This is a genomic window from Cellulosilyticum sp. (assembly GCF_982396655.1).
In genome coordinates, this window is the sequence record NZ_CEVXFV010000002.1 from 1 (window position 1) to 57,671 (window position 57,671).

Below are 57,671 nucleotides of genomic sequence, written 5' to 3' on the forward strand. Positions count from 1 at the left end.
TTCTTACAATATAAAAAGCATGAAAAATATTTTAATACTTTTCATGCTTTTTATCTATTTCTACCTATTAACTTAACTATAGATTTCACAGTTATAAATTTTAGTTATTCATAATTTTTAGTACTGTGAAATCATTGAGAGAAACCTATTTAAAAATACGTTGACAGAAGTGATATAGTCCATTATTCCAAACTTCAAAATTATGATCTCCACCCATAGTGTACCAGAAATGGTCCACACCATTTTTAGCAAGTGTTTCATGATAATAAGTTGGTACATTTCCTACAACACTATCTGCATTACCATTACAGATTAAGATCATCTTAGGTACTGTCGTACCTTGTGGAATCGTAAATTGATCTTCTGTAAATTGACCTACATAATTTAAATTATAATCTGGTAATAACCCTGGTGCTGGTGAAAAAGCGCCAATATAACCAAAGGTATCACGCATAGAAAATCCAATAAATAAAGATTCACGACCACCCATAGATAAGCCTGCAATAGCTGTATTTTCTGTTCCTGTCTTTATAGAATATTTCTGTTTAATAAAAGGCATTAAATCATTTTGAAGGTCATTAATAAAATTATCAAATGCTGCAATATTTTCTGCTGTTAAAGGATTAGAAGGTGACGCATCATTTGCAGCTGCGCGTACATTTGGCATAACCACAATCATTTCACTTGCCTCACCACTTGCAATTAAGTTCCCAATAATTTTATCACAACCACCATATAACCATTCGTCTTCCGTGCCGCCTATACCATGTAATAAATAAAGTACAGGATATTTCTTATCTGGTGAATAATGCGCTGGTATAATCACATTACAATTCCTCATTTTACCAGTTGTTGTTGAATAATAACTTACCTTTTGAAGTGTACCATATGTTGTTCCTGCTATATTGCTTGCAAAATTATTTGGTACATCATAAGGATTAATGGGTGTCTCATAAATACTGCCTCCCGGTACCACTTCTGTTGGTGGTACTTCTGGCTCTTGTGTTGGTGGCGTAACTGGTGAAGTTGTTGAACTTTCAATATTCCCATCATATCGTACAACTATACCTATCTCTGCAAAATCACTTATTGCTGACCAATCACTATTTGCAAAGCGTGTTGTAATCGTCACACTACCTGCACCTGCATATAATTTATTCGTATCCTCTAATTGTACTAAAAAATAATAACCTGTACTATCTTTTTCAATGGACATATTCACTTCATTTGTTAAATCTTTATACCAAGGTGCTATATTAAGCTGTACTGCTGCATTATCACACCACATGTGCATTGCCTTTTCATCTGACTTCGTAAAATAATACCGTATTTCTAACTTAGATAAATCAATAGGCTCCTTATCTGTCTTAATTGTATACGTCTGATTAATACTTCCACTTGTAATCGTTTCAACCGATACATCCACACCTACTGTAGTTGTATTTACTTGAGTGGCTTCTCCTATAGTATAATCTTCTATTTGTGCTGCCAAAATATTTCCCCCTAAACTTGCACTTGCAATCAACATACTTATCATTATACTTATGTACTTTTTTGATTTCATTCTGCTTCCCCCCATTTAATTTTTCAGCTTTGCATCACTTATGTAATCTTATACTACCATTTTAATATCATTCTATTTTTTATCAAGAACCTTATCCCCTCATGCTATATTTCATGATATATAATGTAGTTTTTTCTAAATTACTTGAGATTAATTTAAACATTTTTGTCTATAGGCTTTCTTTTTTAAGTTCATCTCTTTTTCTTTCAATCACACATTCTAAGGTTTGCTGATAATATTGTGCCATATCACCGGTTCCCTCTATAAGTTTAATCATGTACTTGCTCCTCAATCTTTTCTTTCTTGATTGTATCCTTAATGTGTACACTATTTACTATTACAACTAAAGATAATTTAGCAAGCTGGAACCAATTTGTACCATTTTCCCATATGCTTAAAATTGCTAACAGTATTACGATGACTAGTGGTACTCTTAATATCCCTAATACAATCTTTCGTTTCATTTTCCCCCAACCTCCAAAATATATTATCTCCCTATATGTATTTAAATTATAGCATCATAGAAATAAATCAGTAACTAAGTTATCAAAATCATCAATTTATTCTGTACTCGTTGCTGCTTTTCATAAGTAAAGGCGTAAGAAATATTTAAAATATTTCTTACGCCTTTACACCTATATTTTAATCACTATGCCATAAACCATCTTATTTTGTTACGTTTTCTGCAAATGTTGTATTTACTAAGATTGTATAGGCTGGGCGATTATTTAGTTCTCCTGCCATTTCCATAACATCCATAAGATGATTTAAGCTTTCTTCCTTTAATAAAGGTTCACTACACCAAGTATCATTATCTTTATAACGCTGAATAACAGTCACAAGATCTTCACCACTTATTTCTTTAAATTGAGGTGCAATAATTTGTGCAATTTCTTCTGCTGAATGAGTTGCTACATATTGTTCGCCTTTATAAATAGCCTTGGTAAACTTCTGAAGTGTCTCTGGATTGTCTTTCATGTAGCTAGCTAATGCAGAATAGGCTGTATAAGGTATTTCTCCTGATACTTGCCCCATCGATGCAATGATATAGCCATCACCAGACTGCTGGATTTGCGTAGCTGTAGGTTCAAATAAGGTCACAAAATCCCCTTCGCCTCCTGTAAAGGCGCCACCCATAGCTGCAAATTGAATGTCTGTTCTTACATTTGTCTGACCACTTGCTAAATCTTCTCCTAATGTAAGCCCTTGTGTCTTTAAAACATATTCTAATGTCATTTCAGGCATACCGCCTTTACGTCCACCAATAATTGTCTTGCCTTTTAACATATCAAATGTAAAATCCTCAATAGGCTCTCGGCTCAGCAAGAAATTACCATCTCGCTTTGTAACCTGTGCAAAATTTACTGCATAATCTTTGCTACCTTGATTATACACATAAATAGTTGCTTCAGGGCCCATAAAGCCAATCTGTGCTTCATCGGAAAGGAGCGCTGCCATCGTTTTATCTGCCCCCTGAGTTAAAAGTAAATCCACATCCAATCCTTCTTCCTCAAAGTATCCTGCTTCAAGTGCTACATATTGAGGTGCATAAAAAACGGAATGTGTTACCTCTGCTACGGTTACTTTGGTCAAACCATCGTTACTGCAGCCACTAAGCAAAATACCTAATGTCAAAGGTATTACAAGAAGTAAACTTAGAAGCCCTTTTCTCATAAAGACCACCTCATTTAATAATCTATATAATTATTCTACTCAGGACAAATTTTATTTAGACACTCTTTTTTTAGTAATCCACTTTTCAAATACATTAACAATAGCATACATCGCAAAAGCACAAACTGCTAAAACGACTACCCCCATCATAACTAAGTCCAGCCTAAATACCTGACCACCATAAACAATCAAATAACCTAAACCATTACGTGAAACAATGAACTCACCTACAATAACACCAACCCAAGAAAGTCCTATATTAATCTTGATAATATTAACTAGGTTCCCTACATTAGCTGGTAAAATCAGTTTAGTGAGTATTTGCCATCTGGTCGCACCAAAGCTTTGAAGCATTTTTATCTTTTCTTCATCCATATTGATGAAATAGTTATATGCAGATAAAATAGTCGTGACAATAGAAATTGTTACGGCTGTCAATACAATACCACCAATGCCTGCACCTGCCCATACAATTAAAATAGGGGCAAGAGCCGTCTTAGGCAGTGCATTTAATACAACTAAGGTAGGTGACATGATTTTTGCCACCGTTTCTGACCACCATAAAATGATGGCGATGATGACACCTAATACTGTACCAATTGTAAAGCCTAATATGGTTTCCCAAACAGACGTTGCAATATGTCTAAATAAACTACCATCAGCTACATAATTTTTAAATAATACCCAAATAGCACTAGGGCTACTAAATAAAAATGTATTAAGCACACCTAATCTGGCCAAAACTTCCCATAAGCCAATAAATCCTATCAATAAGCTAATCTGCCAAATCAAAATTTTTCTTTTCTTTTGCTTTTTGCACTTCAGGTAGCTCATGTAACTCTCACTACATTCTATGCTACATTTATTTTTACATGTTTTGCAGTTCAACTTAAACATTAACATCAAGCTCCTTCCACAGTATATCAAAATAATCCTTAAACTCTGGTGCCTTTCTGCTGCTTAGTGGTGTTCTTTCACCCTCCACCGTTAACTTAATCCTATAAGTATCTTTGATTGTAGCTGGTCTTTTGGAAAGTACACAGACTTCATCTGCCATACTAATAACCTCTGAAATATCATGACTCACTAAAATAGCTTCCTTATGCTCATTTTTCAAGATTTTATAAATATCATCACTTACCATAAGCCTCGTCTGATAATCCAGAGCTGAAAAAGGTTCATCTAAAAGTAATATATCTGGATTGGTTGCAAGGGTACGAATGAGTGCCGCTCTCTGACGCATCCCACCTGATAACTCCCTTGGAAAATTATTTCGGAACTCCCATAATCCATAAGTTTTTAGTAACCTTTCTACCTTTTCTTTACTTTCTGTGGTTAGTTTCCTTTGAATTTCTAATCCAATAGTCACATTATCCATAATCGTACGCCACTCGAGTAAATGATCATGCTGAAACATATAACCTATTTGTCCATTGATTTTTACTTCTCCTGATGTAGGCTTTAGCAAATTAGAAAGGATATTTAAAATAGTAGATTTGCCACTACCAGAGGGTCCTAAAATTGCTAGAATTTCTCCTTTTTTTAATCTCAAATTAATATCCTTTAAAACAAGTAACTCACCTTGATCTGTATAAAAACTTTTATCTATATGAATAAGCTGAATACGACTCTCCATTCCCCCACCTCCTTTATTTACCAACCATAGTAAATTATTCTTCCTATAATTATGATATTAAAAGAGTAAAGACAAAGTGCTTGTTAAAGTTCTAATTTCTTGTCATTATCTAGTCACGCCCTTAGTATTTTATGAATAGAATAAAATCAGATGGACATCAATTAAAAGGGGGGAAAACATAAATGAATCCATTCTTAGAAGAATCTTGTCTAGTCGAGAAGTTTTTTGATAACTGGCGAGCAATTTATCCTAAAGCTTATAACAAATATGAGGTAGACCCTTATACAAGGGCGCGTATTATCTTAATGAATGGCACTGAAATTGAATCTATTTTCTTTTCACACCAGTTTGCAAGAAACTGTGCTAACAATGACTTAAGACGTGAAATTGCTATTTTAAGACGTTTAGACCAGCAACAACAAAAAGTACTTAGTATACTTAAACCCACTGATGAAACTATCTTGGAACATACGATAGGTTATGAACAACTTGCCGTCGACTTAACAGCTGAACTCGCCCAACGCGAACCCAATGGTTATGTAAAAATGGCTTTAGATTTCGCCTTATTAGAGGATTTTGATCATCTCTATCGCTACTCTGACCTAGCCTATTTAGAATATGGCGAAAAAATGGAGTATTTAGTAGGTCATTATACTGAAATTATGCCAGGTAGACCTACTATTGCACATCATCGCTTCCCTACAGATAATATTAGATATTGTACTAATTTTGATAAAGCTTGCCCTATTACTAAATTAAACATAGCGATTATTACTGCTGCCGAACAACAAACTATGAACTATTATTTAAACGTTCAAAATCTATATTGCTCTGACTTAGGTCGAAACCTTTATCAAGAAATTGCTTCTGTTGAAGAAGAACATGTTAGTCACTACGAAAGCCTTTTAGACCCAAGTCTCACTTGGCTTGAAAATCTGCTCTCTCATAAATATAACGAATGCTATTTATACTATTCTTGCTACTGTAATGAAACAGATTCCTATATCAAAAAAATCTGGAAATATCATTATCAACAAGAAGTTGCACAATTACAACGTGTTAGTAAACTTTTAGAAAAATATGAAGGTAAGTGTTGGAAAGATGTTATTTCTAATGGTGATTTTCCTCAATTATTAAAACTTCATTCTAATAAAGAATATATTCGTAAGGTTCAAAAACACACAGTACAACTTACTTCTAAAGATGAAGAATATATCGATGTAGCAAAACTTTCTTGTGATGATGTTTTCTTTAAAATGCAAGGTATGCTTAATGAGCCTAAATGTCAAGTGCCAAGCCACATGATTATTGAAAAACTTATTGATAAAAAAGGCAAAGACTATCGTTATCAAGATGCACCACATCCAACAAAAGAACTTCGTAATCGTACAGAAGATAACACCTATGTTGGACGCTCCTAGAGCTTATAAAAGGAAGGAGATGACCTTTTATGCCATCTCCTTCTTTTATAATGCTTTGTTATGATATGATATATCCTACGTAAATTAAGATAAAATTCCAAATAAAAATTCCCAAGGTAGAAAAGATTAAAAAAACATCAAACCGCACTTTAAAAGTTCCTGCAAGTAAAGAAATAATTGTTCTTACACCTGGTATCAAGCGCCCTATCATACATATGCCATTGCCATATTTATTACTGAGCATTTGTGCCTTGTTGAGTGATTTTCTCATACTTTTAAACTTATTATAAAGCCAACGATAAACTTTATTACCTAAGCATCTTACAATCATGTAATACGTAATATTTCCTAATAGACTTCCTAGAACAGTAAGCGTTACTATAAGCATTAAAGATAAGCTACTACTTGCACTAAACATCCCTATTGTGGGTAAAAGAACAAGTGCTGGAATTCCCGTTAAATTAAGCCCCTCTAAATACATAATTATAAACACAAGGATAAGACCATATTCATTAAAATAGCTAATAATTTGTTGCTGATTAATAGTCATGCCTCCTTGTCTTATATTAACATACTTTCTTTTATTATCTCCTAAAATACTATTTCTTATTAATGCATATATTTAAATCTATATTTCTCCTTTTTTCTCTATTATGATAAATTCTATTCCTGTATCATGACATTAAGCTTGCATTAAGCTTCCTATACTATTGTATATTTATCAGTAAGTTACGAAAGGAAGTGCAATAAATGAATTTTAAAAAAATAGCACCTGTTTTAGCACTATTAATGAGCACAAGTATTTTAGGAGGCTGTCAGTCTTCTTCAACAAATAATAATAAAGAAAATACCACCGTACAAGTCCAAGTGCAAGAACAAGTTTATACAGTTCAAGTGGAAAGTATTGAAGGACAAACAATTACGGCTACCCAAGGCGAGTTAACACAAAGTGGCCCACCAGCTCTTCCCGAAGGTGAGTCTATGAATAATAATACACCTCCTACATTACCTGAGGACCAACCTACAACTGATGGTAATACACCTCCTGCATTACCTGAAGGTGATCAAGGTGCAGGTGGTATAAGCTTTGGTGCATCGGGTTCATCTATTCATTTCTCAGTAGATGATAGTACTCAAATTACAATTGAAATGCTCCAGGGCACGCAAGAAGGAACGCTTGATAATATTGGGGTCAATGATGTCTTGGAAGTTACTTTAAATGAAAATAATATTGCTACAAGTATTATTGTGAAAAACCTTAGTAATACTGGTGGCTTTGGTGGTAGTCATGAAGTTACTCAGGGCACCTATGCCAACATAATTGATACAGACAGTGAGCTAACAGGCAATACTTATACCTCTACTGGCGATGATGAAAATGCCCTTAGAGTTAATGGTGTAACAGCTTCATTAACTAATATCACTATCAATAAATTACAAGGTGAATCCTCAAACACAGAAAATGGTGATTTCTATGGTCAAAATGCCGGATTTCTTGCTACAGATGGTGCCAATGTCACTATAAAGAATGCAACAGTTACTACTTCTGTTACAAACGGAAATGGTATCTTTAGCTATGGAGATGCTACTTCTGTAAAGATTTCAGATAGTACAATTCAAACTTCCGGCTCTAACTCTGGTGGAATTCAAACAACAGGTGGTGCCACTATGGAAGCTAGCAACCTACAAGTTGAAACACAAGGCAATTCAGCAGCTGCTATCCGTAGTGATAGAGGCGGCGGAACAGTTAACGTTTCTGGTGGCAGCTATACAACAAATGGTACAGGCAGTCCTGCTATTTATAGTACAGCAGATATTTCTGTTTCTAATGCTACATTAACAGCCCATAACTCTGAAGCCCTCGTCATCGAAGGTAAAAATTCTATTACGCTTGAAAACTGTGATGTTACAGGTAATATGGATGGTAGCCATTTAGATGACTCTGAAAATCTTCACAATATCATGATTTATCAAAGTATGTCTGGTGATGCTGCTATTGGACATTCTACATTTTCAGCTACAGGTGGTACAATTACAGCCAAACAAGGGGATATGATTTATGTTACCAATACAACTTGTAGCATTACACTTAATAATGTAAAACTTATGCTTGCTAATGATATGCTCCTTAATGTAACAGGCAATAGTTCTTCAAAGGGATGGGGAACACAAGGCAGCAATGGCGGTGATTGTAACTTTGACGTAGTCAATCAAACACTTGAAGGAAAAATCCGTGTAGATGATATTTCTTCTTTAAATATGAGCTTAGGTGAAAATTCTACTTTTACAGGTTCTATCAATGAAGAAAACAGCACTGGCTCAGTAAAATTAACTCTAGATGCTACTAGTAAATGGACTTTAACAGGTGATTCTTACCTCAGTGAATTTGAGGGTGACTTGTCTCATGTTACTACAAATGGCTTTAAACTTTATGTCAATGGTCAAATTGTAAAGTAAACACCCACTGCACTTTATAGTACTGTTCTAAGTTTTAAAACAACACTAACAGAAGCTATCCTAAAACAATAAATAGTTTTGGGATAGCTTCTGTTAGCACTTTTTCATCTTCTAATACTTTATAATCTAATCTAGCATCACCTTATAACTACCATACCCCTCTTCATCCATCCTAGACTTAGGTATAAATTTAAGAGCTGCTGAATTAATACAATAGCGTAGTCCGCCTAACTCCTCTGGTCCATCATCAAACACATGTCCCAAATGTGAATCTGCCTGTGTGCTTCTAACTTCTATGCGATGCATGCCATGACTTCTATCTTCTTTGGCATATACGACGCTACTTACAATAGGCTTTGAAAAAGCAGGCCAACCACAGCCAGAATCAAATTTATCTTTTGAACTAAACAAAGGCTTGCCATTTACTACATCTACGTAAATCCCCTCCTCAAAATGATCATAATATTCGTTTTGAAAAGGCGGTTCTGTCCCTTGCTCTTGTGTCACCTTATAAGACATAGGCGATAATTTTTGCTTTAAGGTTTCTTTATTTTCCATCAACTTATAGTTATGCTCTTCTACAAACTTCTTTCTTCCAGAGCCTTTATAGTATAGATTATAATGCAAAGGATTCTTAGCATAATAATCTTGATGATTTTCTTCAGCAGGATAAAAAAACATCGCAGGTTTTACCGGTACAACTATGGGTTTGTCATAACGCCCACTTGCTTCTATTTCCTTGATATACGTTTGGGCAAGTATCCCTTGCGCCTCATTATGATAAAAAATAGCCGTTCTATAAGATTCACCACGATTTCCAAACTGTCCATCTGAATCTGTAGGGTCTATACTTCTAAAAAAAATTTCTAGAAGCTGTCTATAACTTATTTTTTCTTCATCATAAGTAATTTGTACTGCTTCTGTATGCCCTGTTTGATGGCTACATACTTCTTCATACGTTGGATTTACTTTATGTCCTCCTGTATACCCTACCCTTACATCTACAATACCTGGCCATTCTTTGAAAGGCTTTACCATACACCAAAAACAGCCTCCTGCAAATGTTGCTAATGTATATTCACTCATTTAATCACCTCTTACTAGTATTACCCTGCTGTCATGATAATTATTTTAACTAAGTTTATTCAACTTCTATAGTTTGTTTTACTATAGCTTATCTACAAATCATAAATATCAGAGAACTCAACCTTACATTTATAAAGGAGTTGCTCTTCTTTTTCAATCTCTAGCTCTCTTTTTTGTTTTTGGTTATCTATCTGTCTAATAGGAAGGACTACCGTAAAAGTGGATCCCTTGCCTTCTTCACTTTCTACACTAATCTTCCCTTGTTGCATTTCAACTAAAGATTTAACTAGCGCTAAACCAATTCCTGAACCTTCACATTTTCTAGAGAATGAACTATCTACTTGTGTAAAACGCTCAAAGATTACACTTTGCTTTTCCTTTGGAATTCCAATTCCTGTATCCTTAACTGAGATTGCTAATTGTTCCTTTTGAGCTTTCAGCTTTACTTCAATTGCCCCTCCTGGACTTGTATATTTTACAGCATTAGAAAATAAATTAAGCATAATTCTTTCCATCTTTTCAGGATCATATGCCATAACTAATTCTTCTACATCTGTATCAAATATAATGGAAATTTTTTTGTTTTTAAAATATGCTACAACAGACATTGTAATGTCTTCTATCTCTTTGACAATATTGCCATTTACCATCTTTGCCTTATAATAACCCGCACCCATCTTTGAAATATCCGTAATATTATTAATAAGTCTTAGTAATCTAAATATATTTTGTTTAGCAATTCCCTCATATTCTACCAACTTATCATAGGTGTATTCAATGTAATTATGCTTCATAAGATCTTTTAACTCTAATTCAAACATCTGCAATATACTATATATAATATTTAATGGCGTCTTAAGTTCATGTGAAATATTGGCCAAAAACTCTGTTTTTAACGTCTCAAGCTTTAACGCCTCTTTATATGCACTACTTTCTGCTTCTATTTCTTTTCTTGCTGATAACTGTTGCTTTTGTTCTAAGGCATACTCTACGCTTTTAAAAATAGTCGCAATTTGCTGGCCAACCTTATCAATTACACAGGCTTCCATTAATGGATATTGTAACTTAGATTCATATGCTGTAAGAATCACGCCTATAAACTCACTATTATACTCGATTGGACTAATTCTTATAAAGTTTATCCCTATATTTTTTAAGCCATATATCTCACATTCCATTTCCTGCTCAAATTCTTCCAAAGGCCACTCTCTACTATGCTCTATTAATTTCATAAACCTTGTCCCATTAATATTCAAATAGTAGCTTGATGAAATCTTATTTTCATTTTTCTTTAATCTGCCTATTTCCTCTACTTGATCTTCATCTTTATTATATTTCATAATAATTAGGGTTTTTCCCTGCAAGAGTTTATCTGTTCTAAGACTTACGTCTAATAGCTGAACAAACTGGCTATAAAGCTCTCTCTGATCTGTTATGGTATTTAAATCAAAGTTATTTAATGCCTTATTAATATCTATCTTTTGTTTTAAGATTTCATACTGCGTAATCCCTATATAGCCTTCATATTTCTGTACTTCATTAAATATTGGAATTTTAACAATGTGGTATTTTAATACATCTTCCTCTTTCTCTGTTCTTCGCTCTTCATTAATCATAATACCTTTTTGCAGTAGTTCCTGGTCTTCTTTAAATATACTTGGCCTTAAACTCCCCTGATAAATTTTGCTTGGATGTTCCTTTAATAACCCTTCCTTATTTGTTAGTGTATCATTTAAAAATAATTGTTTTAACATTATAAATGTATTAGTATTCGTATAGTGATAATTATCTTCCGCATCAGCTATCCATATTGAATATGGCATATTTTCTAAGATGGCTTCCATCTCTTTAATGCCTACTTTTTTAGAATTATATTCCTTAACCCATAGCCAATAACATTCTTCTCCTAACCATTCCTCTTTGAAAATTCTCCCTTTTGTTTGTATAGTCTGCTGCTCACAATCATATAATACGATATCTTCTTTAGTACTTTCCTTAATTATTTCTTTAATTGGATTAACTATTATTTTCTCTATATCTTCATTATATAACGCAGCCTTATTATATCTCGTTTGTGTTAATATACTTGTATTACAGTATAGGATTTTATATGTTTTGTTAAAAACAACAAGCCCTTCATTCATGTAATCTAATAGTTGTATATTCACGTTTACACCCCTCTAAATTTTCACTTTATAAGTCTACTTTTTATTGCATTATTTTATAATATTTTTTATATTTTTCAGATTTATCTATATATTATCACGAAAACTTTTTTTAATAAAGTAGTATTCTATGAATTAAATAGCAATTATATCTGCTAATCATGGTATACTATTACTAAATACCATTTAAGGAGTGATTTATATTGTACACTTTTGAAGAAGTTCAATCCTTTATTTCTAACAATAAGCTTACATTAGCTGAAGAATGCTTAAAATCATTTCACGTACAATCTGCACACTGGCATTATTTATATAGTTTAATTGATTTAAAGAAATCTTGGTTTGACTGTGCACTTTCTCATTTGGAAGAAGCTATTCGCCTTAATCCTAATGAATCACTTTATAAAGAAGCACAAACAGCTCTTATGAGTCGCCATCATCATTATAGTGAGGAATATTATCATCGCCCACGCAGACGCAGACATAGTGATTGTTGCTGTTGCTGCTGTGATGATTGCTGTGAACTTGATTGCTGTGATTTGATTTGTCTCGATAGTTGCTGTGAATGTATGGGGGGCGACTTCATTGAGTGTATTTAAAAGGAGCTATTTATGTTTGGTTATATTACACCACTTAAAGATGAATTAAGAATTAGAGAATATACGGATTTTAAAAGCTACTACTGCGGCTTATGTTTTCATATTAAAAAGCACTTTGGCAATCTACCACGCATGATTTTAAATTATGATATGACTTTTCTAGGTCTACTTTTAGATAGTTTAAGCCCACAAGATAACCTTTTAACGCAAAAAGCTTGTATGGCTAATCCCCTTAAAAAGAAGCCTATACTTCTTGATAACGATGCACTTTCTTATGCCGCAGCCATGAATGTGGCTTTAGTCTACTTTAAACTACTAGATGACAAAATGGATGACCATAGTTTAAAAAGCAAAGTGCTTGCGCTAGGCCTTACACCTTATAAAAATAAATTTCCATCTTCATTGCAAACTACTTACAATATTATTGAAAAAAACTTAAATAAACTCACTGCCTTAGAAAATAATAAAGACTTTTCTTCTATTGATGAGATTGCGCATCCCTTTAGTTTAATTGTGGGGCATATATTTAAGGATTACCCCTTTGAAATTGTAGGAGATAGCCCAAATACACGAGAGCATCTCTTTCAATTCGGCTACTGTCTTGGTAAATGGATTTATATTATTGATGCCATAGATGATTTAGAAAAAGATATGTCTAAAAGCAAGTTCAATCCTCTAGATTTTCTCTATAATAAAGGAAATCTTAACTTCGATGCACTCTTTTCTAAGATTAAAGACCGCATCAGCTTTACACTTCTCAACTGTGGTACTTCTGTAAAAGAGCACTTAGATGCCCTTCCACTTCAGCGCAATGAAGAAATATTAGAAAATATCATTTCACTTGGGATGATGGAGCAATATACGAAAGTCATGCATCACTGTAGCTGCCAACACAAGGGGGGACATAAAAAATGAAAGCCAATGCACTTACTTTGGGTGGGATTCTAGTGGCACTCAGTGTCGTACTCCTTTACCTCTCCACATTTATTCCCACTAACACTTTAGTTCTCTTAACCCTTGTTTCTTTTATGCCACCTATTGCCCTTATGGAAAAAGGGCTTAAAACAGCTTTACTTGTTTATATTTGCACTACCCTTAGTAGTTTATTATTTATACCGCTTAATATCACCTTACTATATCTCCTCTTCTTTGGGATTTATGGCATTATAAAAGGACTTATTGAACGCATCAATAAACCCTTTCTAGAAATTGTACTTAAACTATTATTTTTTAATAGTATCTTTTTAATTAGTGTTTTTTTATTAAGTAGCTTATTAGGTATTAATGTATTAAACAGCTTAATGACACACCTTACCTATTTTAAAACTAAACCTTTGAATTCTAACACTCGTTTTCTAATCTTATTTGGAATTGTACAACCTATCTTTTTGATTTATGATTATGCCCTAACACTTTTAGTAGGACATTATGATGAAATTTTTACAAGGCACCATTAAAAAGTGGTTTGAGGCAACTTTCACCTCAAACCACTTTTTAATAATGCTACATCCATCTAAGTCCTTTTGGATAATGATTTTTAAGTACATTACCACTTAATTTACCCCAACCTAAAGAATAGCCATCTACACATACAAGTTGCCAGCCTTTTTCACCTTCAATGGTAATTGTTTCACCTTTGAGGTACGCTCTTATGCGGCTGTCATCATTTTTTAAACTACAACTATGATGGACATCTTCTGATTTAAGGGCTAATGCAAGGGCATGCGATGGTTCAAAACGATTTTTCTTACAAGTTCCTAGATGAAGACCTGTACGTAATACCTTTAGTCCTTTAAGCGATAGTGGATACGGCAGTAAATAAAGCTGATCACCAAATAAAACAGGAAGACCTTGTGGCCTATTTACTAAGTTCTCTTTAGCAAATTGTTCATATAATTGCCATGCATTACGATCGATAGCTGGAAGCTTTTCAACATTCTCCCTTGCTGGTCTATCCCCTTCCTTTTGAAGCACAGCCACATAATGGCCTTCACCTTCTAAGCGGTGTGGCCAAAGTCTAAATGTATCTGCCACTTCCGGTACGGCATCAGCCCACTCTGGGTGCCCTGGCATAAAGCCTTCATAGGCCGTAACCTTTTTAATCCTAAAGTCTGGATTTTCTTTTAAGAAAGTATTCATGCTTCCTTCATTTTCTTCTGGTGCAAACGTACAAGTTGAATACACTAGGATTCCCCCTGGACGTAACATCTGAGCTGCACACTGTAAAATTTCACCTTGTCTTTTAGCACACATTTCTACATTCTGAACGCTCCAGTGATTTTTTGCTTCTTCATCTTTGCGGAACATCCCTTCTCCAGAACAAGGTGCATCTACAACAATGCGGTCAAAAAATTCTGGGAAGCGTTTTGCAAGTGACTGCGGTGTTTCATTGGTAACAATAGCATTTGAAATCCCCATACGTTCTACATTTTGCGCTAAAATCTTAGCACGTGCTGGATGAATCTCATTGGAAATAAGAAGGCCTTCGCCCTGAAGTGCGGCTGCTAGCTGTGTGGTTTTGCCACCTGGTGCAGCGCAAAGGTCAAGTACACGTTCACCTGGTTTAACTTCTGCAAGTGCGGCTACAGCCATCGCACTTGGTTCTTGAATATAATACAATCCTGCTTCGTGATAAGGATGTTTACCAGGACGATCTTCTGTTTCATAATAAAAGCCTTCTGATACCCAAGGTACCCCACGAAGTTGAAATGGACTGAGTCTTATAAACTCATCTTTAGAAATCTTAAGTGTATTTACACGAAGCGACTGGGCCCTTTCTTCTTCATAACTTTGAAGAAAAGCATCAAACTCAGTTGCTAACATTTTTTGCATGCGGTCTTTAAAGTCTTGTGGTAATTGCATATTGTGTCATCTCTTTCTTTTGTTTTAAATACATTTTATTATAAAACAAAAGCTTTTGTGAGTTCAATATGCTCCTTTCATTTATACCCTTTGAAATATTATAACAGCAAAGTTTTCTTACATAACCCACTTGCTTCTTATTATTTCATAAATACAAAGCTTTCTAGTTCAAACAAATACCTACCTTTAAACATCTCCTTAAACCATCCACCTGCACAATCCTCTATGATAAAATACACAGCATGCCTACCCGTTATATTTCTTACTGTAGCCTCATAAATACCATCATCACTACCAATTTCACAAATACCTATTTCTTCCCCATCTTCATAACTATCTAGCCTAATTTTAATTTGTGATTTACAGCCTGTTCCTTTGACCATGACACTAAACATCATTGTCTGGCTGGAAAAATCTTTTCCAAAGTCAAAGTATTTATACCCTATAATGCACCCATTAGTTATACACGTCACAAATCTAGTCATTGTATTTCTTTCAGTCACAAAACATCCACCCTTTAATACACAAGCAAACTCTGCAGCTGTTATTTGATAGGGTGATAAAGCCTCTTCAAAACCAAGAGAAGTCATTTCCACCTCTGGAATTGTTCCATCTGGTAAGATTTCAATCTTTTCAACACATGCACGTCTTGACATTACAGTTCCATTTGTCATACGGTGATAAAATATGTACCACTGCCCATCTATATAACAGATTGACCCATGATTATTTCCTCCTGGGTAATCTACTCCGTTATCTACAATTGTCCCTCTAAATTCAAAAGGTCCCATTGGCGACTTAGATGTGGCATAAACAAGTCGGCTTCCTACTCGCGGCGAATAAATAAGATAATAAGTATCTCCTACCTTTCTTGGGGAACAAGCTTCAAAAAATCTAAAGGGTTCTCCTACTGGGATAATATCCTCCTGATATGTGCCATCAACAACCTCATACATATTATCAGGATTAAGCTGTGCCACAAAAGAACGCTCATAACCACAATAAATATAGACCTTACCGTCCTCATCAACTAATACACCAGGATCAATAAACCAACCATTGTTAAAACTCTCCTCTCCTTTTCCCTCAGGTATACGATACTGATATCTTGAGAGCAATTTAAAAGGTCCCTCCGGCCTATCACTTATCCCGACACACCCCTTAGCGCCCATAATATACGCATACAGATAATATTTGCCATCTTTTTCAACTACGTCCGGTGCATAAAGGTCCCCCTCTGTCCACTCAGCGGTATCTGAGATATGGTCCTCATCATCTCTTGTATGAAAAATATCTCCATGACACGTCCATTTATTTAAATCATAAATAGATGCTGACCATACTTTTAATTTATAATCACAGAACTTATCTGAACCTGCCTGATCATGTGAGCCATACACATAAACACGCTCCCCGAAAACTCTTGGCTCCCCATCTGGAATGTATTCCCATGGTGGAAGATATGGATTTGGCATTTGTAAAACCCCCTATAATATTGTTTAGATAATTTGATTCTAACATATTTAAACAATATTTATAACTATCATTATATTCAAATTATAATTTATGCTTAGGATAGTATTTTACTTTCACAGTATTTTCAGTATGAAGCTGAATCCATATATCTAAATCTGTACAACCTATCTCGTCATAAATAACTAATGTATATTCTTTTCTTTCATTGTTTCTAAGTACTTCATCTTGGATCTTTTCATAATCGCTTTGATTGTTAAAGTGTATAATCTTATCAGGATAGGGGGATACCTTTTCTAACGCCTTATAATGTGTGGCGATGCTCCTAAATAATTCATGAATTGCTTCTTTTTCTAGGCCTAAAAAATAAGGATACTTTCTAATAAAAACTTTTGCATTATAATCTACTTCTTGAATCTGTGTTGTATCTACCACATTTTTTTCCTTTAATCCATGAAACTGATGAATCACTTCATTTCGGCTATTGATTACTATTCTTAATCCTTCTTGTTGTAAGCGATACACAAATTCTATATCTTCTATTCCCCATTTCTTTAGATTTTCATCAAATCCACCTACCCTTTCTGCCCAATTTCTTGGCACTGCCAAATTGCAGGTAAGTGCAAAAAGAAACGGTGTATCCATGGCGCTTGCATTATATGATAAGTCTTCAAATATAAGATGTCTAAAATCTCTTCCATGCTCATAGGCCGCTAAACCCTGTGGTGCAAAAAGATTGCTTAATTGTATTTTCTTATAAGGTATTGGCTCATACAAAAGTTTTCTTGTGCCTACCACGATTATATCAGATTGCCATTTAAAAAATGTATTGAGTGTTAAAAGATAATCCGGTGGCACAAGGATGTCGCCGTCAATAAAAATAAGATATTCACCATCAGCCTGCTTAATCCCACAATTTCGTGCCTTTGCCCTAGATGAGTCATCCGTTCTAGGAATATAAATGTACTTTAAAGGATAGCTTAATGACATTTTATTAATGGCTTCGCCTGTGCCATCTGTGGAGCCATCATCTACTACAATAACCTGATAACTAAATTGATCTCGCCCAATAAGATGATTAAGCGCTTCTAGTGTATTAATAATAAGTGTTTTTCCTTGATAGGTCGGAATAATAAAACTATAGTTATTCATAGCATTCCCCTTCTACTGCATATTAGATGTTTCTAATACTTTATATAGTGACTGCAAGATTATATACTCCTCTTCTCGAAGTTTTAATATGGCATCACTTATATGTTCTAACATTCCCTTCTGACTTTCACTCAGATGCTCTAGGCTAAATTCATTAAACGCTTCATGCAAATAATTAAGTCTTAGATTTTCCCATTTTTCTACTAACTTATTATATACATCACAACAATGCCCAAACTGTGGACCTAAGTTCTTTATATGTCCTAAGTATAAAAATCTTTGATATAGTCCCTTTTTATGTTCTACTAACAGATGAATTCCCCGATAATCGATAGTGAATTCATTCTTAAGTAGCTTTCTAAGCTGATGTGCCACCACCTTTTCTACCTCTAACCCATATGCAATACGTTCTTTAGGGTATTCAAAATCATATAATCTATATTCATCAGCTTCTCCCTCCATATAGGCTTTCAAATCAGTCATAAATTTTCTTAGGCTAAATGGGAATGACTTTTGCGGCGTCTTAGGCTTTATTAACTGAATAGCTGACCATGCACACCAAGGTGCATATTCTAGATAATAACGCTTCCCACTTTCATATGCTGCTTTGACTTCTTCTTCCTTGCATGACAACTTACAAAACATCCTGCACTCATCAAATCCTACTGCTTTTATAAGTTTGCTTTCACTCTCATAGCCATAAATAAGGGAAGGATGTACAAAATGCTGTTTATGATAATCTACTTTACAAGGGAGTTCATATTCATCTAAATGCATGACCATGTAATAGCCTAAAGTAATCTTTTCCTTTATAAAGTTAATAATGTCTTTTTCATTTTTTAGGAGCGGATAGCCTAAACAAATGACATCAGCAACTTCTCTGTAACTATCTCTAGGTTCTAAATAATTTACTTCTGTAAAATTCTTTCCATCCGTATACGAAAAGATTTGAATATAATTGGTATAATACCAATTCTTATACGCCTCATAAGCTAAAATAACACATAAGGGTAAGCTACGATGTAAATACGATGTGACCTCTGTTTGAAAAGCAATAGGCAAGCTTTTGCTTTCTAATGTTTTCTCCTCCTTATATGTAGCGATTACATCTTCTCCTCTTAATTCTTTTAATTCTTCTAAGTTTTTCATACGATATTTTTCTTGGACAAAATTAAACTGATTATGCGCCAACACTTTTCCATTTAAAATTTCTGAGATTGTTTCTTTAGCTAGAAGTTCACCGACTTCTAAAAATATATTTTTCTCCCGTGCCAAAGTAATGATTTGCACAGCCTTTAAAGAGTCCCCACCTAAATCTGAAAATTGATTTTCAATGCCAATAGGTGTCACCCCTAAAACATCTTCCCAGATACGAACAAGTATTTCTTCCTTCTCATTTCTTGGTGCCACATACTTTGTCCCCTTATATAGCGTTGTGCTTTCTGGTGCCTTTAATAATTTCTTATCAATTTTTCCATTTATATTAATAGGAAATGCTTCTATTTGTATTAAGTAGGCTGGAATCATATAATAAGGAAGCTGTTGTAACAAGTAGGCTTTTATCTCATGATTATCCATCACATAATCAGCAGTATAATATGCACATAAATACTTTTGCTTTTTTTCATCTTCAAATAACTTCACAACGACTTGTTTTATTCCTTTTATTTTAATGCATGCCTTCTCAATCTCACCTAGTTCAATTCTGTAGCCCCGTAGTTTGATCTGTGTATCTGCTCTCCCTACAAATGCCACATTCCCATCTTTTAAATAATATCCTAGGTCCCCTGTACAATACATTTTCTGACCAGGTTCATAGGGATTATCTACAAATTTTTCATCTGTTAAATGCGGTGCATTGAGATAGCCTCTTGCAAGCCCCTTACCGCCTAGACAAATTTCACCCACTGTTCCATCTGCTACCTTTTTTCTTTCTTCATCCATAATATATACCGTCGTTCCATTAATGCTTCTACCGATAGGAATACTTTCCTCATAATGCTGATTGATCACATAGCATGTAGAAAAGGTCGTATTCTCTGTAGGACCGTAGCCATTTATAAGTGTTAATTGAGGATAGGCTTCCCTTAGGATATTAATGTGCTTGGCACTTAGTACATCACCACCTGTTAAAACAACTCTTAACGCTTCAAAAATCTGCAGATCTTTTTCTACATATTGATTAAATAAAGCTACTGTAAACCAGGCTATTGTCACTTTATTTTTATGTAATAAAGCCTTTAACCGACCTATATCTAAGACTTCCTCTTGTGATGCAATACATAAGGTTAAACCATTTAATAAAGCTCCCCATATTTCAAAGGTAGCTGCATCAAAGGCGGGTGATGCGGCATGCAGTATTTTATCCGTCTCATAAAAAGTAATGTAATTAGGGGATTTTACAAGCCTTATAACACCTTGTTGCTCAATCATAACGCCCTTAGGTTCTCCTGTGGAACCAGAGGTAAACATTACGTAAGCTAAATTATGGCTGGAACTCCTATATTTTAAATCTGGTCTCTTAAATGACTCCTCTTGTACCAATTTCCTGTGACGTGCCACTTTAATGCACTGACTATGTATCTCGCTATTAGACGGCTCATCTAAAACACATAAAAAACGCATTTTGCTCTGAGCCATCATAAAATCCAAACGTTTTTTAGGCGAATTGGGTGCAATTGGCATATACGTACCACCTGCCATTAATATGCCTAACATAGCTATAATCATTTCTATAGAACGTTCCATCATAATGCCAACAATTTCTTCTTGCTTAATCCCCTTCTCAAGCAAATAAGATGCCACTTTAGCACTTTCTAAATACAGCATTTCATAAGTTACTTCTTCATCTTGCATCCATAATGCTACCTTATCTTTGTGAGCTTCTACAACTTCAAGAAAAAGTTCTATTAGCGATTTATCTCCTAGCTCTACTTTATCCTGTTCCTCCATAATCAAATTTCTCTCCCTCCTAACTTACAGATGTTTGTGCAAAAATTCTTTGGTAAGTTAAATGATACTTACTTAATTCATCTGGTGTGCCATCTCCTACAATCTTACCGTCTTCTAATACGACTACCCGCCGCATCGCCTCTACAGAAGCAAGGCGATGGGCAATCACTATAACTGTTATTTTAGGGTCTAAATGCATAAGGACTTCATTTATAAATCTTTCAGATTCACCATCTAATGCAGAAGTTGCCTCATCTAAAATAATGAGAGATGGCTGTTTCAAAATAATACGTGCCAAGCATAGTCTCTGTCTTTGTCCTACAGATAATTTTTCACCACCTTCTCCTATCTTTGTATGTATTCCCTCTGGCAAATCAGCAATCTCTTCCCAAATATGTGCTGCCTCACAAGCCGCTCGCATCTCCTGCTCTTCTGCTTGTGGTGCCGCTAATCTTAAATTATCTACAATAGACATATTAAATAATGTAAAATCTTGATTGACAGTCCCTACATAGCTATAATAACTTCTTAAATTAAGCCTCTCTAAAGGCTGCTTATTGATCCATATCATGCCTGTATCTGGTTGATAAATACCTAACAACAACTTAACAAGCGTACTTTTACCACATCCACTCGGTCCCACAATGGCTAAATGCTCTCCTTGTACGATGTTTAAACTGACATTTTTGATAGCTACATAATTACTTCCTTCATAACTATAGGAAACATCTTTTATCTGTATACTTCCTTGTATGTCTTTGAGCTTTTCTCCTGTTTTGACAGGTAATACATTCATCATTTCAAGCACACGTTCAATGCCTGGAAGCTGCGTATAAAGATTCATATCAAGTGCACTTATTTTATTTAAGCTCTCTATCATTTTTTCATAATATACCTTGAATACAAGCAAACTTCCCACTGTTAGTTGACCGTTAAAAATGAGTAAGGCTCCTACAAAATAAATGCTAAGATTTACAAGAAATGTATCTTTTACTATCACAAAATTTGAATTTGCAAACCAATTAAGCCATTTGTTAAAATTAGCCTTACATAATACTTTCCAATGTCTTATAAATTTAATACTGCCTTGAGGCCCTAGATTAAGTGCTTTTACCTCTTTCCACCTTGTGAGATACTCTGAAAGCCAGCCTTCATAACTTCCCCATGCCCCTCTATATCCTTCAACAGCATGAGCTACCTTAGTTCCGAAGTAATTCGTCATTTTAAAAGAAATTGGAATAACCACTATGCCAAACAAGCACAGCAAACTATTCATTTTTAATAATAAAAGGATTACACAAAGCGTTGTAAGTGCCTCTACAAAACTATTAATCATCTGTTCTGACAAGAAATTTTCCACACAAAGTACATCATTATCCAACCTATTTTTTTGCTCTCCTACCTCTTGCTTTTCTAAGCTTGAAATAGGCGTATATAATTGAATGCGCCATAATCTATCTTTTATAAACAAACTCGTTTTATAGTATAACTTGTTTTCGTGACGACGCATTATATACATGATTGCAGTCTCTATAAAATACACTAGAACATAGCCCACTACTAGCCATTTTAAAAAAAACATCTGCTGTTTCAAAAGCACTTCATCAATGAGTATCTTATTAAAAACAGGCACTAAAAGGCTCATCCCTATTAACGCGATTTTTCCTATCACCACTAGCAAAAGGGACTTTTTGCTGATTTTAATAAAGGTATATAATGCCTTGCTAATTTCTATCCTTTTTTTAAATAATCTCATCTAGTTTTTCTGGTCCTTCCTTATCATATTGAGCTTGATACAGCCTTCTATATAACTCACATTCCTTTAATAATTTTTCATGTTTCCCATAGGCTATTAATGCTCCCTTACTGAGCACTGCAATATAATCTGCCTCATTTATAGCAGAGAACCGATGCGCAATGATAAGCGTGGTACGTCCTTGGCATAAACGATTATAGGCTTTTTGAATTTCTTTTTCCGTCTCACCATCTAAATGAGATGTTGCTTCATCTAAAATAACAATCGCCGGATCACGCAAAAATAACCTTGCAATAGCTATCCGCTGCTGTTGCCCCCCTGATAGGGCAATGCCATCAGGTCCAATTTGTGTATCTAATCCATCAGGTAGCTGACCCAGTAACTGTGTTAATTGAGCAGCCTCACAAGCTCGTAATAACTCCTTTTCTGTTGCCCTTGGCTTTGCTAATAGCAGATTATAACGCAATGTCTCATTAAATAAGATACACTCTTGTTGCACCATTCCTATCTGCTCACGTAGTGCACTTGCATTTACCTTGCTAATATCTATACCATCAATACATATTCGCCCCTTTGTCACAGGATAAAATCCTAATAGTAAATACATCAGTGTCGTCTTTCCAGAACCGCTTGGTCCCACAATAGCTAGTTTCTCCCCTTGCTTAATCGTTAAATTAAAATGCTTTAAAATAGGTTGTCCCATTACATATTCAAAGTCAACATTTTCAAAATTAATCTCGCCCTTAGAAACCTTTAATTTATCATGCCTAACAGGTGCCTCTTCTTCTTCTAAAAAATCAAATACCTTTTCTAAGGCCACTTGATTCTTCTTAGCACCTATCATTTTTTGACTAAGGGCAATTAAAGATGTTTTCAGCAAATTAAAATACCAAATAATTGCTGTCATTTCCCCAAGCGTCAATGTGCCTTTTTTAACCTTTAGGCTACCAAACACATAAATAAGTAGCATACAAATCAAACAAATTCCTGTATTCATCCGTTCTGCCGTCAATTCATTATAAGCTAATCGTGTTTTTATGCGTGTTAAACATACAGTATCCTTTATAAACCTTCTGTCAATAGATGCAGTCCCATTTAATAACCTAACTTCCTTCAAGCCACCTAATATTTCATATAGCCAGCTCATATGTTCTCCGTATTTTTTTCTATACTGACTAGCTTGCCTCTCAACCTTTACGCCGCAATGCATAGCACAATATACTGCACAAGGTAATAACGCCATAAGTAATACTGTAATTTGTAAATCCATACACAAGGTAAAAACAAGACAGGTTATAATTTGTACATAAAGAATAGCAATATTAAAGTAATTGACATGAATAAAATCCATGATTTCATCAGTATCCTTATTGATTCTCGTAATTAAATCACCCGTCGCATAAGTTTGTCGCTTAGCAGTCGGGAGCTTTTCTATCTTTCTAAAAAGTTTTAGGCGAATATCAAACAAAAAGCGATTGGACAAATATGCAAATGCCATCGTCTGAATAAAAAGCATACTGGCCTGAATCAAATAAATAACAACATAAAAGCCTATTGCTCCTAAGTAAAATTTTTTATTGCCATGAAGAAACACTTCATCAATCATCATTGAAAGTAAAAAAGGAAAAGTCATTGTTAAAATATTGGCAATAATTGTAGAGGCAAATAAATTAAAAAATGAAATCTTATACTGCTTTGTATAGACATAAATCTTTTTAAGCAATCCATTATTTTTCATTTTTTTCACCTCTTTGCCTGATTCTTAAAAGCGGTATATCCCTTACTTTTAGTTCGACTGTCACACGTTTTTCCTCTTGCAAAGGTATATTAACTGCCTTGCTTACTTCTGCCTTTGGAATTTCTATCTCTAACCGATATTGCCTAGACGTTTCAGTGCATTGTATCTTGCGAATATATCCCTTATGCCGATTTGCTGAAGGATCCGTGAACCAAATAACTTCATCACCTTCTTGCAAAATGCTTTCATACGCTCCTTCATTTATCCCTATCACTTCAATGCTATACTGATTACCTATCTGCTTAATAGGTACATCTTCAAATACGATATAGACACCTTTGGTCATCTTTGTGCATAGCCCTATTAATAACCCACTACCTATTAAAAATATAACTAACAGAAAATAGGGTTTTCTAACAACCCAGTTAAAAAGCTTACGTCTTCTTTTTTGTCTTTTCATACTATAACCCACTTACTAGCTTGCTTAAACCAATTGCAACCTGCTCTTCATCATCTGCTAGTTGGCTAATAATCTGACTTAGCATAGGTATATAATCCTTTTGCTTATCCGTTGCAGAAGTTACCATTATTCTTCTTACTCTGCGCCACTTACCACCTAATTTTTCTAAAGCTTTACTATACGTATAAAGTGCTTCGACGCCATAGTTCTCTCCTAAGTAACGTAAGCATTCTGCAAAGTTTAAACGCCTAGAGCCTATATCTGAAATACGAAATATAATCGGTGCTAACCATATCATTTCTTCAAATCCTCTAATTTCTTCAGCAATGCAAAATCCTGATTTGATTTCAAGTGCTAACTTTTTAATCCCTTTTATGCCACTAATACCATCATCCAATAAAATAATCCCTACAGCTTTTTCAACGATTTTTTGCCACACTACCTCTTCCTGAGGTTCTTCATTTCTTATGGTCATGCAGTGCAGTTTTCCCTTGATCAGATTTTCTCTAGTCAACTTATTAAGATCTGAGTTTTCGAAAGGATCTAAACACTGATAGTCCCCACTTTGCGCATCCCTTCCTACAATTAATCCATAGTGAATGAAATCATGGCGCTCTCCAACAAACTTCCAGGGAAAATAATAACTATCTGCCTCAATCATTACAAAATGACCTGCTTCTAACTCCTGGTCTAATAATGCCAACTGCGTCGCTATATTCTCCTCTTCATAATACTTTGTCACAACACCTAAATAAGTACTTAGGCATTCCATCACCCGATACTGCCCACCGCCAATGCGAAAACCGATAATGTCATCTGTTTTTTCAGGTGGAAAAATAGTAAAACCCCAGTTTTCAGCAAACATTAAGGGATAAGCAATACCTTGTGTCTTTAATAAGGTGGCCCATATATTTTCTATACAGTTGTACTGCTCTTTTCGTATAAAATCAAACTGTTTCATTGCTCTCATCCTCACTCACATAAGATTAGAATTCGCTGGGCTAATTGTGCTTCTTCTTCAGCCAAATGGCAAATATAATCTGCCACCTTTTCATAAATTTCAGGGGTTTCTTTTCCTTTATATACATCTACAATCTGCTCTCTTGCAGCTTGCCAGCCCTTTCCAATCTGAGTCATTTCTTCCCCGTACTGTCCTAATTTATTAACCCCATAAACTTCAGATATATAATTTAAACATTTTGCATAGTTAAGTCGTTTGTAAAACACTTCTGCGAGCTGCATAAATAATGGACAATTGTAAGGCAGTGTTTCAAACCCCTTGAGTTCCCTTGTAAGCTCCAATGTTTTAATTGCTTCTGCAAAATGCTTCATACATGCAAAAGCATTATGACTTGGCGACATAATTGCCTCTATCTGTACTGATAGCACCTCTTGCCATACCACATTCGGTTCTTCTAAACAAGTGATATTAATACACTTAGCTCCAGATTGCTTAAATGCTTCCCAAGAAAGTGCATTTACTTTTTTATTCCAATAAGGGTCTAATACAGCGATACTTTCTTCATCCTTTAAACCAACTGCCACAATGAAATGTTTCATATGAAGCTGTTTATAAATATTAGTCCACGGTACATAATAGCCATCTAGCCAAAGTACCACTGGATTTCCTGATTGAAGATGCCTTTTGAGGTTTTCCGTTTGCTTATTGGTATTACTTGTAAATACACACTTTGAACCAATGCCATGATATTGTTTTAAACTCTCCCACGCATTATATTCACCTGACTCTACCCGTGTACCCAGCCTAGTATCACCTTTAAGCGGCTTCTCAAAAAAGTTAAAATCCCAAGCTTTTGCAAACATCAATAAATGTGCTCGCTTATACCCTGTTGCCAAGCATTCTAACACGTCTTCCAAACAGTTATACGTACTATGATGTGCTGATTTAAAGTCAGTTAGCATATTTCTCCTCCTTATTTTTCATCTACATAAGATGTAAATATTTTTAGCTTTCCTGAATGAAGTGGCTGAATGACATCCACATAGTTAAATAACACCGACACATCCTTTCCCAAACCACGGATAATATGATTTCTAATAACTTGCTCTGCCTGCATCGTATAGCCTTTTCCCTTTTCAATGTAGATGACAAACTTATCTAATGCTACTTGTTCGACATGATAACCTAAAATACAATCACCAAACTGCTGAATCACTTTATATATGCCACGCTTAAAGAACAGCTCTCCCAAAATGTCCGTTGTTCCTTTAATAATATCTCCGGTTCTCCCACCGGCAAGCTGAATAACCTGTGAAGTCTGCCCACATTCACAAGCCATTTCTGATACTTCCCCTAAATCTTGTAAGTTATATCGAATGAGCGGCATAGCTTTATGAAAGAGACTTGTAATAGCTATTTCACCTACATGGGCCGCCACCTTATTTTCAGTCGGTAATTGTTCTGCATAAAACAAATTATTCTGTACATGCAAATGCCCCATAGGACACTCATATGCAATACACCAGCTTTCTATAGTGCCATAATGGTTAATCGTTTTTGCTTCAAAAATTCTTTCAACATAAGCTCTTTGCTCTAAGGTGGCATACTCACCTGCCAGTTCCAAATAACGAATAATTCCTGGAGTATAAGCGATTTCACCTCGTTCAATACATTTGGCATAACGTTCAAAGCTAGAAATTGGTCCAGATAACCATCTCGGCTTTAAATCCATTAATTTTTTAAAGCATACTTTCATATTATCAATCTGAAAATTAAGTATGTTTCCAATCCTTTTATATGTACTTACATCATATAAATAAATATAATTTTCTAAGGACACTTCCTTATCCCATTTGGTACGTTGTTGCCATACATTAAGCCCTGCCTTTGTACGTTCAGCTGCCGTTTTAATACATTTAACAGGTATCCCAGTAGAACCGCTTGTTAATTCGGTGGTGGTGGGCACAGGCATAAAGGAAATATACGCTTCATAATTATTTCTAATATCTTTTTTAGTAGTAATTGGTAACTTATAAAAAATGTTCTCTATGGGTGCCTCTAAATCAATTTGATTTTCTTCAAAAATATTTTCATAAAATTTATTGTTGGCCTTTAAAAAATAAAATAACTTCTTAAGCTGCTTTTCATGTGCAATTAACCAGCTATTCATTTGCTTCAACCTTTCCTTGAATATAATCCCTTAATGTGCCATAGTTTGTAACCATCTCAAATAATTCCTGTTCATCTCCTATATAAATATCAAAAGCTTCTTCGATACTTACAATCAACCTTAAAATCTGAATAGAATCAAATAAAAGATCATCAATCAGATTAGCATCCTCTTCAATATCCTCGATGCTCATTCCTATCCTTGCATGACGCATAATCAATTCTTTTAACTTATCATCTACTACTTTATTCACTTGCTTCACTCCCCAAATCAATAATTTGTTTTCTAATTATTTTTCCACTAATGGTCTTCTCTAAAGCCTTAACCTTATAAATCTTGCCTGGTATCTTATAGTCTTCTAACGCTTTCTTACAATGCTTCAGTACATCCACAAGCTTAAACTCTACTCCTTCTACACCGACTACATAAGCTACTATATCCTGCCCTAAAAGTTCATCTGCCTCACCGCGTACTAGTACTTCTTTAATGCCCTTAAATCCTAAAATAACACCCTCAATCTCCTCAGGGTATACATTTTTACCAGTCTTAATAATTAAATTATCTCTACGACCTGTTACATAAAGATACCCCTCCTCATCCTTATAGCCTAAATCTCCCGTATGTAAATATCCGTCTCTTAAAACCTTCTGCGTCTGCATTTCATTTTTATAATAGCCTTGCATGACATTAGGCCCCTTTACACAAATCTCACCAATTTTATAAGGCGGTACGATTTGGTCCTCTGCCATAATTTCAACACTTGTCCCTTCAATCGGTATACCACTTGACCCTTCCTTAGCTAAAAGCTGCTCTCTCATAATGTAAGTTACCCTTGGCGCTGCTTCTGTCAAACCATAAGAATAAATCAAGTTGGTATCAGGAAACTTATTTGCAAGTTCCTTAATCTTAGCAATAGCCATACTTGCACCATAAAAGTTGATAATCCTTAAGGCACTTAAATCATATGTTTCAAAATTTCTTTCCGCCATCATTGCATTTAATAATGTGGGCACCCCAAATAAAACAGATATTTTTTTATCAGCTAACACCTTTAATGTCCGACTTGCTGTTAATATACCTGTCAGCATATGAAGCGTACAACCATTGGCAAGCCCTACTAACAATTCGCCAGTAATACTAGATGCATGGTTTATATTCTTTATAAGTAATATCTGATCTTCATGAGAAAGTTTTAAATAGCTTGATATGGCAAGTACATTACTCTCAATATTGGTATTAGAGAGCATGATGCCTTTTGGCATATTAGTCGTTCCAGATGAAAATAAAATAATAGCAGGGCTTTCTTTACAAATTACTGTGCTACTTTCAATTTCATATTCACCTACTCTATTCATTTGCAAATGCTCTGTTTCATACTGTACATATAACAGATTCATCTGTAGCTTAGAATATTCCTTTTCTATTTCAGTAAATAATTTCTTATACTTAGGCAGTGTTACTATTACCTTGATTTCATAGAATGTTATAATATCCTTCAGCTTATTTATGCCACTATTCATATACACAGGAATAATGGTTGCACCAACTAGATTAATTCCAAAAAAGCCTATAGCAAACTCAATACTATTATCCATTGCTAATAATATACTGTCCCCTTCTTGAATCCCCATCTCCCTTAGTTCTACAGCTACTTGATGTGCACATGTGTTAAGTCCATTATAAGTAATAGTCTTGTTACATTCTAAAGCGACTTGCTCTCCATATTGCTTACAACTCTTTTCCAGCAAATTATAAATCATACTCTCCCTCCTTATTTCAAATAATAATATTTAATTCCATATATTCAAAATTATAATCATCATTTTTTATAACCACAATAACCTCTTCCACTTAAAATCTATACATTTTGTACACCTTCTCTTTTTTGTTTCAATTTTTATTAGTTATTTTCACATACCACAATATATATATACATAATAAAAAGGCATAAGAAATGTTTTTATATCACATTTCTTATGCCTTCTATATAGGCTTACCACTTTATACGGTATTCTTTTGCACCGATACCAAGTAAATCACCTTCATTTAATACAACTGCATGATGAATCATTTTACCATTTACATAAGTCCCATTTGTTGCACCTAAGTCCATCAAATACACCTTTTCATCAAAGGTATAAAACTTACAGTGCATTCCTGAAACCGTTGGATCTCCCTCAATGACCACATTACATTTTTGTGGATTACGTCCTAAGGTAATTTCTTCGTTATTTAAATTAATCCTAATAATTTGAGATAAAACCGCATCACTTAACTCAACTAGCTCTAAATGTATATTTTCAGCTTGCTTACCTCCAAGAGGTGCATTTTTAGGCAGCTCCTGTCTAGGCAATTTAACCTGCATCTTAGCTGCAGCCATTTGACTTTCTGCCATCTTTCTTTCTACTCTAGCCTGCTTTTCCATATTCGCTTGTCTTTGGTGTTCTGCTTGCTTGCGTAAGATTTCCTGGTTTTGTAATGCAGCTTGTTTTTTCAATTCAGTCTGTTTATTTTTTAAAGCCACTGAGGCCTGAGAAGCTGCCAATGTCTTATGTTGTTTTTGAACTGACTGTGCTTTTTTAGGCTTTTGTGATACCTTTTTAGAAGGTTTAATAGGTTTGCCTGCAAATAATCGATTTAAAAAGAATAGCAAGATAGCTGCAAGGCATACCGCAATACCAGCCCCCATAAACATCCAGCCTTCCCAGTTAAAATTTTCATTTGCAATATCTACTTCTGTTTTCTGCTGGGCAAGAATGGTTTGTGTATGTAAAAGCATCATTCCACCTGCCAGCATCCATGGTCTGATTATTCGTTTCATATTTGCCTCCATTATATAGCGCTTTGTTTAAGCGGATTTCATTTGCTTCATCAATCCTAAAGCTATTATAATAGATTCACCTATAAATTACCAGTTTTTATGCACTTCCTTATCATCCATATTATGGGTATTCTTATAAAGAGATATTTATTAGTCCCTTACTCACTTATATCCTTTCATACTTATGTTATGAACTCATTTCTTCTTTTATTTGACCTTCTAGTATATCAAACAACCAATATGGTAATAACTTAAGTTCTTCTACAGTTCCTCTTTTACGATACAGTACCTTCAAAAGATACTCCTCCCAGTTTTCAAAGTTAATTCCATTAATATTATAAAATGATTCAGTACACATTTCAGGTGTATCATATACGCGATATCCCCAGCATCCACCTGGTCTTACCTCGTAAATCATACAATTTCCCTCTTCAGATAGAAGTGGACAACTTATTCCTAATTCAAAATAATCCTGCATAAACTGCATCAATTGTGGCGACACACATCCTTGTGAATAGTAATGACTAAAATCTGTATCTAAACCACTTCTTTCAATAGCTTTTAAAATATGTACAACCTTTTCATAGATTACTTGCTTTTCTTCCTTTGTAAATGCCATAAGTTTTATTTTAATAGCCTGTGCCTCACTACTTAAAACCTGAATGGCCTGTTTGCAACATCCACTACATCCTTTTTGACAAACACATTTCACCCCTGTTTCTTCTTCTGCTTCATCAATGCAAGTCGTTAACTTCGGAATACTTGTTTTAAACCATTCAAAAAGACCCTCTTCATCAATATGCTCCGGCATACGAATTAGCATTTCCCCCTTCACTACGTTCTCTTTTTCTAGTGAAGCTTTCCATAGTTTATTCAGTTGTTTTTCCATTGTCAAAACTCCCCTTTTTATTATTGCAATGCATTAAATAATTATCTGATTATTTTAAATTAATTATGACATATTAAACCCTTAAATCCAATAACAATATCCAAAATTTTAATATACCGCAAGAAAGGGCATAAGAAATATTTAGAAATAAATATTTCTTATGCCCTCAGATTGTTGACAAATGAATTTTCCCAAAATAAACTCACAAATTAAGTGAGGATTATTCAAGAAAATCTATTAAAATAGGGGTAAAAAGAGCAGTTTAGGTCCATTTTTACCTCTGTTTTCTATTTCTAGACTAGTAAAATACTATGGAAAAGTTAATTGTCTACAGCCTGAGCACTGTTTATTACTAAACAGTGCTTTTGCCTTTCTCCCTAAAACTTCCTATAATCCTTGACTTGCCTTTTTATTTAAGCTTCCCTTTTCTTAAAGCAGTATGTCTACACTTATCCTCGCCAAACACACTAAACATTATGCTTCTATAAATAGACTCTCAGTATTTATTATCTTCTTGTCCCTAAAGTTTCTTAAGTTAAGATTTTTAAAATGAGGGACCATTTTTAATCTAATGTAAGCCTGTGTCATCTGAGTTTAAATTAACCTTAAAATTCATTCATTAAAGTCATTATGATTTGATCAATGTCATAAACTGCCTCAGTTTCAAAAATTTCTTGTAGTGCTTCTATATTTTCTTCCAAATGCTCCACATCTTTAGAATACATATGGCTTATATCCACCATATCTACTTCCGTAAATTGTCCATTTTCCATCCATCTTACAACGGCAAGTTCCTTAATCATGATTGTACTTATGATAGCTATCTTGATTTTGGCAGAGGTATCATAATCAAAAATAGACTTCATAAAGTATCTAAATATAAAATACACTAATATATTTTTAAACTTGTACATGTTATCTTTATAATAATGATTAAATGCCTTATGCTGATCGATATAAGCTCTTCTATCTGCTTCACTTTGTCCAAAGTTTTTTAACGCCTTATTTAGCCCTAATGGATCATGGGTATTGATATGTTCTAAATCTCTATATGTTTTAAAATACGCACAGACATTATTATATTTAATAACTTCATTTTCCTCATACTTATATAAATCATTTATCAATTCCTCTACAAAACAACTGTTATTATACTTTTCTATCACATATTTTATTTCATCCATCTCATCAAAATCTATTTTATCTTGGATTTCTTCAACAAATCTAAGTACTACTGCTGCCTTAACACCTAAAGATATATTTGGCATTTCTATCATATTAATTATGATGTCTCTACATAGGAAAAAATCTTCAAGTACATCTTCGTCAATACTATCCTCCATATCTCCTACTTGATCATCTTCACTTAATTCAAATGCTGTTGCTTTATCATTTCCTAATATTATTCTTGCAGCCTCTGGGCAAGATAAGGATATACCTATTTCTCTTAAATCAAAAAACTCTTCCATGTATCTTGGGTATTGTCTACATGTATAGCAAAGATTTTTCTCTCCAAGCTCATTGTATATTTCACAAAGATTATTTTTATTTAAAAATGGACAGTTTTCACCATCTAATACAAAGACATTGTCGCCATCTTCTTCGACAATCTTACTTCTTAACTTTTTGCCAAACTCACTTTCTATATTCTGATAGCAATTATACGTTTCCTCATCTATTACAATGCCCCATCCTGCACAACAAGTATCTTCACACTCGGATGCAATACATGTAAAATCCTTAAAATAACTTGGTACTCTTATTTTCATTTCTAGTCTCACACTCTCCATATAAATTATTATTTCATTTTAATATTTATTGATTATAACATCAAGTGTAGTCTCTCTATCCTATCCCACCAATAAAAAGAGCACAAGAAATGTCTATTGCTAAACACTTCTTATGCTCTTATTCCTGAAACTTCCTCTAATCCCTGACTTACCTTTTTACTTAAGCTCCCTTTCCTCAAAGCAGTATGTTTACACTTACTCATGGTAAGCACACTAAGCATTATACTTCTATAAATAGCCTCCCAGTATTCATTGTCTTCTTGTACTTGAGATTTCTTAAGTTAAGGCTTTTAAAGATCAGAAGAAGTGGGAGGCGCCATTTTGCTCGTTGCATCTGTAGCTGCGCGCCAAGCTACAAGCAAGCAAATATTTTGCTTTAATGCAGGCAAGTTCAATGACCTTCTTCTTGAAACTTTTATGACTTTAATTTGTTGTATCGGCATTATATTTCCACTCCGCATCCCCGTCACTGGCATCATCGCAGCCGTTAGTGCAGATAGTGCTCGCCTAATAGGTTAGATATCGTTACTGCAGGATTAAAGAGTAAGCCCTCTAGTTTATACTTTGTAGAAGTTGTTTTGCCTTTACACTTAGGTATATGTCTTGAAAGAAAAACTTTCCCTACATAATAATCAGTTTTTATTGCTTACAAATGTTCTAATAATTTATGTCCGAATATACCCCTCAAAATATCCGTTATAATAAGTATAATTTTTAGTCATTATATCTACTCTTCTATTATCTAAATACAAAAATCCTCGAAATACTCATTTCACTGATTATTTCGAGGATTTTATTCATGGAGGTGAGGCGCATCAAACTCCTATCTTTTATATCTCTTCTTACTTCACGCAGTACTGAGCTAAGTAAGCTTCCATTCTTTCTTTCATCTCATCATCAATATATACTTTGCCATCAATTTCTACATTATGAATTGTATCAATGATTTCTCTTACTGTAACAATAGGGTATGTTTTAATGCCAAAATCTTCTTCAATTTCTTGAATAGCTGTTTTATCTCCTTGACCTCTTTCCATTCTATCTACAGAAATGATAAGCCCTTCAATTTGTACATTAGCAGCATTTTTAAGGATTGGGAATACTTCTCTTACTGCTGTTCCTGCTGTGATCACGTCTTCTACGATAAGAACTTTGTCACCATCTTGAAGTTTGTAACCTACCATTGAGCCACCTTCACCGTGGTCTTTTTCTTCTTTTCTGTTGAAGCAGTAGTTAAGGTCTTTGCCAAATTCATTTGATAAGGCAATCGCTGTTGCTACTGAAAGTGGAATACCTTTGTAAGCTGGGCCAAAGAGGGCATCTACATCACCTTTGCCATTTTCCATGATTGATTTGGCATAAAATTCACCAAGTCTAGCTGCTTGTGCACCTGTTTTGTAGTTTCCTGTGTTGACGAAGTAAGGTGTTTTACGACCACTTTTTGTTGTAAAATCTCCAAATGTTAATACGCCTGATCTCACCATAAATTCAATAAACTCTTTTTTGTAACTCATAATCTTCCATCCCTTCATTTTATACTGATTTTTTATTTCTTCTAAGTACGCTGTTTAATTCTTACTTAACTATGTTCTTAAGCGCTTATCCATTTAACGGTAATCTATTCCTAAAAAGAAAGGAGAGTCACCTCTCTCGGTTTCATCTCCCATTATTCTTTATATTTACCTCTATTTATCCGCTGTGCTTTTAGTACCTTGCTCACCAAATGTAGTTACCATTTCTATCGCGTACCCTCTGCCTCTTTTCATCAAAAGGTACCTTTCTACTAATCTCCACTTTATAGCAAGCATCATTCTTGCAGGCATCCGCTTTCAGACTTGTAGAGTGACAAGGGGGATGCACTACCTGACTAGTCTACCTTCGGAGCATTTTGATGATAGTCTTAGTGAAGGCATTCAAAGAGGTTTTAGGGCTGCTGTTTGAACGTAGTGAGTTCAGCCCGTTTCTTTGAATGACAAGCTTAGACTATCACAAAATGCGTAGAGCGTAGCTAGCAGGTAGCGCATGCCCTTCGTCACTCCCTACTATCCCTGAAACGCCTCTCTAACTTCTGCAAGGTTTTTAAATCCGTATCTTTCCATATAAGCAATTAACTCATGTTTGATATCTACTGGCGCTGTAGGATTTGCAAAGGCTGCAGTCCCAATAGATACGGCATCTGCTCCTGCCATAAGGAATTCAACGACATCTTCACCAGTCATAATGCCGCCAAGGCCGATGATTGGAATATTGACCGCACGTCTTACTTGGTAAACCATTCTTACAGCTACTGGTTTGATAGCTGGCCCTGAGAAACCACCCATTTTGTTTGCAATCACAGGACGTTTGCGATGAACATCTATTTTCATACCTAATAATGTATTAATAAGTGAAACTGCATCTGCGCCTTCTGCTTCTACTGCTTTGGCGATAGCAGTAATATCTGTTACATTAGGTGTTAATTTGATGATGATTGGTTTATTTGTTAAACGTTTCACTTCTCTTGTTACTTTCGCTACCATATCGCATGAGGTTCCGAAGCCAATGCCGCCTTCTTTGACATTTGGGCATGAGATGTTGACTTCTAGCATATCCACGTCTGTTTCATTGAGGCGTTCTACCACGTCGCAGTATTCTTGGAGACTGTGACCTGCTACATTGGCAATGACTTTTGTATCAAATTGTCTTGCAAATGGCAGCTCATTTTCGATATAGTAGTCGACACCTGGATTTTGAAGACCGACTGCATTGATCATGCCGCCGTATGTTTCTGCAATACGTGGAACTGGATTACCTTCCCAAGGATTGCTGGCAATCCCTTTTGTAATCATAGCACCTAATTCACTTAAGTCGTAAAACTCACTGCTTTCATGAGGTGAAAAAGTACCTGAAGCTGTTGTAATAGGGTTTTTTAAAGTTATACCTGCAATATTGACACTCAGGTCAATGCCTTTAGCTGCTGCAGCTTTATCTATATTTGAAAAATTATTCATCCCATTTTACCTCGCTTCCTAAAAAGACTGGGCCATCTTTACAGACTTTCTTTTGTTCATAGCCTTTTTCATTATTGGCTTTTGTTTTGCAAGTACAGCCTACGCAAGCGCCATAGCCACACCCCATACGTTCTTCAAGAGAAACTTGAACTGGGACACTTACGCTTTCACAGTAATCAGCTAACGCGCGAAGCATTACTTTAGGCCCGCAACTGTAGAAATAATCCCCTTTAATGCCTTCTGCTTTAATGAAGTCAAGAACATTTCCTTTGAAGCCCACTTTTCCGCTATCTGTGGCAATATAAACTTTCACGCCAAGACTTTCAAGTGTATCTACTAAGAATGGTTCTTCTCTAAAACCAAGGACTGCAATTTTTTCACCTGGAATTTGTTTAGCAAGTTCTACAAGAGGTGGTACACCAATGCCGCCGCCTACTAAAATACTTGTTTGAACTTCTTTTTGTACATTGTAGCCATTACCAAGAGGTGTACTGATGCGAATTGTATCGCCTGCTACTAGCTGAGAGAATTCTTTTGTGCCTTCTCCCACTACACCATAAACTAATGTAAGTGTCTCTTCACCAATTTCACTGATGCTGATTGGTCTTGGTAAGATAGTACTTTTTGAGCGTGGGTAAAGATTAACGAATTGTCCTGCTCTTGCTGTCTGTGCCACTTCTGGTACTTTAATAATCATCTTGCAAATCATAGGAGCAAGTGTTACTTGCTCTATGATTTGTCCTTCTACTACTTTTTTACTCATGACGTGCTTCTCCCATATCATAGATTCCGGCCTGTGCTGTTGTGATTTGTTTTTCTACGATGTCTGCCATAGCTCTTACAGTGTCTAATGAAGTTAAAATTTGAACAGATGCTTCGATAGCAATACGGCGCATTCTAAATCCGTCACGTTTTGAGTCATTTCCTTTAGTTGGTGTATTAACCACAAGGTCTATTTCACCACTTCTAATAAGCTGGAAGATCTCATCTTCTTCATTTACAAATTTTGTGCCATCTGTTTTTGTAAGTTTTTCAACCACTCTTGCTGGAATGCCATTTTCTTCAAGTTTCTTAGCTGTACCTTCTGTCGCTACGAATTTGTAACCGAGACTTGCAAAGCGTTTTGCAATACCTACAAACTCATCTTGATCATATTTTTGAATTGTTGCAAAAATTGTACCGCCTTGCATTGGCAAGCTTTTACCTGCTGCAATGAATCCTTTGTAAAGTGCTTCTTCTACTGTTTCACCTACACCCAGTACTTCCCCTGTTGATTTCATTTCTGGGCCAAGGCTTACTTCTACTCTTGGTAACTTTTCTGTAGAGAATACTGGTACTTTAATTGCATAAAAGTTCTTTGGTTCTGGATAAAGACCTGTGCCATAACCAAGCTCTGGAATTTTTTTGCCAAGCATTGCTTCTACTGCAAGGTCAATAATTGGTACACCTGTTACTTTAGAGATGTAAGGTACTGTACGGCTTGAACGTGGATTTACTTCAATGATGTACAAATCATTTTTGTATTCAATGTATTGGATATTAATCATACCAAGTACTTTAAGTTCTTTTGCAAGCATTTGTGTACAAGTAATGATTTTTTCTTTAATATGTTCTGGGATATTCACACTTGGATAAAGTGTTGTACTATCTCCTGAGTGAATACCAGCTCTTTCAAGGTGTTCCATAATACCTGGGATTAAAATGTTTTCCCCATCTGAAAGGGCATCTACTTCAATTTCACGTCCCATTAAGTATCTATCAATAAGTACTGGATTTTCTGGGTCACGGTCGAAAGCATTAATTAAGTATCTTTCAAGTTGGTGTGCTTCATAAGTGATTTCCATCCCTTGACCACCAAGTACATAAGAAGGACGTACAAGAACAGGGTATTCTAACTCTGCTGCCACCTGAAGGCCTTCTTCTACTGACCAGATGGCTTTTCCTTTGGGACGTTTAATATGAAGTTTTTCAAGGATTTCATCGAATTTTTCACGGTCTTCTGCTTCATCCATGTGTTTTGGATGTGTGCCAAGTACTGGAATATTCATCCTTTCACAGAATTTTGCAAGTTTGATTGCTGTTTGACCACCGAATTGAAGGATGACACCCATTGGTTTTTCTTTTAAGAAAATGTGATAGAAATCTTCGTCTGTAAGTGGTTCGAAGTACAGTTTATCTGATGTATTAAAGTCTGTACTTACTGTTTCTGGGTTGTTGTTAACGATGATTGTTTCAATACCTTTTTTCTTAAGGGCCATAATCGCATGTACTGAGCAATAGTCAAACTCAATGCCTTGACCGATACGGATAGGGCCTGAACCAATTACCATAACTTTTTCGCGGTCTGAAATCTCTACTTCATCGATTTCATCATAAGTTGAGTAGTAATATGGTGTTTCCGCTTCGAATTCGCCACCACATGTATCAACCATTTTGTAAACTGGTACGATATTCCATTTAAAACGAAGTTCACGAATATCTTCTTCTGTTACACCAATTAAATCAGCGATTGCTTTATCTGCAAAACCTCTTTTCTTAAGTTTGCGTAAATATTTTGGTGTCAGCTGGTCAAACTCCATTTCTGCAAGGAGTTCTTCTTGTTCCACGATCCAGTGGAATTTCTCTACGAAGAAGATATCCATACCTGTAATTTTGCAAACTTGTTCTTTTCTATAATGACGGCGAAGCATTTCTGCAAGGGCAAAAATTCTTTCATCATCTGCTGTAATTACTTTTTCTTTTAATTCATCTAAGCTACACGCTGCAAGCCTTTTATGTTTAAAGCTAAATTTACCAATTTCAAGTGAACGAAGTCCTTTAAGAAACGCACTCTCAAAGTTATTACCAATGGCCATAATCTCACCTGTTGCCATCATTTTTGTACCAAGTGTACGTTTTGCTGTATAGAATTTATCAAATGGCCATTTTGGAATTTTACATACCACATAGTCAAGTGTTGGCTCAAAGCAAGCGTATGTTTTACCCGTAACAGCATTTTGAATTTCATCAAGACCGTATCCTAAGGCAATCTTTGCAGATACTCTAGCGATTGGGTAACCTGTTGCCTTAGAAGCAAGTGCTGAAGAACGGCTAACACGAGGATTGATTTCGATAACAGCATATTCAAAGCTATCTGGGTTAAGGGCAAGTTGTACGTTACAACCTCCTCGAATATCACAAGCTGAGATAATGTCAAGTGATGCACGGCGAAGCATTTGATACTCTCTATCTGAAAGCGTTTGAGATGGTGCCACTACAATACTATCTCCTGTATGAATCCCTACTGGGTCAATGTTTTCCATATTACATACTGTAATACATGTGCCATAGCTATCACGCATTACTTCATATTCAATTTCTTTCCAGCCTTTGATACATTTTTCAATTAAAACTTGGTGTACACGAGAAAGATGAAGCCCACTTGCACAGATGTCGCGAAGTTCTTCTTCTGTTTCTGCAATACCACCGCCAGTACCACCTAATGTGTAAGCAGGTCTTACAACAACTGGGTAACCAATTTTACGTGCAAATGTTACTGCATGATCTACTGATTCTACGATTTCACTTTCAATGCAAGGTTGATTGATTCTTGCCATAAGAGCTCTAAAGAGTTCACGGTCTTCCCCTTCTTTGATTGCTGAAATCTGTGTTCCGATTACACGCACATTATATTTTTCTAAGATGCCTTTGTCATGTAACTCTACGGCAAGGTTAAGAGCTGTTTGCCCCCCTACACCTGCAAGGATGCTGTCAGGTCTTTCTTTTGCGATAACTTTTTCAAGGAACTCTACTGTAAGGGGTTCAATGTAAATTTTATCTGCGATTTCTTTATCAGTCATAATGGTCGCTGGGTTACTATTGACGAGGACTACTTCAATGCCTTCTTCACGGATTGCTTGACAAGCTTGTGTTCCTGAATAGTCGAATTCTGCCGCTTGTCCGATGACGATAGGACCTGATCCTATAACTAAAACTTTTTTGATGCTATTATCTCTAGGCATTTAATTTTCCTCCTTGCATTACAGTAATAAATTCTTCAAAAATATGGGCTGTGTCAGTAGGTCCTGGACACGCTTCTGGGTGGAATTGTACGCTGTAGATATCTAAATCTTTGAAGTACATTCCCTCTACAGTTTGGTCATTCATATTACGGTGTGTTACTGTTGCCCCTTCTGGCATCTCAGATACATAGTAATTATGGTTTTGAGATGTGATATATACGCGGTTTGTAATAAAGTCTTTTACTGGATGGTTACAGCCATGGTGACCAAATTTAAGTTTTCCTGTGTTCCCGCCTGTTGCAAGGCAAATCAGTTGGTGACCAAGGCAAATTCCTGTGATTGGTTTTTTACCGATAAATGATTTTACCATTTCAACTGTTTCTGGGACATCTTTTGGGTCCGCAGGTCCATTTGATAAGAAAAGTCCATCGGGATTGACTGCTGCAACTTCCTCAGCTGTTGCGTTATATGGGAATACTGTCATTTGACAGCCAAGAGCTTCAAATGAACGTAAGATATTGGTTTTAATTCCACAGTCAATAACTGCAATATGTGGTTTTGTTTCACCTTTTACTTTTTTGCCTGCAATTTCATATTTCTCTTTTGTTGTCACCTCTGGCACTGCTGATGTATTGTTAAAGGCATCGATTTTCATTTTTATCTGACTTGGTGTTAGCTCTCTCACCGCAATGATGGCACGCATTGTTCCATGATCTCTAAGTACTTTTGTAAGGGCTCTTGTATCAATGCCTTCAAGGCCAATTACCTTTTGTGATTTTAAGTAACCATCTAATGTAAGTTCACATCTAAAATTATTTGGGTAATCACTTTTTTCTCTCACAATAAGTGCTCTTGTATGTGCTTTGTGACTTTCCATATCATCTAGGTTAATCCCGTAGTTCCCAATAAGTGGGTAGGTCATCACAACCATTTGACCATAATAAGATGGGTCTGTAAGTATTTCTTGGTAGCCTGTCATCCCTGTATTGAATACGACTTCACCAATTGTTTCTTTTAAGTACCCAAAGGCTTTCCCTTCAAATACCATGCCGTTTTCTAAGATTAATTGTGCCTTCATTAACGCATCACTCCTTGTAAATCATCTCTCATGGCAATTACTGCTTTTTTAGAAGCAATCGCAAATTCTTTTTCTGTCAGTTCGCTATCTTTTTTATAGGCTGCGATGATACCTCTTGAAGAGTTTACGATAATACCATTTCCATCCTTGTCAAAATAGTCTTTAAGGTCAGAGGCTTTTCCGCCTTGTGCGCCATAACCTGGTACTAAGAAGAAAGTGTGTGGCATTCTTTTTCTAAGTTCCATGCCTTGTTCTTTATAAGTTGCACCTACTACGGCACCAATACGGCTATAACCCATTGTACCCATTGTGAGTTCGCCCCACTTGCTTACAAGATCCGCAGCCTTGTCATAAACTGGAATACCCTCTGTGATTAAATCTTGAATTTCTACACCACTTGGATTACTTGTTTTGACTAAGATAAATAAACCACGGTCATATTTGTTACAAGCATCAATAAATGGTTCAATGCCATCAAAGCCCATATAAGGATTAAGTGTTACTGCATCTTCTTGCCATAAATCAAAATGCATATCTTCTACATCTACCCCTGCAATATGACCTGCATAAGCTGCTGCTGTAGAAGCAATATCTCCTCTTTTAATATCTCCAATGACTACAAGTCCTTTTGATTTTGCATATGCGATGGTTTCAATATAAGCTCTAAGACCTTCAAGACCATATTGTTCATACATGGCAATCTGTGGTTTCACTGCTGGAATAAGTGGTGAAACTTCATCTAAAATGCCTTTGTTAAATTTTAAGAACATTTCTGCCACAGCTTTAGGTGTTTTACCGTAAGTTTCAAGCATTTCTTCCTTTATAAATGTAGGAATCATAGCATAAGTAGGGTCTAAACCTACAACTGTTGGATTTTGAACCTCTTTGATTTTTTGAATTAAGTGATCAATCATTTTCTCTATCTCCTTCTTAGCTTATATTGGGACGCGTCGTCATCCTGTTTTTGAATCTTTATACATTTTAATTAATAATTATTCTATCATTTTTCAGGAACTTTTCAATACTTTTTGTTTTATTATGCATTTTTTCGATAAATTACTCGACCATTTACAATTGTATAAGCTACATCGCCTGTCACAGACATACCACCAAATGGTGTATTTTTGCTTTTGCCAACAAACGTACTTGGATCTATTGTATAAGTTACATCTGGATCTAAAACAGTAATATCTGCCACTTTTCCAACACTAATATCACCTTTATCAATGCCTAAAATTTTAGCTGGTGTACTACTCATTCGTTCAATTAATGTCATTGGTGATATAAGTCCTGATTTTACAAGTTGTGTATGGCTTACTGCAAAGCTTGTTTCAAGGCCTACAATCCCGAATGGTGCTGCTTCAAACTCTACATTTTTTTCATCATAATGATGTGGTGCATGGTCTGTAGCGATAGCATCGATGATTCCTTCTTGAATCGCTACCTTCATAGCCTCTACATCTTCTTTTGTACGCAATGGTGGGCTCATTTTTTTATTTGTATCATAGTCACCTAAAATGCTATCATCTAATGTGAAGTAATGTGGTGCTGTTTCAGCTGTTACATTAATGCCTTGCATTTTTGCAAAACGAATGATTTCAATACTCCCCTTTGTACTAATATGGCAAAGGTGTAATTTCACGCCTGTGTATTTTGCAAGTAAAATATCTCTTGCTACAATAATCTCTTCTGCTTCTCTTGGAATGCCTTTGATGCCAAAGAGCTGTGCATTTTCACCAGCATTCATAGCCCCACCTGTTAAGCTACGTTCTTCTGTATGTGACATGATTGGAATATTAAATGGTTTTGCATATTGCATAGCTTTTTTCATAAGACCTGCATTTTCTACCGTTTTGCCATCTTCACTTAAAGCACAAATACCGTGTGCCACCATTTTTCCAATATCCGCAAGTGTTTCTCCTGCTTGGTCTTTTGTAATGGCACCAATTGGTAGTACATTAACGCCATTTGCTTTAGCTGCCATAGCGTTGATGTATTCTACCACACATTCATTATCAATGACGGGTTTCGTATTTGGCATACAACATACTGTTGTAAATCCCCCCTTTGCAGCAGCTGCTGCGCCACTTGCAATATCTTCTTTATGTTCAAAGCCTGGTGCTCTAAAATGAACATGTAAATCAATAAGGCCTGGTACAACCCATTTGCCTGTCGCATCAATTGTTTCATCTGCTTGCCATGCTGTTTGCTCACCAATGTGAATTACTTTCCCCTCTTCTACCCAAAGATCTGTTTTTGCCTCAAAGTTTGTGTTTGGGTTAATAACTGTCCCGTTTTTAATACAAAGTTTCATTTTTATGCTCTCCCTTCACGTAGTAACTCTAAAATTGCCATTCTTACAGCAACACCATTTGTCACTTGCTCATCAATTACTGATACATTGCTATCAATCAGTTCTGGCATTAATTCTATACCACGATTAACTGGTGCTGGATGCATTAAAATCGCATCTTCTTTTGCCAAGGCAAATGTTGCTTCATCTAGACCATAAATTTGGCTATACTCTCTAAGATTTGGGAAAAGACCACCTTTCTGTCTTTCTAACTGAATACGTAATGCCATCACCACATCTGCATCTTTAACCGCTTTCTTGATATCATTAGTAACTTTGCAACCTAAGGCTTCCATGCTTTTGGCTGTCAATGTACCAGGACCTGCAAGTGTTACCTTTGCCCCAAGTTTATTGAGACCAAAAACATTTGACCTTGCCACACGACTATGGGCAATATCCCCAATAATCGTTACTTTTAAGTTTTCAAAGCCACCCTTCTTCTCATATATTGTATAAAAATCTAATAAGGCTTGTGTAGGATGTTCATTTGCACCATCACCTGCATTGATTACTGAAGCTTTCACATTCTTAGCTAAAAGATGAGGTGCACCGCTCATGCTATGTCGTAGTACCATAAACTCTGTACCCATGCGATCTAAGGTAATTCCTGTATCTACTAAAGTTTCACCTTTTTTCACACTACTTGTTGCAACGCCTAGGTCTAAAACGCTAGCCCCCATGTATTTCCCTGCTGCTGTAAAAGCCATTCTTGTACGTGTACTGTTTTCATAAAACAGCGTCATCATGGTTTCACCATTTAAGTCATTTCGCTTTGGGGCCTTGCCTTCTACTATGGCTTTCATGCCTTCCGCACGATTTAAGATCATCATAATTTCTTCTTTTGATAAATCTCTAATACCCAATAAGTCTTTTCTACCTAGCATCCTGCACCATCCTTCTGATTACTTAAAATTTTTAAAAAATATTTTTATTTAAAAAAATTTAAGGTCATTTTTTGTAACTTTAATTTTTACAAAAAGAAAAGGCAACAATAGGAAGTCCTATCATTGCCTTTTTGCTCTACCTCAAATATATATTTTGCTAGACTAAGCCCTAGTCAAACTAGTTGCAAGCTATTAAAATACATATGTATTATCATTATCTATTTAATTTCAATATAAATCTATTGCATAAAATCTTGTAGTAACCTAAATAAGATTAGCTTATGATTTTATAGACTGATTGCATTAAATAATTTTTTCTCCTTTTTGGTCTCTCTGTACCAAGCTTAAAGGCAATTATTAACTTTATTATTTGATTTTGTCATCAAATTCTTAACTACACATACTTTATCACTGTTTTTATACAGTGTCAATATATTCTACATATTTATTTTTTATTCTTCAACTTGTCCTAACATCTGATAAATTTTATAAAAATCCAACTTAGATGCTGTCGTATAGCTTGTCTTATCTAAGTCTCCTACAACGATAGTTTCTTCATCTCCTGCAAGTGGTGACGGAATGCCATTGGTGTATTTAATATGATGGCTTAATGTATTTTGGTCTTTATCTACCATTTTGATAATCTCAATTTCATCTGCATAACCAAGGGCTAATGCTGCACTTGGAAATGGTTCACCCTTCCAAGACATACGCAAACCATACATACTTATATTGGTATTTGAAATCGCACTAATCTTATAAAGGTCTTTCACTTGATTCTCGCTTAACATATGAAACTCATCCACCACAATATAATCATAATTGCTAGAAATAATTTCGCTTACATTCATTGCTTCATCTGGCATTAAGAGCATATCTGCCTTTACTTTATCTTTAATTAATCGACTACAGATAAAGCCTCCATCTCTCGTGTCTAATGCCGGTTTAAGGACTAATGTTCTTAAATTTCTAATCCTTAAGTTTTGAACTTCTGCAATGGCTCTGGCAGACTTTGAAGAACCCATTACACCCACTGTCACTTTAAAAAAACCCATGACCTTGTCTCCTTTTTTAATGAATTATTGCTTATAGCATTATACTATACAAACCTATGAATTTAAATCCTTGACATACGCCAAATCCTTATATTCTAGTTGCATAACTTCTGCCTCATCTAATGCTACAATATATCTCAAAAGCCTTCTACGCATACTTTCATCAGTAACCTCAGCTTTGATTTTTTGACGCAATTGACCTAGTTTCTCCACATATTCAGCGAAATCTTCATCATATCTTTCTTCTAACTCCTGTCTAATTTTAGCAGCTAATGCCGGACTATTGCTCCCTGTCGAAACAGCAATCACAAGATTGCCTCTTTGCAAGCTACTGGGCACAATAAAGCTAGATAATGCCTCATCTGTTGCCACATTACAAAGTACATGATGTTTCTTACAATATATGCCAATTCTGCTATTACATAGCTTATCACTAGTTGCTGCTATTACTAAAGAAAACGCCTTACAATAACTTTCTAAGTACTTTTCTTCAAAACTTGCGGAAATCCTTTCTATAGGAAGTTCTTCTAACTCTGGTGCAAACTTTTCACTTAAAACCGTTACCTTTCCGCCATAAGCAAGTAAACTCTTCACTTTACGACACGCTACTTCTCCGCCGCCTATAACCAAACATTTAAACTGACTTAAATCCAACATCAAAGGATAATACATCTTTTCACCTTCTTCTCTTCCCTCCTGTACCACTTATCTTAAATATTTATTTTAAATAAGTGGTATCATTTAACGATTCAATCACTGCAAAGCCATCTGTAACGCTTACGGTACTTATGCTGGCATTATCTATCTTGAAGTGCCAATGCAAACTTTCATTACCTGCTATAAACTCCGAAAGCATACTACGAATGGTCCCTGCATGGGCGCATACTACCACAACGCTATTTTCATGGCTAATGCTCACTTCCTGCAACCATTTTGCCATACGCGTATGTGCCATCACTAAGCTTTCTCCGCCTGGATAACAATAATGATCCTTTTCCTTAAGCATCTTCGTCACTTCATCCGGATAATGTTTTTGAATCCAGCTAAAGTTCTTTCCTTCAAAATCACCAAAGTGAATTTCCTTTAATGCACCTACCACTTCTATATTAGCCTGCTTTAATTCTGCTAAAGGCTGCAATGTTTCATAAGCACGCTTAGAGCTACTTGCATAAAAATAATGGATTGCTGTCTCTTTTAAATATTCTCTTAAAGCAATTGCTTGCTGCTCGCCCACCTTGCTCAGCGGCGTTTCTACAAAGCCTGCAAGTACCCCTTGCTCATTTGCCATAGTTTGTCCATGGCGTATTAAAATCCATGTGATCATTGTATCCCCCTACTTGCGTATTTTTATACTCTCTCTATTTTAAGTTGATTTTTATATTTTTCAAGGACTGTCTTCCCAAGAAATACTTGTTTTTTTACTTCACCGTTCAAATGGTGCAATTAGTTTTTGATTCTTTCATCATAAATCTGAAAAATTAAAACGTAAATCCCATCTATTTTTAGCATTTTTTAAATATCATTTTTAAACAAACCCTTTATTATTGGGATTTGTTGTTTTTTCTTAATAATAACTATTTTCATACAAATAAATAAGACCTATTTTTTTCTTGCATTTCAATCCTCTTTATGTTAACTTATTATTATCAAATAACGTCAAACAACATACAACATGCGTTCACTACCATGGTTGACTTGAAATATATTTCGGAGGATTACATAATGAAAAAACTTTCAACAACATCCAAAACACTCCTTGCTTTAGTTTTAGGTGCTGTGTTTGGGATTATTCTTTCTAATATACCGGAAAACTGGTTTACACAAACTGTTTTATTAGAGGGTATCTTAAAACTATTCGGAACCGGATTCCTAAATGCTATTAAATTAGTCGTTGTTCCTTTAGTATTCGTTTCAATCGTTTATGCAACTGCCTCTTTAGATGACCTAAAAAAAGTAGGCCGTATCGGCGGCAAAACCTTTGTATTTTATACTTTAACAACAGCCCTTGCAATCATACTCGCTTTAGGTGTAGGTGCTATTGTCAAACCAGGTATCGGTGTCGATCTTGCGCTTCTTAAAGCCAACGAAGTGGCAACCACACCAACTGCAACAAGTGTTAATTTTATTGATACATTATTAAACATGATTCCAACAAATATTTTCTCAGCTTTTTCAGAAGGTAACATTTTGGGCATTATCTTCTTCGCCATTTTATTAGGTCTTAGTATTACAATGGTGGGTGAAAAAGCAAAACCATTACTTATTTTATTTGAATCAGGTAATGAAGTACTTTTAAAACTTGTACAAGTTATTATGAAATTTGCACCTTATGGGGTATTTGCACTACTCGCAACTACTTTTGCAAACTTTGGTTTCTCAGCACTTGTACCACTTATTAAATATGTACTTACTGTACTTTTAGGCTTAGCCTTACAGTTTCTTGTGGTTTATATGGGCATGCTATTTTTCATCGGAAAATTACGCCCAACAAAGTTTATCAAAAAGTTTGCCCCTATTTTCAACATTTGTTTATCAACCTCTTCATCAAGTGCAGCGCTTCCTTTAGCCTTAGAACACTCTGAAGCTTCATTCGGCGTTTCTAAAAAAGTAAGTTCATTTACGCTCCCACTTGGTGCAACTATCAACATGGATGGTACAGCCATTATGCAAGGGATTTCAGTTATGTTCATTGCACAAATTTACGGCATTCACCTTGGACTTAATGATTATGTAATGGTTATTCTTTCAGCCGTTCTTGCCTCTATTGGTACAGCTGGCGTTCCTGGTGTTGGTATGATTATGCTCACCATGGTACTTGCATCTGTTAACTTACCGCTTGAAGGCATTGCACTCATTATGGGTGTAGATCGTATCATTGATATGTTCCGTACTGCTGTTAACGTAGCTGGTGATAATGTTTGTACAATCTTAATCGCTAAGAGTGAAAATGAGTTTAATGCGGAAACTTATAATCAAGAATCAGCATAGTCATACAATTAAAATTAAAAACCAACTATCTTACGCTATAAGATAAATTAAAATAGGAGGTACCTGAGAAAGGTACCTCCTATTTTGACATTTATATGAATAACATCGTTAGCATTTTGACAGCGAAGGCTACTAGCCAAGCGATGACACATTGAATCATAACAATTGAAATCGCCCAACTTGTGCCCAATTCGCGTTTAACGGCTGCTATAGCAGCTACACAAGGTGTATATAACAATGAAAACACTAAAAACACTAAGGCTGTAAGCGGTGTAAACATACCATTTAATGCCTGTGTTGTTCCGCCTAAAAGCACTGTTAATGTACTGACAACACTTTCTTTCGCTGTAAACCCTGTAATAAGGGCTGTAGAAATACGCCAGTCATCAAAACCTAAAGGTGCAAATACAGGTGCAATAAAACCGCCTAATAAGGCAAGCATACTCTCACTTGAATTTGTCACCACATTCAGCCTTGTATCAAAGGTCTGTAAGAACCAAATGATAATAGAAGCAATGAAAATGATAGTAAAAGCTTTTGTAATAAAATCTTTTGCTTTATCACCTATAAGTCGAACTACACTTTTAGGACTTGGCAGCCTATAGTTAGGAAGTTCCATAACAAAGGGGACTGGTGCACCTTTAAACTTACTGCCATTTAAAATAAGTGCAAATAAAATTGCTACGATAATACCTGTAAAATACAAGCCAATCATAACAAGCACTTGGTATTTAGGGAAAAATGCTGCTGTAAACAATGCATAAATCGGAAGTTTAGCAGAACAGCTCATAAATGGTGTCAACATAATGGTCATTTTTCTATCCCGATCTGATGGCAATGTACGCGTTGCCATAATGGCAGGTACTGAACATCCGAACCCTATAAGCATCGGCACAAAACTACGTCCTGAAAGTCCTATTTTACGAAGCAGCTTATCCATAACAAAAGCAATTCTTGCCATGTAACCGCTATCTTCTAAAATGGATAAGAAGAAAAATAAGGTCACAATAATTGGTAAGAAGCTTAATACACTACCCACACCTGCAAAAATTCCATCAATAATTAAAGAATGTACAACCGGATTAATGCCATACCAAGTTAGTCCAGTATCACATAAGTTAGTAAGCGCCTCAATCCCCCATTCCATCGCAGTAGACAACCATGCCCCAATAACACCAAAGGTTAACCAAAAGATTAATCCCATAATCCCTATAAATACTGGAATTGCCGTATACTTTCCAGTCAGCACTTTATCTATAGCAACACTTCTTTTATGTTCTTTACTTTCATGAGGTTTAACAACCGTCTCCTCACATACCCTTTCAATAAAATTAAAACGCATATCTGCCAGCGCTGCCAAACGGTCTTTTCCACTTTCTTCTTCCATTTGCAAAATAATATGTTCCAATGTCTGTTTTTCATTTTCATCTAATCCTAGTGTTTCTAAAATCAGCGGATCACCTTCTACTAACTTAGTGGCTGCAAATCGCCCTGGCAAGCCTACCTTTTTAGTGTGGTCATCAATTAAATGCAAAATAGCATGAATACATCTATGTACTGCACCTGTATCTAAACCTGTATCTTCACAAAAATCCATACGCCCTGGCTGCTCTTGGTACTTTGCTACATGAATAGCATGTTCCACGAGCTCATCAATACCTTCATTTTTAGCAGCCGCAATAGGAATAACCGGAATCCCTAGCAACTCTTCCAGCTGATTAATATGAATTGTTCCCCCATTTTCCTTCACTTCATCCATCATATTAAGGGCCAATACCATAGGTACATCTAATTCCATAAGTTGCATTGTTAAATATAAATTTCTTTCAATATTCGTGGCATCTACAATATTAATAATCCCCTTAGGCTTACCTTCTAATATAAATTCTCTAGTTACAATTTCTTCACTTGTATAAGGCGACAACGAATAAATGCCTGGTAAGTCTGTGACATTGCTACGACTATATCCTCTAATTTTTCCATCTTTCCGGTCCACTGTCACCCCTGGAAAGTTGCCAACATGTTGATTAGAACCTGTTAACTGATTAAACAATGTGGTTTTCCCGCAATTTTGGTTACCCACTAAAGCAAATGTCAATATTTCATTATCTGGCAACGGCGCTCCTTGCTTTTTCACGTGGTATTTACCCATTTCTCCTTTGCCGGGGTGTTCAATAGCTTTAACTCTTGTGTTATCCTTTGTATTTCTTTCATGTGCATTATGAACATCCATTAGTGTAATATACGCTGCATCTTCCTTACGTATTGTCAGCTCATAACCTCTCACACGAATTTCTATCGGATCACCCATAGGTGCAACCTTCATCAATGTAATTTCTGTTCCTGGGGTTAACCCCATATCGAGTATGTGCTTCCTAAGGCTCCCATCACCACACTGTACTGCTTCAATTATTGCATCTTTCCCTACCTCTAAGTTTGCTAATGTCATTTTTTCTTTCTCATTCACTTATGCTCACCTACTTATGCAATGAATATGTTTCTCATTTAAATATTACGCCTAACTTTGCTAATTGTAAACGTCTATCATGATACATTTTTTTATTAATCAAAATATTTTAGCCATATAGATAATTAATTAGTTATCTATATGGCTAAAATCTAACGGTTTTGTAATAAGTTATAAAGCATCACCATAGCATCCGCTTTCGTTAATAGCTCTTCAGGTGCAAATTTATCTGCCTTATTATCTAAAATATTTAAACCATAAGCAACTGCAACATAGCCTTTTAACACTTCATTTACTTTTTCATCTTTATAGGGATACTCATAAATATCACTTCGCATTGCTAGCTTTTTGTAAGATGTGGCATTAATTATATATTTTATACCTTCTCCTCTTCTCAGCTGTTTATCAGGTGCTTTTTCACTTTCTTCGAGTAAACCTTGTCTTAAGGCAATCTCATATGTTTGTGTATCTCCTTCAAACCAAGCTGTTGCCTGTTCTAATAATCTTAATAGTTCTTGCTGTGTAATGGCTTCATCAGGCTTTAGCATTGGCCCTTCAAGATAAATTCCACTGTTATAAAGCTTTTTAATAATTTCTTCTGCCTTATTACCTTTAATATCTGTATAAAAGCTACTTGTAGCAGATGCAATCTCCTGCCCTTGCCAGTCAAGCATCTTACCACTAAAAGCATCAAAAAGATTACACCTTGGCTCTATCCCATAAACAAGTGCATAAGTATGTTCTCCTGTCTGCATATAGCAAAGCTTCAGTCCTATATTTTTCACAACATTTTCTTTACTTAATATTCCTTCTCGAGATGGAAACAAAATATTTTTATCCCAATTCACATTATAGCTAATAACCTCATTTAAAGCCGTACTATAAGTAATCTCAATCCCCTCATCACATACTGGAATCCCCTTATACATTCTTGTGAACGTAAGGTTTTGGAGATTTTTATTATATGCATTCATCGTGTTGCTTGTAAAACTTACTGCACTACTCTGCTCTGGACTTACCTCTTGAACAAAGGCCTGTGCTTGCTCCTTAGTCCACTTTTCTCCTACCTCTTTTCGGTCATCATTATAAATATAATAATTATAGGAATACAGTTCTCCAGTCTTTGCATCACAAGATATATCTGTCTCTGCCACTATTTCATCATCTTCTTTAATACCTAGATTCATATAGCGGCGATTTCCAAAACTATCCTTTTGTACACTTGTATTTAAAACACTCATAGCTTTTAATGCAGGAAAATATGTGCTCATTTTCTTCTTAATTGTTTCAACAGACATATAATCTTTTGTCTCTTCCACTGCTTCCTTCTCAGCAGGTGAAAGTGCTTCTGATTCCGCTTTTATACTTTCAGCAGCACCCATTCCCTCATCCTTCGCCCCTCCTGCATAGACTCTTTCTTCATCTCTATATGCCTTTATCTTTTCACCAGTTTTGGCACTAATTGCCACCTCATCATCCTCTATAGAATACGCTAAAAAAGCGCGTTTCGTTTCCATATTATCAAAGTAGGTGTGATACCCTAGTGGCAAGCCAATTTTAGATAAATAAAGAGACTGTGCCTTCACTTCTGTAAAGGCAGGCACAGAAGTGTCATATTGGGCACTGCTGTCAAATTTAAAGCCATTAAAATTCTCAATTATACCGCTTTCTTTATCCACCGAAATACTTACTACACGGTTATATACTTTAACCCCCTCATGCGTTAAATAAAAATCAAAATCATAATCTTCCCTGCTAGTTGGTAACTGTAAATCAGAAACTGCTAAATCCTCTGCATACTCTGGCACCACTTTTTTCAAGAAATCTTCTGCTATCTGCTTTGCTTCCTCTACATCAATCTGAGCTAATTGACTATTTGAGCTATTTTCCTCATCCTTAGAATGATAATAGCTTAAAATATTTCCCTCACTTGTACATGAAATATCCATAGACTCATTATGGTCTTTACGATGCCATGATAAATTCCATGTGTCATCATATAAATTATAATTAAACTCAGAAAGCTCACTCGGTATTTCTATCTTGTCTTTTACACACATAATAATATTTTCAAGCTGGCTACTTGTTTCATTTGCCCAACATGCCTGTGGTTGTAACAAACTACAAGCAATTAAAGCAATCACTAGTCTTCGTTTCATTTTTCTCCCCACTTTCATCTATTATTTATTCATAACGAATATATTTTAATTTTCTTACTATACTCGTTATTTTACGCTTTTAGACGCAAACATAAAACCTTATGTTCCCTCTTGTAATCTAAATGTATTATATTTGTTTCTTACTTAATAGGTATATAAAAAAAGAAAGCACCTCATACTAAAATAGTAGCTAGACATTAACACAAAGAGGTGACTATTTATGACTTTAACAGAAAAAGAAACAACCACTATTAAAGATTTACAATCCCAAGAAGAAATCTGTATTCAAAAATATGGGAAATACGCACAAGAGGCAAAAGATCCTGTTTTAAAAGATCTTTTTAACACCCTTAAAGCAAAAGAACAAGAACACTATCAGTCCTTACAGCAAGTGTTAAATGGCACCGTTCCTAGTTGTGATTGTAATGATGAAGACGGCAAAAACTATCAACCTGCAGCAACTTATACACAAGGCACACAGTCTGATGATAAACAACATGATTGCTTTTTAGCCACCGATTCCATTGGTACAGAAAAAATGGTCTCTAGTGACTATAATTCTGATGTCTTTGCCTTTAGTAATTCTGATATCCGTAAATTATTAGCCGATATCCAAATCGAAGAACAAAATCATGCTGAAATGCTCTATCATTACAAACAAGTAAACGGTATGTCCTAATTCCTAAGACAACCAAAATGAGAGTACCTTATCATTCTTCCTGATAAGATACTCTCATTTTTATTGGAACTAAATAAATTTATTTAGTTGGTACCATATTTTTATCTTTTAATACTACATCATGTGCTCCGCCCTCTACAATACTTACAGAAGAAACTAATGTAATTTTAGCTTTTTCTTGTAATTCAGGAATGGTTAATGCACCACAGTTGCACATGGTTGAACGGACTTTACTTAAAGTAACTGCTAGATTATCATGTAAGCTTCCTGCATAAGGTACATATGAATCTACACCTTCTTCAAATGAAAGCTTAGCTGCACCACCCATATCATAGCGTTGCCAGTTTCTTGCCCTAGCTGACCCCTCTCCCCAGTATTCTTTCATATAATTGCCATTTACAAGCACTTTATTCGTTGGACTTTCATCAAAACGAGAGAAGTAACGCCCTAACATACAGAAGTCACACCCCATAGCAAGTGCTAATGTAATATGATAGTCATGCACAATTCCTCCATCAGCACAAATAGGAATATAAACACCCGTTTCTTCAAAATATTCATCTCTTGCTTTTGCTACTTCAATAACAGCTGTCGCTTGTCCACGACCAATTCCTTTTGTTTCACGCGTGATACAGATTGAACCCCCACCAATACCGATTTTAATAAAATCAGCACCTGCTTCAGCTAAAAATCTAAACCCATCACGGTCAACAACATTACCTGCCCCTACCTTTACGCTATCCCCATATTTCTCACGAATATAGGCAATGGTCATTTGTTGCCATTCTGAAAAGCCTTCTGAAGAATCGATACATAAAACATCTGCACCTGCTTCAATTAATGCTGGAACACGCTGCGCATAATCACGTGTATTAATACCCGCCCCTACAATATAGCGTTTAGAGGCATCCAAAAGTTCATTTGGATTTTCTTTGTGAAACTCATAATCTTTACGAAATACAAAAGAAACAAGTCTTTGATTTTCATCTACAATAGGTAAGGCATTAATTTTGTGATCCCATATAATATTATTCGCATCACTCAGCGTAATACCTTCTTTAGCATAGATGAGCTTTTCAAGTGGTGTCATAAATTCTTTAACCTTTGTATTCATCTCTAAGCGACTAATACGATAGTCCTTACTTGTCACCATTCCCACTAACTTACCACTTGATGACCCATCCTCAGTTACAGCTACTGTTGTATGCCCTGTTTTTTCTTTTAAAGCAATAATGTCTGCTAAGGTTGCCTCTGGACTCACATTAGAATCACTTGGTACAAAACCAGCCTTATAACTCTTAACACGCTTTACCATATTGGCTTGTTCTTCAATTGTTTGAGAACCATAAATAAAAGAAATGCCACCTTCTTTTGCAAGGGCAATTGCCATGGTATCATTTGAAACAGATTGCATAATCGCAGAAACAAGTGGAATATTCATAGAAAGTGCAGGCTCTTCGCCCTTTTTAAACTTTACAAGCGGTGTTTTTAAAGATGCATTTGCAGGAATGCACTCCTTTGATGAATATCCAGGAACCAATAAGTACTCACTAAAAGTATGAGAAGGTTCATCATAATAGTATGCCATTGTATTCACTCCTTAAAATATTTTATCTAAAAGTATATCCCTTTTTATTATCAAAAACAATATTATTTTATAAAATTAAATATTTTTATTTACTATTTTCTACTTTTAACTTATAATCGTTACAACAGTTGACATATTTAATTACAGAAAAGAGGAATATTATGGGAGAATCTACTTTACAACAAAATACTACTTGTACTTTAACACTACTTGGAGAAAACACTTATTTAGAACATAACTTTTCACCTGATTTTCTCCTTAACCTTATTAACACAAACACAAGTCTTACCTTTACCTCACAAAAAAAATTACAAGATTTACTTGCAAATAATCCAAGACTTAGTAAAGTTAAATCTTCACTTACACATATTACACTTCTGACAAGCTTACATAATGATGGCAAACGTTTTTTATGGGTTTATAATGAAAGCCCTAGTGATGTGCATCTCATCTTACCAACCTCTGTGCTTTCTTTGTTAGGCCACTATATTATCTATGATGTTTTAGCGCAAAAAGAGGTAAGCTTCATTGAACAGACTTTTACTTTTAATTTACCTCCTCATGAATTGCGTTTATTCCAAGTTATCTAAAATAAAAAGTGTATAAAACTAGTCTAAAAAAGCTAGTTTTATACACTCTTTATTTTATAATTATACATTTACCTGTATTTTACTTGGTACACAAGTTGAATGTCTCACCACAAGGCTAACATCTAATACAACCTCACTTGTGCTCCCTTCTTCCATATGTTTTAATGCACTTGCTACACATGTTTTACCTAATAAAGCTGCATCTTGATCGATTGTTGTAAGAAGCGGCTGACTAATAACTGCCACTGTACGGTTATCATATCCTATAATCGAAATATCTTCTGGCACGCGGATACCTTGTTCCTTTAAGAATTTCAAAATCCCCGTAGCTACTACATCATTAGCCGCTACTATGGCATCTACTTCTATCATTTGTGTAATAAGCTCTCTTGCTATTTCATAACCATCTTGCCATCTATAACCAGAAAGTTTTACAAGTTCTGGCCTAAACTCAATATGTTCTTCTGCTAAAGCCTTTTGATATCCTTGAAATCGGCTCATAGATACATAAAAACCACGATACTCATCTTGCAGTGCCATAAACTCCTCAAAACTCATAATCGGTTTTTCTAAATCATGAATAGGTCCTAAATAAACAATCTTTTTACGTCCCAATCTTGCTAAATATTTTGTTGCTAAATAACCTGCCTTTTCATTATCAAAATAAACTTTTGAAAATGTTTCATCTTTTATTTGACGTCCACCTATTACTACAGGAATCTTCTTATATAGAGGTATTTCATAAATACTTTCAATCGTTGCAATAGGATAATAAATTAAAGCACTAATAGATGTTTTTGCTAGTGCTTCTAAGTTTTCTCTTTCTCTAGCTTGTTTACCAAAACTTGAACGAATTAATAACTCATAACCATTTGCACTTGCAACCTCCATAATTCCAGCTATAATTTCTGAATAAAAAGGACTTGCGATTTCAGGAACAATTACACCCATCAAAGGAACTTCTTGTGTGCCATTATGTTTTTTCTTAGTTTTGACCTCATAACCTAATGCCTCTATCGCTGCATAGGTTCTTTGAATTAAATCTTCTTTTACGCTGCCACCATTTAATACTCTTGACACAGTAGCTGGTGATACATTTGCTTTGGCAGCAACATCATTTATTGTAATCTTAGCCATTTTACTTCCTCAATCTATTTGATCTTTATAATTATCTTAATGATTTCACCTCTATAAATGTTAGTGATTCATTGCA

The 57,671-nt window shown here is 35.2% G+C and carries 46 protein-coding genes; 8 read left to right on the forward strand and 38 right to left on the reverse strand.

The genetic code is table 11. The features are described from left to right. Nucleotides 1-145 precede the first annotated feature (145 nt). The 5 genes from AC1VAQ_RS01195 to AC1VAQ_RS01215 all read right to left on the reverse strand — a co-directional run bounded on the left by AC1VAQ_RS01195 (nt 146) and on the right by AC1VAQ_RS01215 (nt 4,874). Nucleotides 146-1,564: an alpha/beta hydrolase-fold protein gene (locus AC1VAQ_RS01195; RefSeq protein WP_302599458.1), complete on the reverse strand. Its 1,419-nt coding sequence runs from the start codon at nt 1,562-1,564 to the stop codon at nt 146-148. A gap of 269 nt (nt 1,565-1,833) precedes the next feature. Beyond that, the gene (locus AC1VAQ_RS01200; RefSeq protein ID WP_302599459.1) at nt 1,834-2,028 is read right to left on the reverse strand and encodes a hypothetical protein; all 195 of its coding nucleotides are present in this window, start codon (nt 2,026-2,028) and stop codon (nt 1,834-1,836) included. 202 nt (nt 2,029-2,230) lie between these two features. Beyond that, nucleotides 2,231-3,238 (reverse strand): ABC transporter substrate-binding protein, encoded by a 1,008-nt coding sequence (locus tag AC1VAQ_RS01205; protein ID WP_302599461.1) that lies wholly within the window; start codon nt 3,236-3,238, stop codon nt 2,231-2,233. 51 nt (nt 3,239-3,289) lie between these two features. Continuing rightward, on the reverse strand, nt 3,290-4,135 hold the full coding sequence (locus tag AC1VAQ_RS01210) for an ABC transporter permease (RefSeq protein WP_302599462.1): 846 nt from the start codon (nt 4,133-4,135) through the stop codon (nt 3,290-3,292). Next, a complete protein-coding gene (locus AC1VAQ_RS01215) occupies nt 4,128-4,874 on the reverse strand; it encodes an ABC transporter ATP-binding protein (protein ID WP_302599463.1) in 747 nt (248 codons plus the stop codon). Before AC1VAQ_RS01215 ends, AC1VAQ_RS01210 begins: the two co-directional genes overlap by 8 nt. Before the next feature lie 182 nt (nt 4,875-5,056). Between AC1VAQ_RS01215 and AC1VAQ_RS01220 the strand changes: the two genes are divergently transcribed. After that, nucleotides 5,057-6,295: a hypothetical protein gene (locus AC1VAQ_RS01220; protein ID WP_479903394.1), complete on the forward strand. Its 1,239-nt coding sequence runs from the start codon at nt 5,057-5,059 to the stop codon at nt 6,293-6,295. A gap of 58 nt (nt 6,296-6,353) precedes the next feature. Here the strand turns inward: AC1VAQ_RS01220 and AC1VAQ_RS01225 are convergent, their stop codons facing one another. Next, the gene (locus AC1VAQ_RS01225) at nt 6,354-6,845 is read right to left on the reverse strand and encodes a DedA family protein (RefSeq protein ID WP_479903395.1); all 492 of its coding nucleotides are present in this window, start codon (nt 6,843-6,845) and stop codon (nt 6,354-6,356) included. Between the two features lie 200 nt (nt 6,846-7,045). On the opposite strand from AC1VAQ_RS01225, the gene AC1VAQ_RS01230 reads away from it, so the two are divergent. Further along, nucleotides 7,046-8,752, forward strand: a complete 1,707-nt coding sequence (locus AC1VAQ_RS01230) for a hypothetical protein (protein WP_479903396.1) — start codon at nt 7,046-7,048, stop codon at nt 8,750-8,752. A 126-nt stretch (nt 8,753-8,878) separates the two neighbouring features. Here AC1VAQ_RS01230 and msrB read toward each other — a convergent pair whose 3' ends face one another. Next, nucleotides 8,879-9,838 (reverse strand): peptide-methionine (R)-S-oxide reductase MsrB, encoded by a 960-nt coding sequence (gene msrB, locus AC1VAQ_RS01235; protein WP_479903397.1) that lies wholly within the window; start codon nt 9,836-9,838, stop codon nt 8,879-8,881. 92 nt (nt 9,839-9,930) lie between these two features. Further along, nucleotides 9,931-12,006, reverse strand: coding sequence for a sensor histidine kinase (locus tag AC1VAQ_RS01240; protein WP_479903398.1), 2,076 nt, complete (start codon nt 12,004-12,006; stop codon nt 9,931-9,933). 200 nt (nt 12,007-12,206) lie between these two features. Here AC1VAQ_RS01240 and AC1VAQ_RS01245 point away from each other — a divergent pair, with 200 nt between their 5' ends. Genes AC1VAQ_RS01245 through AC1VAQ_RS01255 form a run of 3 tightly spaced genes read left to right on the forward strand, consistent with a single transcriptional unit; the run spans nt 12,207 to nt 14,059 of the window. Further along, entirely contained in the window at nt 12,207-12,602 is a 396-nt protein-coding gene (locus AC1VAQ_RS01245) for a molecular chaperone DnaJ (protein WP_302598396.1), read from the forward strand. Nucleotides 12,603-12,614: 12 nt separating this feature from the next. Next, nucleotides 12,615-13,517 (forward strand): DUF5685 family protein, encoded by a 903-nt coding sequence (locus AC1VAQ_RS01250; protein WP_303244077.1) that lies wholly within the window; start codon nt 12,615-12,617, stop codon nt 13,515-13,517. Beyond that, nucleotides 13,514-14,059 (forward strand): YybS family protein, encoded by a 546-nt coding sequence (locus AC1VAQ_RS01255; protein WP_302598393.1) that lies wholly within the window; start codon nt 13,514-13,516, stop codon nt 14,057-14,059. The genes AC1VAQ_RS01250 and AC1VAQ_RS01255 overlap by 4 nt, the downstream gene beginning before the upstream one ends. 46 nt (nt 14,060-14,105) lie before the next feature. On the opposite strand, the gene AC1VAQ_RS01260 is transcribed toward AC1VAQ_RS01255, so the two are convergent. The 26 genes from AC1VAQ_RS01260 to AC1VAQ_RS01385 all read right to left on the reverse strand — a co-directional run bounded on the left by AC1VAQ_RS01260 (nt 14,106) and on the right by AC1VAQ_RS01385 (nt 47,311). Continuing rightward, the gene (locus tag AC1VAQ_RS01260) at nt 14,106-15,464 is read right to left on the reverse strand and encodes an RsmF rRNA methyltransferase first C-terminal domain-containing protein (protein ID WP_302598392.1); all 1,359 of its coding nucleotides are present in this window, start codon (nt 15,462-15,464) and stop codon (nt 14,106-14,108) included. Nucleotides 15,465-15,604: 140 nt separating this feature from the next. Beyond that, entirely contained in the window at nt 15,605-16,939 is a 1,335-nt protein-coding gene (locus AC1VAQ_RS01265; protein WP_302598391.1) for a family 43 glycosylhydrolase, read from the reverse strand. An 82-nt stretch (nt 16,940-17,021) separates the two neighbouring features. Further along, nucleotides 17,022-18,089: a glycosyltransferase family 2 protein gene (locus AC1VAQ_RS01270; RefSeq protein ID WP_479903399.1), complete on the reverse strand. Its 1,068-nt coding sequence runs from the start codon at nt 18,087-18,089 to the stop codon at nt 17,022-17,024. A gap of 12 nt (nt 18,090-18,101) precedes the next feature. Further along, on the reverse strand, nt 18,102-21,041 hold the full coding sequence (locus AC1VAQ_RS01275) for a non-ribosomal peptide synthetase (protein ID WP_302598389.1): 2,940 nt from the start codon (nt 21,039-21,041) through the stop codon (nt 18,102-18,104). A 19-nt stretch (nt 21,042-21,060) separates the two neighbouring features. Next, complete coding sequence (locus AC1VAQ_RS01280; RefSeq protein ID WP_302598388.1) at nt 21,061-22,797, reverse strand: ABC transporter ATP-binding protein; 1,737 nt, start codon at nt 22,795-22,797, stop codon at nt 21,061-21,063. Beyond that, entirely contained in the window at nt 22,784-24,535 is a 1,752-nt protein-coding gene (locus tag AC1VAQ_RS01285) for an ABC transporter ATP-binding protein (RefSeq protein ID WP_479903400.1), read from the reverse strand. The genes AC1VAQ_RS01280 and AC1VAQ_RS01285 overlap by 14 nt, the downstream gene beginning before the upstream one ends. Continuing rightward, entirely contained in the window at nt 24,525-24,995 is a 471-nt protein-coding gene (locus tag AC1VAQ_RS01290; RefSeq protein WP_302598385.1) for a hypothetical protein, read from the reverse strand. Before AC1VAQ_RS01290 ends, AC1VAQ_RS01285 begins: the two co-directional genes overlap by 11 nt. A gap of 1 nt (nt 24,996) precedes the next feature. After that, on the reverse strand, nt 24,997-25,956 hold the full coding sequence (locus AC1VAQ_RS01295) for a BtrH N-terminal domain-containing protein (protein WP_479903401.1): 960 nt from the start codon (nt 25,954-25,956) through the stop codon (nt 24,997-24,999). 11 nt (nt 25,957-25,967) lie between these two features. Further along, a complete protein-coding gene (locus AC1VAQ_RS01300) occupies nt 25,968-26,918 on the reverse strand; it encodes a BtrH N-terminal domain-containing protein (protein ID WP_302598382.1) in 951 nt (316 codons plus the stop codon). Nucleotides 26,919-26,929: 11 nt separating this feature from the next. Then, complete coding sequence (locus tag AC1VAQ_RS01305) at nt 26,930-28,126, reverse strand: phenylacetate--CoA ligase family protein (RefSeq protein WP_479903402.1); 1,197 nt, start codon at nt 28,124-28,126, stop codon at nt 26,930-26,932. Further along, nucleotides 28,119-28,379: an acyl carrier protein gene (locus tag AC1VAQ_RS01310; protein WP_302598379.1), complete on the reverse strand. Its 261-nt coding sequence runs from the start codon at nt 28,377-28,379 to the stop codon at nt 28,119-28,121. The genes AC1VAQ_RS01305 and AC1VAQ_RS01310 overlap by 8 nt, the downstream gene beginning before the upstream one ends. Next, nucleotides 28,372-29,886: a class I adenylate-forming enzyme family protein gene (locus tag AC1VAQ_RS01315; protein ID WP_302598378.1), complete on the reverse strand. Its 1,515-nt coding sequence runs from the start codon at nt 29,884-29,886 to the stop codon at nt 28,372-28,374. Before AC1VAQ_RS01315 ends, AC1VAQ_RS01310 begins: the two co-directional genes overlap by 8 nt. Before the next feature lie 233 nt (nt 29,887-30,119). Beyond that, entirely contained in the window at nt 30,120-30,947 is an 828-nt protein-coding gene (locus tag AC1VAQ_RS01320; protein WP_302598376.1) for an FHA domain-containing protein, read from the reverse strand. A 187-nt stretch (nt 30,948-31,134) separates the two neighbouring features. Continuing rightward, nucleotides 31,135-31,836: a YkgJ family cysteine cluster protein gene (locus tag AC1VAQ_RS01325; RefSeq protein WP_302598375.1), complete on the reverse strand. Its 702-nt coding sequence runs from the start codon at nt 31,834-31,836 to the stop codon at nt 31,135-31,137. A gap of 605 nt (nt 31,837-32,441) precedes the next feature. Continuing rightward, nucleotides 32,442-33,605: a flagellin lysine-N-methylase gene (fliB, locus tag AC1VAQ_RS01330; protein ID WP_302599925.1), complete on the reverse strand. Its 1,164-nt coding sequence runs from the start codon at nt 33,603-33,605 to the stop codon at nt 32,442-32,444. 863 nt (nt 33,606-34,468) lie between these two features. Continuing rightward, nucleotides 34,469-35,140 (reverse strand): orotate phosphoribosyltransferase, encoded by a 672-nt coding sequence (gene pyrE / locus AC1VAQ_RS01335; protein ID WP_302599924.1) that lies wholly within the window; start codon nt 35,138-35,140, stop codon nt 34,469-34,471. A gap of 528 nt (nt 35,141-35,668) precedes the next feature. Then, entirely contained in the window at nt 35,669-36,571 is a 903-nt protein-coding gene (locus AC1VAQ_RS01340) for a dihydroorotate dehydrogenase (RefSeq protein WP_479903423.1), read from the reverse strand. Nucleotides 36,572-36,608: 37 nt separating this feature from the next. After that, complete coding sequence (locus AC1VAQ_RS01345) at nt 36,609-37,379, reverse strand: dihydroorotate dehydrogenase electron transfer subunit (protein WP_302599921.1); 771 nt, start codon at nt 37,377-37,379, stop codon at nt 36,609-36,611. After that, entirely contained in the window at nt 37,372-40,617 is a 3,246-nt protein-coding gene (gene carB / locus AC1VAQ_RS01350; RefSeq protein ID WP_479903403.1) for a carbamoyl-phosphate synthase large subunit, read from the reverse strand. Before carB ends, AC1VAQ_RS01345 begins: the two co-directional genes overlap by 8 nt. Then, nucleotides 40,610-41,695 carry a glutamine-hydrolyzing carbamoyl-phosphate synthase small subunit gene (gene carA / locus AC1VAQ_RS01355; RefSeq protein WP_302599919.1) on the reverse strand — a complete coding sequence of 362 codons (1,086 nt, stop codon included), beginning with the start codon at nt 41,693-41,695 and terminating at the stop codon, nt 40,610-40,612. Before carA ends, carB begins: the two co-directional genes overlap by 8 nt. Further along, nucleotides 41,695-42,609 carry an orotidine-5'-phosphate decarboxylase gene (gene pyrF, locus AC1VAQ_RS01360; RefSeq protein ID WP_479903404.1) on the reverse strand — a complete coding sequence of 305 codons (915 nt, stop codon included), beginning with the start codon at nt 42,607-42,609 and terminating at the stop codon, nt 41,695-41,697. Before pyrF ends, carA begins: the two co-directional genes overlap by 1 nt. Nucleotides 42,610-42,731: 122 nt before the next feature. Further along, nucleotides 42,732-44,009, reverse strand: coding sequence for a dihydroorotase (locus tag AC1VAQ_RS01365; protein WP_302599915.1), 1,278 nt, complete (start codon nt 44,007-44,009; stop codon nt 42,732-42,734). 2 nt (nt 44,010-44,011) lie between these two features. After that, nucleotides 44,012-44,932, reverse strand: a complete 921-nt coding sequence (locus AC1VAQ_RS01370) for an aspartate carbamoyltransferase catalytic subunit (RefSeq protein ID WP_302599912.1) — start codon at nt 44,930-44,932, stop codon at nt 44,012-44,014. A gap of 452 nt (nt 44,933-45,384) precedes the next feature. Continuing rightward, a complete protein-coding gene (locus tag AC1VAQ_RS01375) occupies nt 45,385-45,987 on the reverse strand; it encodes a hypothetical protein (protein WP_302596695.1) in 603 nt (200 codons plus the stop codon). A gap of 54 nt (nt 45,988-46,041) precedes the next feature. Next, nucleotides 46,042-46,692, reverse strand: coding sequence for a precorrin-2 dehydrogenase/sirohydrochlorin ferrochelatase family protein (locus AC1VAQ_RS01380; RefSeq protein WP_479903405.1), 651 nt, complete (start codon nt 46,690-46,692; stop codon nt 46,042-46,044). 13 nt (nt 46,693-46,705) lie between these two features. Then, a complete protein-coding gene (locus tag AC1VAQ_RS01385) occupies nt 46,706-47,311 on the reverse strand; it encodes a histidine phosphatase family protein (RefSeq protein WP_302596693.1) in 606 nt (201 codons plus the stop codon). A 398-nt stretch (nt 47,312-47,709) separates the two neighbouring features. Here AC1VAQ_RS01385 and AC1VAQ_RS01390 point away from each other — a divergent pair, with 398 nt between their 5' ends. Beyond that, nucleotides 47,710-48,975 (forward strand): dicarboxylate/amino acid:cation symporter, encoded by a 1,266-nt coding sequence (locus AC1VAQ_RS01390; RefSeq protein ID WP_302596692.1) that lies wholly within the window; start codon nt 47,710-47,712, stop codon nt 48,973-48,975. Between the two features lie 91 nt (nt 48,976-49,066). On the opposite strand, the gene feoB is transcribed toward AC1VAQ_RS01390, so the two are convergent. Both feoB and AC1VAQ_RS01400 read right to left on the reverse strand, forming a co-directional pair. Then, a complete protein-coding gene (feoB, locus tag AC1VAQ_RS01395; protein ID WP_302596696.1) occupies nt 49,067-51,424 on the reverse strand; it encodes a ferrous iron transport protein B in 2,358 nt (785 codons plus the stop codon). Nucleotides 51,425-51,594: 170 nt separating this feature from the next. Continuing rightward, nucleotides 51,595-53,601 (reverse strand): YcdB/YcdC domain-containing protein, encoded by a 2,007-nt coding sequence (locus AC1VAQ_RS01400; RefSeq protein WP_302596691.1) that lies wholly within the window; start codon nt 53,599-53,601, stop codon nt 51,595-51,597. 220 nt (nt 53,602-53,821) lie between these two features. Here AC1VAQ_RS01400 and AC1VAQ_RS01405 point away from each other — a divergent pair, with 220 nt between their 5' ends. Continuing rightward, nucleotides 53,822-54,280: a ferritin-like domain-containing protein gene (locus tag AC1VAQ_RS01405; RefSeq protein ID WP_479903406.1), complete on the forward strand. Its 459-nt coding sequence runs from the start codon at nt 53,822-53,824 to the stop codon at nt 54,278-54,280. A gap of 79 nt (nt 54,281-54,359) precedes the next feature. On the opposite strand, the gene AC1VAQ_RS01410 is transcribed toward AC1VAQ_RS01405, so the two are convergent. Then, entirely contained in the window at nt 54,360-55,868 is a 1,509-nt protein-coding gene (locus AC1VAQ_RS01410) for an IMP dehydrogenase (RefSeq protein WP_303243726.1), read from the reverse strand. 161 nt (nt 55,869-56,029) lie between these two features. On the opposite strand from AC1VAQ_RS01410, the gene AC1VAQ_RS01415 reads away from it, so the two are divergent. Beyond that, complete coding sequence (locus tag AC1VAQ_RS01415; RefSeq protein WP_479903407.1) at nt 56,030-56,458, forward strand: hypothetical protein; 429 nt, start codon at nt 56,030-56,032, stop codon at nt 56,456-56,458. Between the two features lie 60 nt (nt 56,459-56,518). Here AC1VAQ_RS01415 and AC1VAQ_RS01420 read toward each other — a convergent pair whose 3' ends face one another. Further along, nucleotides 56,519-57,595 (reverse strand): LacI family DNA-binding transcriptional regulator, encoded by a 1,077-nt coding sequence (locus tag AC1VAQ_RS01420; RefSeq protein WP_302596687.1) that lies wholly within the window; start codon nt 57,593-57,595, stop codon nt 56,519-56,521. Nucleotides 57,596-57,671: the final 76 nt, after the last annotated feature.

Bases quoted from the DNA above. Each gene is read 5' to 3' on its own strand.
- AC1VAQ_RS01390 (WP_302596692.1), top strand. From the start codon at position 47,710: ATGAAAAAACTTTCAACAACATCCAAAACACTCCTTGCTTTAGTTTTA.
- AC1VAQ_RS01305 (WP_479903402.1), bottom strand. From the start codon at position 28,126: ATGAATAGCTGGTTAATTGCACATGAAAAGCAGCTTAAGAAGTTATTT.
- AC1VAQ_RS01265 (WP_302598391.1), bottom strand. From the start codon at position 16,939: ATGCCAAATCCATATCTTCCACCATGGGAATACATTCCAGATGGGGAG.
- AC1VAQ_RS01275 (WP_302598389.1), bottom strand. From the start codon at position 21,041: ATGGAGGAACAGGATAAAGTAGAGCTAGGAGATAAATCGCTAATAGAA.
- AC1VAQ_RS01400 (WP_302596691.1), bottom strand. From the start codon at position 53,601: ATGAAACGAAGACTAGTGATTGCTTTAATTGCTTGTAGTTTGTTACAA.
- AC1VAQ_RS01220 (WP_479903394.1), top strand. From the start codon at position 5,057: ATGAATCCATTCTTAGAAGAATCTTGTCTAGTCGAGAAGTTTTTTGAT.
- AC1VAQ_RS01415 (WP_479903407.1), top strand. From the start codon at position 56,030: ATGGGAGAATCTACTTTACAACAAAATACTACTTGTACTTTAACACTA.
- AC1VAQ_RS01210 (WP_302599462.1), bottom strand. From the start codon at position 4,135: ATGTTTAAGTTGAACTGCAAAACATGTAAAAATAAATGTAGCATAGAA.
- carA (WP_302599919.1), bottom strand. From the start codon at position 41,695: ATGAAGGCACAATTAATCTTAGAAAACGGCATGGTATTTGAAGGGAAA.
- AC1VAQ_RS01325 (WP_302598375.1), bottom strand. From the start codon at position 31,836: ATGGAAAAACAACTGAATAAACTATGGAAAGCTTCACTAGAAAAAGAG.
- AC1VAQ_RS01205 (WP_302599461.1), bottom strand. From the start codon at position 3,238: ATGAGAAAAGGGCTTCTAAGTTTACTTCTTGTAATACCTTTGACATTA.
- AC1VAQ_RS01255 (WP_302598393.1), top strand. From the start codon at position 13,514: ATGAAAGCCAATGCACTTACTTTGGGTGGGATTCTAGTGGCACTCAGT.
- AC1VAQ_RS01230 (WP_479903396.1), top strand. From the start codon at position 7,046: ATGAATTTTAAAAAAATAGCACCTGTTTTAGCACTATTAATGAGCACA.
- AC1VAQ_RS01420 (WP_302596687.1), bottom strand. From the start codon at position 57,595: ATGGCTAAGATTACAATAAATGATGTTGCTGCCAAAGCAAATGTATCA.
- AC1VAQ_RS01320 (WP_302598376.1), bottom strand. From the start codon at position 30,947: ATGAAACGAATAATCAGACCATGGATGCTGGCAGGTGGAATGATGCTT.
- AC1VAQ_RS01250 (WP_303244077.1), top strand. From the start codon at position 12,615: ATGTTTGGTTATATTACACCACTTAAAGATGAATTAAGAATTAGAGAA.
- AC1VAQ_RS01270 (WP_479903399.1), bottom strand. From the start codon at position 18,089: ATGAATAACTATAGTTTTATTATTCCGACCTATCAAGGAAAAACACTT.
- pyrF (WP_479903404.1), bottom strand. From the start codon at position 42,609: ATGATTGATCACTTAATTCAAAAAATCAAAGAGGTTCAAAATCCAACA.
- msrB (WP_479903397.1), bottom strand. From the start codon at position 9,838: ATGAGTGAATATACATTAGCAACATTTGCAGGAGGCTGTTTTTGGTGT.
- AC1VAQ_RS01375 (WP_302596695.1), bottom strand. From the start codon at position 45,987: ATGGGTTTTTTTAAAGTGACAGTGGGTGTAATGGGTTCTTCAAAGTCT.
- AC1VAQ_RS01295 (WP_479903401.1), bottom strand. From the start codon at position 25,956: ATGAAACAGTTTGATTTTATACGAAAAGAGCAGTACAACTGTATAGAA.
- feoB (WP_302596696.1), bottom strand. From the start codon at position 51,424: ATGACATTAGCAAACTTAGAGGTAGGGAAAGATGCAATAATTGAAGCA.
- AC1VAQ_RS01385 (WP_302596693.1), bottom strand. From the start codon at position 47,311: ATGATCACATGGATTTTAATACGCCATGGACAAACTATGGCAAATGAG.
- AC1VAQ_RS01225 (WP_479903395.1), bottom strand. From the start codon at position 6,845: ATGACTATTAATCAGCAACAAATTATTAGCTATTTTAATGAATATGGT.
- carB (WP_479903403.1), bottom strand. From the start codon at position 40,617: ATGCCTAGAGATAATAGCATCAAAAAAGTTTTAGTTATAGGATCAGGT.
- AC1VAQ_RS01260 (WP_302598392.1), bottom strand. From the start codon at position 15,464: ATGCAATTACCACAAGACTTTAAAGACCGCATGCAAAAAATGTTAGCA.
- fliB (WP_302599925.1), bottom strand. From the start codon at position 33,605: ATGAAAATAAGAGTACCAAGTTATTTTAAGGATTTTACATGTATTGCA.
- AC1VAQ_RS01200 (WP_302599459.1), bottom strand. From the start codon at position 2,028: ATGAAACGAAAGATTGTATTAGGGATATTAAGAGTACCACTAGTCATC.
- AC1VAQ_RS01300 (WP_302598382.1), bottom strand. From the start codon at position 26,918: ATGCTAACTGACTTTAAATCAGCACATCATAGTACGTATAACTGTTTG.
- pyrE (WP_302599924.1), bottom strand. From the start codon at position 35,140: ATGAGTTACAAAAAAGAGTTTATTGAATTTATGGTGAGATCAGGCGTA.
- AC1VAQ_RS01280 (WP_302598388.1), bottom strand. From the start codon at position 22,797: ATGAGATTATTTAAAAAAAGGATAGAAATTAGCAAGGCATTATATACC.
- AC1VAQ_RS01285 (WP_479903400.1), bottom strand. From the start codon at position 24,535: ATGAAAAATAATGGATTGCTTAAAAAGATTTATGTCTATACAAAGCAG.
- AC1VAQ_RS01345 (WP_302599921.1), bottom strand. From the start codon at position 37,379: ATGAGTAAAAAAGTAGTAGAAGGACAAATCATAGAGCAAGTAACACTT.
- AC1VAQ_RS01405 (WP_479903406.1), top strand. From the start codon at position 53,822: ATGACTTTAACAGAAAAAGAAACAACCACTATTAAAGATTTACAATCC.
- AC1VAQ_RS01315 (WP_302598378.1), bottom strand. From the start codon at position 29,886: ATGATTTATAATTTGCTGGAAAAGAGTTGTAAGCAATATGGAGAGCAA.
- AC1VAQ_RS01290 (WP_302598385.1), bottom strand. From the start codon at position 24,995: ATGAAAAGACAAAAAAGAAGACGTAAGCTTTTTAACTGGGTTGTTAGA.
- AC1VAQ_RS01365 (WP_302599915.1), bottom strand. From the start codon at position 44,009: ATGAAACTTTGTATTAAAAACGGGACAGTTATTAACCCAAACACAAAC.
- AC1VAQ_RS01410 (WP_303243726.1), bottom strand. From the start codon at position 55,868: ATGGCATACTATTATGATGAACCTTCTCATACTTTTAGTGAGTACTTA.
- AC1VAQ_RS01370 (WP_302599912.1), bottom strand. From the start codon at position 44,932: ATGCTAGGTAGAAAAGACTTATTGGGTATTAGAGATTTATCAAAAGAA.
- AC1VAQ_RS01195 (WP_302599458.1), bottom strand. From the start codon at position 1,564: ATGAAATCAAAAAAGTACATAAGTATAATGATAAGTATGTTGATTGCA.
- AC1VAQ_RS01215 (WP_302599463.1), bottom strand. From the start codon at position 4,874: ATGGAGAGTCGTATTCAGCTTATTCATATAGATAAAAGTTTTTATACA.